This window comes from Sulfurimonas sp., assembly GCF_023228785.1.
Lineage (GTDB): Bacteria > Campylobacterota > Campylobacteria > Campylobacterales > Sulfurimonadaceae > Sulfurimonas.
Genome location: NZ_JALOAN010000013.1, coordinates 1 through 57,671, shown reverse-complemented (window position 1 = coordinate 57,671; position 57,671 = coordinate 1). Strand labels below are relative to the sequence as shown.

At 32.4% G+C, this 57,671-nt stretch carries 56 protein-coding genes (1 of these 56 running past the window's edge); 48 read left to right on the top strand and 8 right to left on the bottom strand.

Going from position 1 to position 57,671, the window contains the following annotated elements; translation table 11 throughout:
- From M0Q24_RS05080 to M0Q24_RS05025, 12 genes are all read left to right on the top strand, one after another.
- Positions 1-1,037 carry the 3' portion of a VWA domain-containing protein gene (locus tag M0Q24_RS05080; protein WP_295048065.1) on the top strand. 397 nt of this gene lie to the left of the window's left edge, so 1,037 of the gene's 1,434 nt are visible here — the last part of the coding sequence; the start codon falls outside the window, past its left edge; it ends in the stop codon at positions 1,035-1,037.
- Entirely contained in the window at positions 1,018-2,127 is a 1,110-nt protein-coding gene (locus M0Q24_RS05075) for a hypothetical protein (protein WP_295048064.1), read from the top strand. The genes M0Q24_RS05080 and M0Q24_RS05075 overlap by 20 nt, the downstream gene beginning before the upstream one ends.
- Before the next feature lie 43 nt (positions 2,128-2,170).
- Positions 2,171-3,214: a CsgG/HfaB family protein gene (locus M0Q24_RS05070; RefSeq protein WP_295048062.1), complete on the top strand. Its 1,044-nt coding sequence runs from the start codon at positions 2,171-2,173 to the stop codon at positions 3,212-3,214.
- Positions 3,204-4,211 (top strand): LPP20 family lipoprotein, encoded by a 1,008-nt coding sequence (locus M0Q24_RS05065; protein WP_295048060.1) that lies wholly within the window; start codon positions 3,204-3,206, stop codon positions 4,209-4,211. The genes M0Q24_RS05070 and M0Q24_RS05065 overlap by 11 nt, the downstream gene beginning before the upstream one ends.
- A 50-nt stretch (positions 4,212-4,261) precedes the next feature.
- Positions 4,262-5,209, top strand: coding sequence for a MoxR family ATPase (locus tag M0Q24_RS05060; RefSeq protein ID WP_295048058.1), 948 nt, complete (start codon positions 4,262-4,264; stop codon positions 5,207-5,209).
- 11 nt (positions 5,210-5,220) lie between these two features.
- Positions 5,221-6,051: a DUF58 domain-containing protein gene (locus M0Q24_RS05055; protein WP_295048056.1), complete on the top strand. Its 831-nt coding sequence runs from the start codon at positions 5,221-5,223 to the stop codon at positions 6,049-6,051.
- A gap of 1 nt (position 6,052) precedes the next feature.
- Complete coding sequence (locus M0Q24_RS05050; protein ID WP_295048054.1) at positions 6,053-6,445, top strand: hypothetical protein; 393 nt, start codon at positions 6,053-6,055, stop codon at positions 6,443-6,445.
- Entirely contained in the window at positions 6,438-7,367 is a 930-nt protein-coding gene (locus M0Q24_RS05045) for a VWA domain-containing protein (RefSeq protein WP_295048052.1), read from the top strand. Before M0Q24_RS05050 ends, M0Q24_RS05045 begins: the two co-directional genes overlap by 8 nt.
- Entirely contained in the window at positions 7,364-9,172 is a 1,809-nt protein-coding gene (locus M0Q24_RS05040; RefSeq protein ID WP_295048050.1) for a VWA domain-containing protein, read from the top strand. Before M0Q24_RS05045 ends, M0Q24_RS05040 begins: the two co-directional genes overlap by 4 nt.
- On the top strand, positions 9,156-10,568 hold the full coding sequence (locus M0Q24_RS05035) for a BatD family protein (protein WP_295048048.1): 1,413 nt from the start codon (positions 9,156-9,158) through the stop codon (positions 10,566-10,568). The genes M0Q24_RS05040 and M0Q24_RS05035 overlap by 17 nt, the downstream gene beginning before the upstream one ends.
- Before the next feature lie 119 nt (positions 10,569-10,687).
- Complete coding sequence (locus M0Q24_RS05030; RefSeq protein ID WP_295048046.1) at positions 10,688-11,989, top strand: S41 family peptidase; 1,302 nt, start codon at positions 10,688-10,690, stop codon at positions 11,987-11,989.
- 3 nt (positions 11,990-11,992) lie between these two features.
- Positions 11,993-13,777 (top strand): hypothetical protein, encoded by a 1,785-nt coding sequence (locus M0Q24_RS05025; protein ID WP_295048044.1) that lies wholly within the window; start codon positions 11,993-11,995, stop codon positions 13,775-13,777.
- On the opposite strand, the gene trpA is transcribed toward M0Q24_RS05025, so the two are convergent.
- Both trpA and M0Q24_RS05015 read right to left on the bottom strand, forming a co-directional pair.
- A complete protein-coding gene (gene trpA, locus M0Q24_RS05020) occupies positions 13,774-14,514 on the bottom strand; it encodes a tryptophan synthase subunit alpha (protein WP_295048042.1) in 741 nt (246 codons plus the stop codon). The two genes, M0Q24_RS05025 and trpA, sit on opposite strands and share 4 nt — an antisense overlap.
- 16 nt (positions 14,515-14,530) lie before the next feature.
- Complete coding sequence (locus tag M0Q24_RS05015) at positions 14,531-14,932, bottom strand: Hpt domain-containing protein (protein WP_295048039.1); 402 nt, start codon at positions 14,930-14,932, stop codon at positions 14,531-14,533.
- Between the two features lie 54 nt (positions 14,933-14,986).
- Here M0Q24_RS05015 and panB point away from each other — a divergent pair, with 54 nt between their 5' ends.
- Genes panB through M0Q24_RS05000 form a run of 3 tightly spaced genes read left to right on the top strand, consistent with a single transcriptional unit; the run spans position 14,987 to position 17,892 of the window.
- Positions 14,987-15,778 (top strand): 3-methyl-2-oxobutanoate hydroxymethyltransferase, encoded by a 792-nt coding sequence (gene panB / locus M0Q24_RS05010; RefSeq protein ID WP_295048037.1) that lies wholly within the window; start codon positions 14,987-14,989, stop codon positions 15,776-15,778.
- Between the two features lie 27 nt (positions 15,779-15,805).
- The gene (ruvB, locus tag M0Q24_RS05005) at positions 15,806-16,819 is read left to right on the top strand and encodes a Holliday junction branch migration DNA helicase RuvB (RefSeq protein WP_295048035.1); all 1,014 of its coding nucleotides are present in this window, start codon (positions 15,806-15,808) and stop codon (positions 16,817-16,819) included.
- Complete coding sequence (locus tag M0Q24_RS05000; protein WP_295048033.1) at positions 16,816-17,892, top strand: AI-2E family transporter; 1,077 nt, start codon at positions 16,816-16,818, stop codon at positions 17,890-17,892. Before ruvB ends, M0Q24_RS05000 begins: the two co-directional genes overlap by 4 nt.
- Here M0Q24_RS05000 and M0Q24_RS04995 read toward each other — a convergent pair.
- From M0Q24_RS04995 to M0Q24_RS04985, 3 genes are read right to left on the bottom strand one after another with little or no spacing between them, the layout of a single operon-like run.
- Positions 17,858-18,745 carry a lipid A biosynthesis lauroyl acyltransferase gene (locus M0Q24_RS04995; protein ID WP_295048031.1) on the bottom strand — a complete coding sequence of 296 codons (888 nt, stop codon included), beginning with the start codon at positions 18,743-18,745 and terminating at the stop codon, positions 17,858-17,860. The genes M0Q24_RS05000 and M0Q24_RS04995 overlap by 35 nt on opposite strands.
- The gene (gene waaC, locus M0Q24_RS04990; protein ID WP_295048029.1) at positions 18,742-19,737 is read right to left on the bottom strand and encodes a lipopolysaccharide heptosyltransferase I; all 996 of its coding nucleotides are present in this window, start codon (positions 19,735-19,737) and stop codon (positions 18,742-18,744) included. The genes M0Q24_RS04995 and waaC overlap by 4 nt, the downstream gene beginning before the upstream one ends.
- Positions 19,738-19,751: 14 nt before the next feature.
- On the bottom strand, positions 19,752-21,599 hold the full coding sequence (locus tag M0Q24_RS04985; protein WP_295048027.1) for a PilZ domain-containing protein: 1,848 nt from the start codon (positions 21,597-21,599) through the stop codon (positions 19,752-19,754).
- Positions 21,600-21,754: 155 nt separating this feature from the next.
- Between M0Q24_RS04985 and M0Q24_RS04980 the strand changes: the two genes are divergently transcribed.
- The 7 genes from M0Q24_RS04980 to M0Q24_RS04950 all read left to right on the top strand — a co-directional run bounded on the left by M0Q24_RS04980 (position 21,755) and on the right by M0Q24_RS04950 (position 28,093).
- Positions 21,755-22,660, top strand: coding sequence for a PDC sensor domain-containing protein (locus M0Q24_RS04980; RefSeq protein WP_295048025.1), 906 nt, complete (start codon positions 21,755-21,757; stop codon positions 22,658-22,660).
- Complete coding sequence (gene hisH, locus M0Q24_RS04975; protein WP_295048023.1) at positions 22,657-23,268, top strand: imidazole glycerol phosphate synthase subunit HisH; 612 nt, start codon at positions 22,657-22,659, stop codon at positions 23,266-23,268. The genes M0Q24_RS04980 and hisH (M0Q24_RS04975) overlap by 4 nt, the downstream gene beginning before the upstream one ends.
- A gap of 219 nt (positions 23,269-23,487) precedes the next feature.
- Entirely contained in the window at positions 23,488-24,198 is a 711-nt protein-coding gene (gene hisA, locus M0Q24_RS04970) for a 1-(5-phosphoribosyl)-5-[(5-phosphoribosylamino)methylideneamino]imidazole-4-carboxamide isomerase (protein WP_295048021.1), read from the top strand.
- 73 nt (positions 24,199-24,271) lie between these two features.
- Positions 24,272-24,646: a chemotaxis response regulator CheY gene (locus tag M0Q24_RS04965; RefSeq protein ID WP_295048019.1), complete on the top strand. Its 375-nt coding sequence runs from the start codon at positions 24,272-24,274 to the stop codon at positions 24,644-24,646.
- The gene (locus tag M0Q24_RS04960) at positions 24,646-25,473 is read left to right on the top strand and encodes a 50S ribosomal protein L11 methyltransferase (RefSeq protein ID WP_295048017.1); all 828 of its coding nucleotides are present in this window, start codon (positions 24,646-24,648) and stop codon (positions 25,471-25,473) included. The genes M0Q24_RS04965 and M0Q24_RS04960 overlap by 1 nt, the downstream gene beginning before the upstream one ends.
- Before the next feature lie 15 nt (positions 25,474-25,488).
- Complete coding sequence (gene ftsH, locus M0Q24_RS04955; RefSeq protein ID WP_295048015.1) at positions 25,489-27,471, top strand: ATP-dependent zinc metalloprotease FtsH; 1,983 nt, start codon at positions 25,489-25,491, stop codon at positions 27,469-27,471.
- A complete protein-coding gene (locus M0Q24_RS04950) occupies positions 27,461-28,093 on the top strand; it encodes a phosphatidylserine decarboxylase (RefSeq protein ID WP_295048013.1) in 633 nt (210 codons plus the stop codon). Before ftsH ends, M0Q24_RS04950 begins: the two co-directional genes overlap by 11 nt.
- 10 nt (positions 28,094-28,103) lie before the next feature.
- Here M0Q24_RS04950 and M0Q24_RS04945 read toward each other — a convergent pair whose 3' ends face one another.
- Positions 28,104-30,458, bottom strand: a complete 2,355-nt coding sequence (locus tag M0Q24_RS04945; protein WP_295048011.1) for a tetratricopeptide repeat protein — start codon at positions 30,456-30,458, stop codon at positions 28,104-28,106.
- Positions 30,459-30,588: 130 nt separating this feature from the next.
- Here M0Q24_RS04945 and M0Q24_RS04940 point away from each other — a divergent pair, with 130 nt between their 5' ends.
- The gene (locus M0Q24_RS04940) at positions 30,589-31,704 is read left to right on the top strand and encodes a VWA-like domain-containing protein (protein WP_295048009.1); all 1,116 of its coding nucleotides are present in this window, start codon (positions 30,589-30,591) and stop codon (positions 31,702-31,704) included.
- A gap of 297 nt (positions 31,705-32,001) precedes the next feature.
- Here the strand turns inward: M0Q24_RS04940 and M0Q24_RS04935 are convergent, their stop codons facing one another.
- Positions 32,002-33,249 (bottom strand): diguanylate cyclase, encoded by a 1,248-nt coding sequence (locus M0Q24_RS04935; RefSeq protein WP_295048007.1) that lies wholly within the window; start codon positions 33,247-33,249, stop codon positions 32,002-32,004.
- Positions 33,250-33,755: 506 nt separating this feature from the next.
- On the opposite strand from M0Q24_RS04935, the gene M0Q24_RS04930 reads away from it, so the two are divergent.
- Entirely contained in the window at positions 33,756-34,028 is a 273-nt protein-coding gene (locus tag M0Q24_RS04930) for a GIY-YIG nuclease family protein (RefSeq protein ID WP_295048005.1), read from the top strand.
- Positions 34,029-34,517: 489 nt separating this feature from the next.
- Positions 34,518-35,777 carry an ATP-dependent RecD-like DNA helicase gene (locus tag M0Q24_RS04925; protein WP_295048003.1) on the top strand — a complete coding sequence of 420 codons (1,260 nt, stop codon included), beginning with the start codon at positions 34,518-34,520 and terminating at the stop codon, positions 35,775-35,777.
- A 238-nt stretch (positions 35,778-36,015) separates the two neighbouring features.
- On the opposite strand, the gene M0Q24_RS04920 is transcribed toward M0Q24_RS04925, so the two are convergent.
- The gene (locus tag M0Q24_RS04920) at positions 36,016-36,612 is read right to left on the bottom strand and encodes a peroxiredoxin (protein ID WP_295048001.1); all 597 of its coding nucleotides are present in this window, start codon (positions 36,610-36,612) and stop codon (positions 36,016-36,018) included.
- A gap of 274 nt (positions 36,613-36,886) precedes the next feature.
- Here M0Q24_RS04920 and M0Q24_RS04915 point away from each other — a divergent pair, with 274 nt between their 5' ends.
- The 23 genes from M0Q24_RS04915 (at position 36,887) to M0Q24_RS04805 (ending at position 57,496) form a co-directional block, all read left to right on the top strand.
- On the top strand, positions 36,887-37,198 hold the full coding sequence (locus M0Q24_RS04915) for a MarR family EPS-associated transcriptional regulator (protein ID WP_295047999.1): 312 nt from the start codon (positions 36,887-36,889) through the stop codon (positions 37,196-37,198).
- A gap of 41 nt (positions 37,199-37,239) precedes the next feature.
- Positions 37,240-38,514: a nucleotide sugar dehydrogenase gene (locus M0Q24_RS04910; RefSeq protein WP_295047997.1), complete on the top strand. Its 1,275-nt coding sequence runs from the start codon at positions 37,240-37,242 to the stop codon at positions 38,512-38,514.
- Position 38,515: 1 nt separating this feature from the next.
- Positions 38,516-39,493: a Gfo/Idh/MocA family protein gene (locus M0Q24_RS04905; protein ID WP_295047995.1), complete on the top strand. Its 978-nt coding sequence runs from the start codon at positions 38,516-38,518 to the stop codon at positions 39,491-39,493.
- Positions 39,486-40,070 carry an acyltransferase gene (locus tag M0Q24_RS04900; protein WP_295047993.1) on the top strand — a complete coding sequence of 195 codons (585 nt, stop codon included), beginning with the start codon at positions 39,486-39,488 and terminating at the stop codon, positions 40,068-40,070. The genes M0Q24_RS04905 and M0Q24_RS04900 overlap by 8 nt, the downstream gene beginning before the upstream one ends.
- A complete protein-coding gene (locus tag M0Q24_RS04895; RefSeq protein ID WP_295047991.1) occupies positions 40,058-40,312 on the top strand; it encodes a hypothetical protein in 255 nt (84 codons plus the stop codon). The genes M0Q24_RS04900 and M0Q24_RS04895 overlap by 13 nt, the downstream gene beginning before the upstream one ends.
- 461 nt (positions 40,313-40,773) lie before the next feature.
- On the top strand, positions 40,774-41,841 hold the full coding sequence (locus M0Q24_RS04890; protein WP_295048069.1) for a DegT/DnrJ/EryC1/StrS aminotransferase family protein: 1,068 nt from the start codon (positions 40,774-40,776) through the stop codon (positions 41,839-41,841).
- The gene (locus M0Q24_RS04885; protein ID WP_295047989.1) at positions 41,841-42,881 is read left to right on the top strand and encodes an N-acetylneuraminate synthase family protein; all 1,041 of its coding nucleotides are present in this window, start codon (positions 41,841-41,843) and stop codon (positions 42,879-42,881) included. The genes M0Q24_RS04890 and M0Q24_RS04885 overlap by 1 nt, the downstream gene beginning before the upstream one ends.
- Positions 42,874-44,016: a UDP-N-acetylglucosamine 2-epimerase gene (neuC, locus tag M0Q24_RS04880; protein ID WP_295047987.1), complete on the top strand. Its 1,143-nt coding sequence runs from the start codon at positions 42,874-42,876 to the stop codon at positions 44,014-44,016. Before M0Q24_RS04885 ends, neuC begins: the two co-directional genes overlap by 8 nt.
- A complete protein-coding gene (locus tag M0Q24_RS04875) occupies positions 44,013-44,771 on the top strand; it encodes an imidazole glycerol phosphate synthase subunit HisF (protein WP_295047985.1) in 759 nt (252 codons plus the stop codon). Before neuC ends, M0Q24_RS04875 begins: the two co-directional genes overlap by 4 nt.
- Complete coding sequence (gene hisH / locus M0Q24_RS04870; protein WP_295047983.1) at positions 44,768-45,415, top strand: imidazole glycerol phosphate synthase subunit HisH; 648 nt, start codon at positions 44,768-44,770, stop codon at positions 45,413-45,415. Before M0Q24_RS04875 ends, hisH (M0Q24_RS04870) begins: the two co-directional genes overlap by 4 nt.
- Positions 45,408-46,637, top strand: coding sequence for an N-acetyl sugar amidotransferase (locus tag M0Q24_RS04865; protein ID WP_295047981.1), 1,230 nt, complete (start codon positions 45,408-45,410; stop codon positions 46,635-46,637). Before hisH (M0Q24_RS04870) ends, M0Q24_RS04865 begins: the two co-directional genes overlap by 8 nt.
- A complete protein-coding gene (locus M0Q24_RS04860) occupies positions 46,630-47,313 on the top strand; it encodes an acylneuraminate cytidylyltransferase family protein (RefSeq protein WP_295047979.1) in 684 nt (227 codons plus the stop codon). The genes M0Q24_RS04865 and M0Q24_RS04860 overlap by 8 nt, the downstream gene beginning before the upstream one ends.
- Positions 47,300-48,406 carry a polysaccharide pyruvyl transferase family protein gene (locus tag M0Q24_RS04855; protein WP_295047977.1) on the top strand — a complete coding sequence of 369 codons (1,107 nt, stop codon included), beginning with the start codon at positions 47,300-47,302 and terminating at the stop codon, positions 48,404-48,406. The genes M0Q24_RS04860 and M0Q24_RS04855 overlap by 14 nt, the downstream gene beginning before the upstream one ends.
- Before the next feature lie 26 nt (positions 48,407-48,432).
- The gene (locus M0Q24_RS04850) at positions 48,433-49,695 is read left to right on the top strand and encodes an oligosaccharide flippase family protein (protein WP_295047975.1); all 1,263 of its coding nucleotides are present in this window, start codon (positions 48,433-48,435) and stop codon (positions 49,693-49,695) included.
- Entirely contained in the window at positions 49,688-50,686 is a 999-nt protein-coding gene (locus tag M0Q24_RS04845) for a radical SAM/SPASM domain-containing protein (protein ID WP_295047973.1), read from the top strand. The genes M0Q24_RS04850 and M0Q24_RS04845 overlap by 8 nt, the downstream gene beginning before the upstream one ends.
- Positions 50,687-50,688: 2 nt before the next feature.
- Positions 50,689-51,408 (top strand): SGNH/GDSL hydrolase family protein, encoded by a 720-nt coding sequence (locus tag M0Q24_RS04840; RefSeq protein WP_295047971.1) that lies wholly within the window; start codon positions 50,689-50,691, stop codon positions 51,406-51,408.
- A 3-nt stretch (positions 51,409-51,411) separates the two neighbouring features.
- Positions 51,412-52,770 carry a hypothetical protein gene (locus M0Q24_RS04835; RefSeq protein ID WP_295047969.1) on the top strand — a complete coding sequence of 453 codons (1,359 nt, stop codon included), beginning with the start codon at positions 51,412-51,414 and terminating at the stop codon, positions 52,768-52,770.
- Between the two features lies 1 nt (position 52,771).
- Positions 52,772-54,382 (top strand): asparagine synthase C-terminal domain-containing protein, encoded by a 1,611-nt coding sequence (locus tag M0Q24_RS04830; RefSeq protein WP_295047967.1) that lies wholly within the window; start codon positions 52,772-52,774, stop codon positions 54,380-54,382.
- Positions 54,372-55,517 carry an N-acetyl sugar amidotransferase gene (locus tag M0Q24_RS04825; protein ID WP_295047964.1) on the top strand — a complete coding sequence of 382 codons (1,146 nt, stop codon included), beginning with the start codon at positions 54,372-54,374 and terminating at the stop codon, positions 55,515-55,517. Before M0Q24_RS04830 ends, M0Q24_RS04825 begins: the two co-directional genes overlap by 11 nt.
- Positions 55,518-55,525: 8 nt before the next feature.
- Positions 55,526-56,131 (top strand): imidazole glycerol phosphate synthase subunit HisH, encoded by a 606-nt coding sequence (hisH, locus tag M0Q24_RS04820; RefSeq protein WP_295047961.1) that lies wholly within the window; start codon positions 55,526-55,528, stop codon positions 56,129-56,131.
- Positions 56,132-56,188: 57 nt separating this feature from the next.
- Positions 56,189-56,413: a hypothetical protein gene (locus tag M0Q24_RS04815; RefSeq protein WP_295047959.1), complete on the top strand. Its 225-nt coding sequence runs from the start codon at positions 56,189-56,191 to the stop codon at positions 56,411-56,413.
- Positions 56,406-56,729 (top strand): type II toxin-antitoxin system RelE/ParE family toxin, encoded by a 324-nt coding sequence (locus M0Q24_RS04810; protein WP_295047957.1) that lies wholly within the window; start codon positions 56,406-56,408, stop codon positions 56,727-56,729. The genes M0Q24_RS04815 and M0Q24_RS04810 overlap by 8 nt, the downstream gene beginning before the upstream one ends.
- Positions 56,729-57,496 (top strand): AglZ/HisF2 family acetamidino modification protein, encoded by a 768-nt coding sequence (locus M0Q24_RS04805; RefSeq protein WP_295047955.1) that lies wholly within the window; start codon positions 56,729-56,731, stop codon positions 57,494-57,496. Before M0Q24_RS04810 ends, M0Q24_RS04805 begins: the two co-directional genes overlap by 1 nt.
- The last annotated feature ends 175 nt before the right edge of the window (positions 57,497-57,671 follow it).

The following is a 57,671-nucleotide window of genomic DNA, read 5'->3' as shown; positions in this document are numbered from 1 at the left end:
ATGAGAATATGATTGTTACAAAGGGAAGCTCTATTATGAGTGCTTTAAAACTCTCAAGAAAAATGTCAAAGTCAAAAAAACTAAGTGTAGTTATACTCAGTGATGGAGCGGATGAGACAGGTTATACAAATGAAGCGCAGTTTGCAAAAGAGAGAGGCTTAGTTGTAAATATCTTTATGTTAGCTTCAAAAATGGGTGATAGTTTAGTCTTAGCGGGTGGTGAATTTTTAAAAGATACGGCTGGCAATATTGTAGTTAGTCGTGAAAATGAAGCTATTAAAGAGATAAGTGAAGCAACTGATGGTGTATATACTAAAAGCTTTGATGAACTACTAGATGCACTTGAATCTCAAAGAAGTCAAGATGAAAGAAGTGAGCAAGAAGTAGTTGAAAATATTGAGCTTTTTTACTACTTTGTCTTTTTGGCTATAGTTGCTTTTTTAGTTAGTAACACAACTCTAAAGAGATATGTTTTAGCCTTTTTGCTGCTTTTTGGTGTGAGTTTAGATGCAAATTTTTTAGACTACTTTGCAGATAAAAATATTAAAGAGTTTAAGACTGCAAATGCTTACTATAAAAGTGGCGAATTTGAATCAGCACTTAGCTCTTATGAAGCAGTTAAATCTTCAGATCCAGAGTTTAAAGCCATAGTTTTTTATAATATGGCAAACTCATTAGTAAAGCTCAAAGAGTATGAAAGAGCAAAAGAGGCTTATATGAAATCACTCACTCTTAGTTACTCCAAAGAAGCAGATGAAAATATGAGATATATAAGAGGATTAAAAGAACAGAAGCAAGCATCATCTAAAAACAATTCTAAAAAAACATCTTTATCACAAGAGAAAAAAAAGAAGAAAAAAGAAGGTGGAGGATCAAATATGAACGTAAGTGCAAGTAGTGGAAGCTCGGACACCAAAGATGCTAAAAAGGTATCCGCACAAACAAAAATAGATCTAAACTCAAACAAAACAAAACTAAGTTCAAGGGCGTATGAGCTTATAAATAAGAGGCAAATAGATGAAAAACAACCTTGGTAAAGTATTTTTAGTTTTACTTTTACTTTTAAGCTTAGAACTATTTGCCTCCACTTATGAATGGAGTGTTCAAGCAAACAAAAAAAGTGCGATGACAAATGAACCGATTCATCTAAAATATACTTGTACTTTTAGCGACACCGCACAGACCTACGCTATAGAGTTTAAGCCAGTTGTGGACAATGATGAGTATAGAGTGTTACTTCTAAGTGAAAATGAGAGCATAGTAGATGAAAAAAGAATCAATACTTATGAATATCTACTCTATGTAAAAAAAGCGCAAGATCTGAAACTTTTTTTTGATACAACGATGAAAAAAACAAATAAAGATTCTATACGAAACAGCGTAATAGGACGCGATAATGCTGAGTATGAAGACTATAGTATAAGAATTATTCGGCAAGAAGGTGTGGAGCTTGAGATAAAAGATGCAAGAAGCGAACTTGTGGGAAAAATAAGTGCTGATGTGAAAAAAGATAAGAGTAATATTATGGCTTATCAGCCTTATCACTTAGAGATAAAAATAGAAGGTCTTGTAAACTATGAAGCCATAAAAGCATTTCATTTTGATATAGATGGAGTTAAAGTTATAGAAGAAAAACCTATAAAAGAAGTGTCACTAACAAAAGATGGACATATTGGCTTATGGAGTCAAAAATTTGCATTTGTGAGTGATAAAAATTTTACTATTCCTAAAATTGAGATAGATTATTTTGACTTAGAAGATAAAAAAGTAAGAACTCTTAGTTTTGACAAAGTAGAAGTTGAAGTAAAAGAACTTTATAAAAAAGAGGAGCTTTTAGAAAAAAAGACAAAAAAGTTTGAGATAGAGTATGAGTATTTCTACTACGCTTTAACATTTTTAGCTGGATTTCTTTTTGCAAAGATAAAGTTTAAAAAAAGAGTAAAACTCTCATCACTCCAAATGGAATTTAACAAAAAAATAGATGATGCAAAGACTTTAGAAGAGTTGGTTTTTCTTTTGGTACTGAGTGATGCAAAGGGATATGACAAGATTATAAAGATGATTGAACAAAAAGAGATAGAGTCTTTGAAAAATGCCAAAGAAGTGAGTAAGTTCAAGGTAAGTTAAATGCTTTTTAACTAAAATGTACAAAAATATTTAAGGAAAATAGATGATGTTGTCGATAAAATCACTTTTAGTGATCTCAGCAATTATGCTGCTAATGAGTGGTTGTGCTCAAAAAGTAAAAATAAAAGCTCTCAATCCTGCAGAAGTTGAAGAGATGGCGACAAAGAAAAAGATCGCAATAAGTAGTTTTAAAAATGATCACTATGGTCTCTCTGGCAAGATAGAGTCTCAGATAGCTCAACATAAGCTAGACCAAAAGAGATACTTTACAGTTGTTAGTAGAAAAGATTTAGATAAGGTTATGGCTGAACAAAAGTTACAATCATCTGAGCTAATGGATGAAAAAACGGCTACAAAAGTTGGAAAGCTTATAGGTGCTCAAGCAGTTATAAATGGTGAAATAGCATCTGCTAGTGGCAAGTCAGGCAGATACATAAAAGATGCAAAAGAGTGTTTAAACTACACTAAAAAAGGCTGTACTAAATGGCGTTACTATAAAATAACTTGCCATACCACGCAAGCCACCGTTGCTGCTAATATCAATATAGTAAATGTTGAGACAGGTTCGATAATCTATGGAGATACTTTAGATAAAGAGTATAGCGCTGATTCTTGTAATCCTACAGGCGGTTTTTTAGGTCTTGGTGGATCTGCTGAAGTTTTATCAAAAGCTCAAGCGCTAAATAGATTAACTTCGGCAATAGCAAGTGAATTTGTATATAAACTTACTCCTAACTATATTTACTTTGAAGTAGCACTACTCGATAAAATAGAAGTTGATGTGACTAAGCAACAAGAGACGATTTTTGAGAATTCGCTAGAGTATATTAAAGTTGGTCGTATGGATAGAGCAGAATCAATGCTTCAAGGACTTTTAGATGAGCTTAATGGTAGATCTTATGTTGTTGCATATGTTTATGGTGTAGTTCAAGAAGCAGAGGGAAAACTAAATGATGCAAAAAAAGCATATACTTTGGCTGATGACTTAGCAATGGGACCAGTAGAAGAGATAAATTTAGCTATTGTTAGAATAAATAACTCTATTGAAAAAAGAGAAAGAGCAAAGAGACAAATGAATGCTAAGTAGAGGTATTAAAACTTTAATTTTATCAATATCTACACTGTTTTTTTTAGGTGGATGTGGAGGAACTCCCACTCCAGCACCAAAAGTAGAGCCATTACCAAAATGGATAAATTCCCCGCTTCCTAGTGATAATAGTGAGTTTATGTATGGAATGGCTATAGCTGGGGATAGAGAGAGTGCTATAAAAGTAGCTCTGAGTGATATGGTAGCAAAACTTGGAACTACTATAGAGTCTTCTTATGAATCAAATGAAGAGGTTCGTGGTGGCTTTGTAAATTCTAGTATTAAAAACCAGATAAAGTCAGGTGTCTCAAAAATTAGCATAAATAACTACGAGGTTATAAAGTCACATAAAGTTAGTTATAGAGAGTTTGCTGTGATGTTGCAGAGTGATAAAGCAAAGTTTGTTAAGGGGCTTAAGCAAAACCTAGAGATGCAAAAAAAAGCAATATCACAAAAGTATCACTCACTACAAGGTGAAGATGCACTAACTAGATACAATACTAAAAAAGAGTTATCACTTAAGGCTAGTGAGTTACTATCAGATGTTCTTATTATCTCTGAGATAGATGCAAGTTTTGATAAAAAAGGGAATCTTGATTTCATTCAAGGAAAACAAAAAGAGTTTTTAAACGAAGCAAAAAGTTTGAAGTTTTATGTAAATGGGGATGCTAAGTCCTCAAAGTTTATAAAAATCATAAAAAACTATCTTGCGCAAAATGGTTTTAATGTAACAAATTCCAAAGATGCTATAAAAATAGAAGCTAAAACGAGTGACAATATAAATAGACACGGCTCTATAAATATAGCAGTTATCACTTTAGACATTGGTGTTTATGACAAAAATAAACGTATCGGTGGTAAGAGTATAATATTAAAAGAGAGATATAATGGTTCACAAGAGAGTGTATATAAAAACGCTTCAATACATCTAGAACAAGATATAAAGTCTCAAGGCATTAACGAGGTCATAGGGATTAATTTAGTAGAAAATCATTAACCACGCTTAGATATACTTCTTAAAAACATTTAACACAAGGTTGTTTTAGTATGGTTGGCAAGATACAAAAGATTAAACAAGAAGTCTCAAAAGTAGTAGTAGGACAAGAAAGAATGATAGATGGTATGCTTATCGCACTTTTGTGTGATGGGCATATTCTTATAGAGGGTGTTCCTGGACTTGCAAAGACTACAACAGTAAATGCACTGGCATCTTCGCTTGGGCTTGGCTTTAAAAGAGTTCAGTTTACCCCAGATCTACTTCCATCAGATATTTTGGGAGCTGAGATCTATGATCCACAAAACAATAACTTCAAGATCAAAAAAGGTCCAATCTTTACAAACCTTTTACTAGCAGATGAGATAAACCGAGCACCAGCAAAGGTTCAATCAGCACTTCTTGAAGTTATGCAAGAGAAGCAAGTAACATTAGGCGACACTACATTTAAGCTAGATCTTCCTTTCTTTGTAATGGCTACACAAAACCCAGTAGAGCAAGAGGGTGTCTACCAACTCCCAGAGGCTCAGCTAGATAGATTTATGCTAAAGATTGTAGTTGACTACAATACAAAAGAAGAAGAGCTAGAAATTGCTAGACGCATATCAAGTGGTGCATTTGAAGAGATCTCCGCAGTTATAGATGCGAGTGAACTCCAAGAGCTAAAAGAGGCTATAAAAGCTGTTCACATAGACGCAGAAGTTGAGAAGTACATTATAGAGCTTGTAAGTGCTACAAGAGATCCTAAAGAGTATGGACTCCAAGATCTTGAAGATTTTATCCAGTTTGGGGCATCTCCTCGTGTGAGTATCGATATGTTTAAGGCTGTAAAAGCTATGGCATATTTGAGACAAAAAGAGTTTGTAACTCCTGTTGATGTGGCATATGTGGCAAAAGATGTTATGCGTCATCGCATCGTTCTTTCGTATGAAGCTGAGGCTGAGGGCATTACAACTGATGAGATTATTCAAAAGGTCCTAGAGACTGTAGCCATCCCTTAAGGTAGAGAGTTTTGAGTAAACTGCAAAAGATCTTAGTTAGAGCTAGACGACAAGTCTTTAGTGAGATGGTGGGCAACAACCCATCTGTATTTCACGGCGAGGGTTATGACTTTATAGAGCTTCGTGAATATATGGCAGGCGATGATATTCGCCATATTGACTGGAATATTACCGCTAAGATGCAACGCCCATATATAAAAGTCTTTCGTGAAGAGAGAGAGCTAAATGTTGTTTTAGTCTCTGTGCTAAATGGAAGTGTTCACTTTGGCTCAAAGAAGTTTAAACAAGATAGTATCGCTGAGGTAAATGCACTTTTAGCCTACTCAACCCTAAAAAATGGTGACCTGCTAAGCTCATATATCTTTACAGACAAGCTAATCTCAAGCGCAAAGCCTAGTAAAAAACTCCACCAAGTTCAAAAAACTACACAAGAGATCTTGGACTTCGATGCACTAAATCAAAAGCTTGATTTTAAAGTTATAGCCGACACACTATATAAACGACTAAAAAGGAAGTCACTTATTGTAGTCATTGGAGATTTTTTTGAGATCCCGGACTTTAATGTTTTAGCTAAAAAGCATGAAGTTGTAGCCATCATAGTGAGAGATATGCTTGAAGAGAAACCTCCTAAAATGGGTTTCGCTTCACTAGTAGATCCACAAAGTGGAGCAACTCTTGAGGGAGATTTTAACGCCTCAAGTGTTGAGTCTTATGCAAAAAAAGTAGCGGCACATGATCATAAACTCTTTGAAATTTTAAAAAAACATAGAGTTAGATTTACTAAAGTTTATACACATAAGAGTGCAAGTGTTGAGCTTCGCAGACTCTTTGAAGGTAGATAAGATGCAAGATATAGAACTTCATGACATCAAGACTATAGTAGAGATACAAGAGTACTCGCTTCTCTTTCTCTTAGGTACTATTTTTATTGTTACTTTGGTTATTTTAGCACTAGTTTATTTACTTGTAAGATATATAAAAAACAAAAATGCTTACAACCAAAGAAGAGAACATTTCAAGATGATGACTTCACAAGATCTAAGCAAAACAAAAGAGTCAGCTTACGCTATCACCCTTTATGGACTTACTTTTAGAGATGACTCACCTAGACACTTTGAAATGTATGAAAACCTAACAAAGAGACTAGAGAGATATAAGTATAAAAAAGAGGTCAAAGCTTTTGATGATGAAATCAAAAGCTATATAGAACTATATCGAGGTATGATTGATGTTTGAGGGCATCTATTTTGAATATCCTATCTTTGCACTTTTAATTGTTTTTTTTATAGCTTGTGCCCTTTTTTGTAAACAAAGAGCTTCATCACTATATTTTCCTCATACAAAAGAGTTTATGCAAAAATCAGTTTCAGCATCAAAGATACTTTTTGTTCTAAAGTGGCTGGGCATTGTTATGCTCATAATTGCTCTGATGTCGCCCATAAAAGATGAACCGTACGAACTAGAGCCAAAAGATGGTTATGAGATAGCGCTCATTCTCGATGCTTCTCAGTCTATGCAAGCACAAGGGTTTGATACCTCAAATCCTTACTCTACAAGATTTGATGTAGTAAAAGAGATAGTTAGCTCATTTATTAAAGAGAGAAAAAATGACAATATCGGTTTAGTGGTTTTTGGAGCTTACTCTTTTATAGCATCTCCTTTGACTTACGATGAAAATATTTTAAACAAGATAGTCTCTCAACTCCAAATAGGAATGGCTGGACAATATACAGCACTCTATACCTCTCTTGCTCAAGGTGTAAATCTTTTAAAAATGAGTAAGTCAAAAAGTAAGGTTGCAATACTTCTAACTGATGGTTATAGCACCCCACAAATAGATAAGATCCCACTTGATGTAGCGCTAGATATGGCAAAAAAAGAGGGAATTAAGGTTTATCCTATTGGTATTGGGATGCCACATGAATATAATGGCGAGATACTTATGCAAATAGCACAGGAGACAGGCGGAAAAGCTTTTGGAGCTGCAAGTGCTAGTGAGCTTGAGAGAGTTTATAAAAAAATAGATGAGTTAGAGACTTCAGAGATTAAAGCTCAAACATTCTCATACACTAAATACTACTACTTTTACCCGCTTTTTATTGCGCTCCTTTGTTTAATGTTCTATGTTTTTTTAAAAAATAGAAGAGGTAGTTTATGAGTTTTTTACATCCTGAATTTTTATACTATATGTTACCTCCGCTTATTATCCTTTTTGGATTACTACTCACTCAAAAAGAGACTGAGGCGCATTTTTTCTCTACCGAGGTTATAGATAGACTAAGAGTTAGCACAAACTCAATGACAAAAAGAGCAAGAAATGCTCTATTTTTTCTTGTAGGTTTTTTTATGATCATAGCCTTAGCCGAACCTGTGATAGACGATGGCAAGATCTTAGTAAAAGCAAAGAGTGCAGATCTTATGATTGCTATAGATATTAGTGACTCGATGCTCGCACAAGATCTATATCCAAATCGCTTAGAGTTAGCAAAACAGAAGGCTTTAATGTTTTTAGATGAGATGAGTGATGAGAGAGTTGGAGTTATGGCATTTGCCAAAAGCTCCTATCTTGTCTCGCCTCTTAGTTTTGATAGTAGTGCGGTTAGTTTTTTGCTAAAACAACTTGACACTAACTCTATAACAGAGCAGGGTACAAATTTTTTATCTATTTTAGAAACATTTGCAAAAACCAGTGAAAACAGAGATGAAAAATATCTTCTGATTCTTAGTGATGGGGGAGATGATAGTGATTTTAGCAAAGAGATAGAATTTGCACAAAAAAACAAGATAGTAGTTTTTGTTCTTGGCATTGCAACAAAAGAGGGCGCACCTGTAAAAAAAGAAAATGGAGCATTTATAACTCATAATGGCAAAATAATCATCTCCAAACTAAATGAAGAGATAGCCTCACTTGCAACAAAGAGTGGTGGAGTCTATATAGAGTCATCACTCTCAAACAAAGATGTCAAAGCAATGCTAAAAGAGGTAAAATCCATCTCAAATGTAAAAGAGTTAAAGAGTGAAGAGATCCACAACTATAAACCTCTTTTTTACTATCCACTGGGCTTAGCCATTCTTTTACTTCTTATGGCTACAAGTTCATTAAGAGTAAAAACTAAACTTTCTGCTTTAGTACTTTTTTCTCTACTTGGACTCTCTAGTGCCCCGATGAAAGCTTCGATGCTTGATTTTGTTGAACTTGGAACTGCAAAAAAAGCCTATGAAGCAGGAGAGTATGAAAAATCCGCGAATATTTATGAAGAGTATGCCAATAAGTCCCAAATGGGCGAGGCATATTTTAATACAGGAAATGCATACTATAAACAAAAAGATTATAAAAAGGCTATAGAAGCTTATAAGAACGCATTGTTTGATAAAGATGAGATGAGAGCTAAAAATTTCTCTAATCTTGGTAATGCTTATGCAAAATCTGGGGAGCTACAAAAAGCAGTAGAAGCTTATGAAAACTCTTTAGAGATACAAGAAGACAAAGAGACTAAAGAGAACCTAGAGAGAGTTAAAAAACTGCTCAAAGAGCAAGAATCAAAAGAGGATGAAAAAAAAGATAAGCAAGATAAAAATGATTCTAGTGAATCAGGCGATGAAGATTCAGATGAAAAAGATGAAAAAAACCAAGATGAATCAAGCTCTAAAAGTAGCCAAAGTGATGAAGAGAAAAAGAGTGATGAGACAAAAGCTAAACAAGAAGAAGATGAACAAAAAAAAGACAAACAAGATGCAAAAGATAAACAAGAAAAAAAAGAGCAACTAGATGAACTAAAAGAAAATCAAAAGAAAAGTGATGAAGACTCAGACGCAGACTCAGCAGAGATGCAAAAACAAGAGATGAGTGAAGCAGAACAGAGAAAATGGCTAGATGAGCTAAATACACAAAACAGTAGTTTTATGTATAAACTTAGTGATGAAGAACCTACAAAGGAGATGAATAATGAAAAACCTTGGTAAGATAGTTTTAGTTTTACTTCTTTTAAAACTTACTTTAAATGCTGATATAAAGGCTAGTGTTGACTCTACAAGTGTGGAACTAGGCGAGATGGTAACTTACTCTTTGCATTTAAGCTCCGCCAATGCAAACAGACCAGTTATACAAACACTTTGTGGCGTAAATGTAATCTCAACTAGTTCACAAAGCTCCATAGAAATGATAAATGGCAAAGTCTCAAGAAACAATACTTTTAGTTATAAGTTTATACCGCAAAAAGATTGTGTTATAGAGCCTATGGAGATAGAAGTAGATGGAGTGATGCAAAAGAGTAATGCAGTTGAGATAAAGGTAACACGAGGCGTGGTAAATGCTGATGCTGACTTTATTTTGTCTTTACAAAGCAGTACAAAAGAGGCTTATGTAGGAGAGTCCTTTGAAGTTACTCTTTTGTTTAAGCAAAAACTAGGAGCTGAAGCGGTTGATAGTAAGTTTGAAGCACCAGAGTTAAAAGGTTTTTGGATAAAGAGCGAATCACAACCTCAAAAGTCACAAGAGAGCGGTTATATAGTTACAAAAATTCTTTACAAGATGGCTCCTCAAAGAGCTGGAGAGTTAAATATCTCAAAAGCAAAGATGAGTATTGCATCAAGGAGTCACTCCCAAGATAGTTGGGGCTCATGGGTACCAAAAATCAAGTGGAGAACATACTACTCAAACGAATTAACGATAGATGTAAAACCACTTCCTAGTGAGGTTGATCTTGTTGGTAATTTTAGTATCATGGCAGAAGTTGATAAAAATGAGATAAATCCAACTGAAGCATTAAACCTTACTGTAGAAGTTTTAGGAGATGGAAACTTAGAGGATATAAAAAGCTTTAAACCTTATATAGAGGGAGTTAATATTTTTGATGAAAAGATCTCAATAGATAAAAATAAACTCACCCAAAAGATAGCTTTTGTAGCTCAAAATAACTTTACTATAGAGCCATTTAAATTGAAGTATTTTGATCCTAAAACAAAAGAGATAAAAACAATTAAGACAAACAAAATAGAAATAAAAGTAAAAAACTCAAAGCCAAAAGAAGAGTTGGTTATAAAAAAAGAGTCAACTAACGAGCAGACTTTAGTAGAGAGTAGGGAAACTATACCAAGTATATGGACTCTTCTTGTTTTTATAGTCGGTTTAATTTTAGGAGTAGTAATTGGTTTAGTAAAACCATGGAAGTTTTTTAAAAAGCAAAAAAGTTTACACATAAAAGATGAAAGAGTTCTTTTAGTAAAATTGTTACCATATAAAAATGATGAAGAAGTGAAAAAAATCATAGAAATAATCGAGCAAAATATCTATTCAGACACAAAAACAGAGATAGATAAAAAGATGCTAAGAGAGATTATAAAGAAGTATGAGCTGTAAAAAAGTATAATTTTTTGAATGAATATCATCTACTAAACAAAAAATTGTTATTATGTTGCCTTGCATAAGATTCCCTCTGATTGAGAGTTTCTTATAACTGAGAAATTTTAGGAGATTGGATGCGGGTTGTATTTTTAGTTTTTATCTTCTTTGCATCACTTGTTGCATCTGATGCGAAGATTAAGTATGAGAGGGTTCTTCTAAATATTGAAAAACACTATTTTAAGGCTTTTAGTAAGGATGAACTTATCTCTAAAAGCATAGATGAATTTTTACAAAATACACCATATCTTATAGAATCTGAGAAACAAAATAAAAAGCAAAAACTCTACAAAATAAAAAAATCAAATGAAAAACTTGAGCGGCTAGTTGAACTTTTAATAAAAAAAGGTTTCTCAAAAAATGAGATTTATGAGATGCTTATAAACTCTTGTATGAATTTACTTGATGCTCATTCTCGCTACCTTGATAAAGAACAGATGCAAGAGCTAAGGATAAAAACAGAGGGTGTTTTTGTTGGACTTGGTATCAATTTAAGCAAAGTAGATAACTCTCTTATCGTGATAGATGTTTTAAAAAATTCACCCGCCTCTAAGTTTGGGATAAAAGTCTCAGATATTGTACTAAAGATAGATGGTGTTACCTGCGATCAAGTCTCTTTAGATAGAGCTATCGAACTTTTACGTAAAGATGTTGGAGGTCTTGTAAAACTAAGTCTAAAAAGAGATGAAGCCCTGATAGAGATTGAATTAAAAAGAGAGACTATAGAGATAGAAACTCTAACGTTTAAAAGAGTGGAAAATAAGATACTTTATTTTAAGATATCAAGCTTTGATGCCAATATAGCCGAGAAAATCTCTAGTAAAATAAAAGAGTATCAAGAGCTTAGTCGGGCTATTATTATAGATCTTAGAGGAAATCCTGGTGGACTTGTTTCTCAAGCGGTTGAGGTTGCTGATATGTTCTTAAATAGAGGAAATATCATGACTCAAGTTGGTAGAGGTCATGGTAATAAAAAGTCATATGATGCTTCAAAAGATAAAACACTAACTAGTTTACCTTTGGCAATTTTAGTGGACTCAAATACAGCTTCATCTGCTGAGATCTTAAGTGGAGCTTTGCAGATCCATCACCGTGCTACACTCTTTGGAGAGAGAACTTTTGGCAAGGGAAGTGTAGAATCTTTATATACTATAACCAAAGATGAATCTTTAAGCCTTACCGTTGCACACTACTTCTTAGCAGACTCTAGTACTATTGAGGGTGTCGGAATTTTACCTGATTATGAAGTTAATACTCTTGTAAAGAATGGGAGAGATGAGTCTTTAGAAGCAGCTAAAGAATTTTTACACAATAAAGATAATTTTACTAAAAAATACCCCTTGCAGATGAGTGGCGTTTGTACAAAAGAAGAGAAGTAGATTATGTTTAAAGGCTTAATACTCTTTTTCTTTTTACTTCTTTGGTTTTTAGTAGCAAGTTCATCTTCATGTTTAGTCTTTCTTTTTTATCTTTTTGCAATTACTCCTCTTTTGATGATCTCTCTTATAGAGATGCCGCTCATCAAAAAACTCGCAGTAGCAAGTGCCATTTTTCACGAGAGTAGTTCACTCTTTAGCATTTTTAAGAGCGTTTGGTTAAACCTTTTTATATCTTTAGCTGTTGCTTTTGTTGTAGCTATTTTGATGTTAGTTAACGTCCTCTACTTTGATGGGTTTGTCTTTTTTATCTTAGGTATTGATATCTTGGTTATTTGGGGAATTTATGTCAAAACAAAAGAGTACTTGAGATCTAGGGTTAAAGAGGAGTTTTTATCCGCCGTCTCTAGGAGATGGAGTATATATATAAATACACTTTTTTTAGTTTTAATCTTTGTCGTTTACGCTTATTTCAGCACTCCAAGTAGCGAGATAAAAATCTTTAATTGTGAAATATTAAACTTCATATCTTCAAACTTGAGATATAAAGAATTACTGCAATACAGACTAATAAGCACATCTCTACAAACGCTTAGTAGCGTAAATAACATCTACTTATGGCTCTTTTATCTCATACTATCTCAAAGTGTTTTCGCGTGGGCTTACTCAAGAGTGCTTTTTTCTTTTGAGTCACTAGAAGCCATTTTAAAAACAAAAGATCAAAATAAAAACTACTTTTTAATTGGCTTTATATCTATTATCGTTTTACTTTTTATTATAAGTTCAAGTATAAATTATCTTTATGAAAAACAACATATTAAAAAGTCTCAGGAGAGGATAGAGTGGATCTACAAAGAGATAGATCTTGTAATTGATACAAAATTAAGTTCATCTGAGGAGTTGTTGCTTTTAGAAATTGAGGAAAAGATAGACAATCATATAGATGATGTTTTTCTGGGTGTTTATGCAGGAGTACCAGACCTAAGTGCATATTATTACTCTGTAAGAGGAGAGTATAGTAGAGTTTTTTTAAAAGGTTATAGTATCTATTGCGGATATAAAAATGATTTTTTGGTTCCCTACTATAATCAATATTTGCCACAAAGATTTCAACTCAAAAATTGTAATACAGAAGCTTTAGAAGAAGAGATAATGGCAAAGATAAACTACTATCTTTTTTACCAAAATGACTTCTCTGCAAGGGTAGATGATGCATCAAATCACATTAACTCAAGCATTAAACAATCTATGCTGAATTTTGAGAATGAGTTAAATGAAAGTATTCGCGCACTTAACTTAAATCAAGATTTAGATCTAGAGAGTTTAGAGTTAAACTTTAGAGATATTTTTGAAGCAAACTCTAGAGATATGGCTAAAAAAGGGCTTAGTGCTACGGGAACTTTGCTTATAGGAAGTGCCATCTCAAAGAGCATTATGTCAAAGATGCTACTAAAATTTGGAGCAAAAGGGGCACTAAAAGCTACATCTTTTTTTGGTGCATCCATGGGTGGGACAGCACTTTGTGCACCGAGTGGTCCGTGGGCTTTGCTTTGTGGAGTTGTAACTGGGACTGCTAGTTGGGTCGGAGTTGATGCTGCTATGACTGAGGTCGATCAAGCATTTAATGAAGAGGATTTTAAAAAGAGTGTAGTTATGATGATAGATGCACAAAAAAACTCTCTAAAAAACCTTATGAAAGACTCTTACAAAGAGTGGATAAGAAAGGTCTTTAAAGAGCTAAGAGATGATGCAAACAAACTAAAATCTCCATACGAGCAGAGTATATCTTAAGGGTTGATTTCACTTTTGATGATTTTAGCTAACTCATTACACTTTTGAATCTTTTGCTTATAGTTTAAGTCATCTTTTAAAAGTATATCTATAAAAGCACTTCCAACGATAACGCCATCTGCACCTTCTGCTTTATCTTTTGCAGTTTTTGCATTTACTCCAAAACCTACATAGATAGGAGTCTTTGAGAACTCTTTTATGGAGTTTATAAAAGGCTGTAGATCTTCTGCAACTCCTGAACCGGTAATACCAGTATATGCAACCATATAGATAAACTTTTGTGCATCATTTGTTATCTCTTTTATTCGCTCTTTTGAGTCTGTTGGAGCTACAAAACTAATATTACTTATAGAATTTTCTCTAAAAGTTTTACTATATCTAACTGCCTCTTCGTGTGGTAAGTCTGGGATGATAAGTCCACTTATTCCAAGTTTAGATGCTAAGGGTAGAAGCCGGCTCATATCTTGCTGATAGAAGCTGTTGAAATACCCCATCCAAAGAGTATCAACTTTTGGAGCTATGATCTCAGATATTTCTAAGAGCTCCCTAAATTTAAAACCGCTCTTTAGTGCTAGATGATTTGCTTTTTCTATAAGAGGTCCATCGGCGACTGGATCTGAGAATGGAACTCCAAGCTCTATCATGTCGACTCCATGTTCACCTAAAGAGAGACTCAAATCTACAGTAAAAGATTTCTCAGGATAAGTTGATGTTATGTATGCTACAAGTTTTTTCAAGTTTTTTCCAAATATTTTATTTTTCTAAAGATGGCAGTTTTAAGAGTTCAAACTTTATGTGAGTTAGCTCACTATCAGCTCTTAAATCCTCTAACCATTGAGCGTACATGTCGCTGATGGAGAGAAGCCAAGTGACAATCTCACTGTTTGCTAACTCCTCAGTCCCTCTTAGCTCTTCAAGAGCATCTTCAACAAAGGCAGAGAGCTTTGACATAGAAGCGATTTTCAAGTAACCTGATGCGGACTTTATGTTGTGAAAGACACGAAAAAGTTCATCTATACTTCTTTTGTACTTGTTAGGTTTTTCAAGATCCATAATCATAACTTCCATGCTCTCAACCATCATAGTATAGTGATCTAGGAACTCATCTACGATCTCAAAATCAAAGTTAGCATCTAAGTCACTTCTTACGCCCATAAAGTAATTCTCCTATTTAGTGCAATTGTATCAGTTTTTGGTTAAAATACTTTTATGAATAAAAAAATGACAATTACTTCCATACAAAAAACAAAAGGTGTGCGTCCTTTGGTGATGATAACGGCTTATGACGCACTTTTTGCTAAGCTTTTTGAGTCAAGCTCAGACATGATTTTAGTAGGAGATAGTCTAAATATGAGCTTTGCAGGAAAGAGCGATACTCTTAGTGCAACGATGGAGCAGATGCTCTACCATACAAACGCAGTTTGTGAGGGTGCAAAGAATAGTTTTGTGGTGTGCGATATGCCATTTGGTAGTTATGACAACAAAGAAGATGCTCTAAAAAACGCTATGAGAGTCTATAAAGAGACACAAGCTGACTGTGTAAAGATAGAAGGTGGAGAGAGTAGAGCTGACATTATTGAGTATCTAACAAGTCATGGCATCGCTGTCTGCGGTCACATTGGGCTTTTACCACAATCTGTAAGAAGTGAGGGTGGTTATAAAGTAAAAGGTAAAAATAGCATCCAAAGAGAGCATTTGCTAAGAGATGCAAAAGCTGTGCAAAAAGCTGGGGCATTTTGTATGGTTATAGAGGGTGTTAAAGCCGAAGTGGCAGCGGAAATTGCTCAAAGTGTAGAGATCCCTGTTATTGGTATTGGTGCAGGGGTTGAAGTTGATGGGCAAGTCTTAGTTTTTTCAGATATGTTAGGTCTTTTTGAAGAGTTTACACCAAAGTTTGTAAAAAAATATATGGACGGTGCAGCTTTAGTTAGATCTGCAGTAAAAAACTATGCTGATGAGGTTTTAGCAGGTGAGTTTCCAAAAGAGGAACACACCTACTAATGACGAAGTTGCTAATGGTAAAATTAAATGGATAGAATAGTAGAGATTGAGACTTTTTCATCTGAGGAAGAGAGTATTGAGACTTCCTTACGCCCTGATGCTTGGAGTGAGTACATAGGTCAGGAACAGATTAAAAAAAATCTAGGTGTTTTTATACAAGCGAGTAAAAAACGTCAAGAAGCTCTTGATCATGTCCTCTTTTATGGACCTCCTGGACTTGGCAAAACTACATTAGCACTCATAGTTGCAAATGAGATGAATGCAAACATTAAAGTAACAGCAGCGCCCATGATAGAAAAGAGTGGAGATCTAGCAGCACTTCTAACAAACCTAGAAGAGGGCGATATTCTTTTTATAGATGAGATCCACAGGCTCTCACCAGCGGTAGAAGAGATCCTTTACTCATCTATGGAAGATTTTCGTATAGATATCATCATAGGAAGTGGACCAGCGGCTCAAACTGTAAAGATAGACTTGCCTCGTTTTACTCTCATAGGAGCGACTACAAGAGCTGGAATGCTCTCAAATCCACTAAGAGATAGGTTTGGTATGAGCTTTAGAATGCAGTTTTATACCCCGATAGAATTAGCTCAAATCATTTCTCAAGCCTCTTTAAAACTAAACAAAGAGATAATCCATAGTGCAGCTGCTGAGATAGCAAAAAGAAGTAGAGGAACCCCTCGTATAGCTCTTCGTCTTTTACGTCGTGTTAGAGATTTTGCAGAGGTGGCTCACGAGGAAGATATAAAACATGAGCGAACACAGTATGCACTAGATGAACTTGGTATAAACTCTTATGGTTTTGACGAGATGGATTTAAGACTTTTAAATCTTTTAGCATCAGCAAATGGAAGAGCTATGGGACTTAGCACAATCGCAGCATCACTAAGTGAGGATGAGGGAACAGTTGAAGATGTACTCGAGCCTTATCTTATAGCAAATGGTTACCTAGAGAGAACGGCAAAAGGCAGAAAAGCCACAAGATCTACATATGAGATCTTAAACATTTCTCTACCACAACAAGATGGGAGTCTGTTTTGAAGCCACAGTACTTTGTAGCTATACTTTTTGCGACATCTCTCTATTGGATGTATCTGCTTTATGCTCCTTTTTTGCTAACCATTACTATAGCTGCACTACTTGCTATCTCAACTTCTAATATTCAAGATTTTTTTTACAGACTCTTTAAAAATCGACTTGTAGCAGCTCTTGCATCTAGCTTTTTACTTGCAACTCTATTTTTTGCTCCTTTGGGTTACTTTTTGGCAACTTTAACTATGAAATTGAAAAATATTGATCCTCAAGTTTACTTAGGACTTGAAGTCTATATAAAAGAGTTTATTGCAAATCCTCCTGCTTATTTTGCATTTTTAGAACCTTATTCTAATGATATTTTAAAGGAGTGGAATGTAAGTTCACTCGCTTCAAAAGTTATATCTATGACAGGAACTATTGGAGCTTTTAGTGCAGGGTTTTTAAAAAATGCATTTTTAACTATCATCTTTTACTTTTTTGCTCAATACAACGGTGCTTATATAGTAGAGTTCTTAAAACGAGTAGTTCAAATGTCAGTTGATGAGACATCTCTTATAGCTAAAGAGATATCTTCCGTTATGAGTGTTGTTTTTTATTCTATCATAACAACTGCCATGTTTGAGGGAGTTTTGTTTGGTGTGGCAGTCTCTTTTATAGGCTACAATGGACTTCTATTTGGCATCATGTATGGATTTGCATCTCTTATACCTGTAGTTGGTGGGATCTTGATGTGGCTTCCATTTATGATTTATGAGTTCTCAATTGGTGAGACATCAAATGCTGTTTTTATAGCGATTTACTCCATCGTAGTTATCTCAATTATCGCAGATACTTTTGTAAAACCACTCATCATAAAAGAGATAAATAACAGAATGTTAAAAGAGGATGACACAAGAATAAATGAGCTTGTAATCTTTTTTGCAATCATAGCAGGGCTTGCAACATTTGGTTTTTGGGGAATGATACTCGGGCCTGCAATTACTGCTTTTTTCTTAACTATTTTAAAACTTTTTGAAGCAAGAACAAAAGAGTGCGAAGATTCATCTAACTCTTATAAATCTCAGGATAATCATTCTTAAATCTTCTATGTAGCCAAAACCAAGGCTGTGGTTCTTTTAAAATTTCTTTGCTTAACCAATCAGCTTGCAACTGAGTTGACACTCTAATATCTTCTTCCTCATTGTCTGTTTTTGGAGTTATTATCTCATCGTAAAATCTTATAGTATAGTGTTCATCATCTGTTGTGTGAATCAATGTTGGAATCAATGCTGCATCAAATTTTCTTGCCAAGTAAGCAGGAGTTCTTACTTGGCTAGTAGCTTTACCTAGAAAATTAACTGTTACAGCTTCTTTTTTGTTGATATTTGTATCAATTAAAAGTGCGATAGCTTTTTTTGAGCGAATAGACTTTAATAATTTTCTTGTTGCACCACTTTTTTCAATAAGTTCCATACGAGATTTTGAACGAGAACTTACTAGATAATTTTCAAAGTACTTATTGTTCATATTTTTGTATACGGCTGTTGTTGGTTCACGCAAGGCACTAATCATCGAACCGCATAATTCCCAATAGCCATAGTGGGCAGTTACAAAAATAATTGGTCTATTTTGTTCTCTTGCTCTTGTTAGAATTTCATCATTAACAAAACTTACTTTTTTTGACAACTCTTGTATTGAGTAATACCTTATTTCCATAGTGTGAAGAACATTTAAAAGAAGCTGTCTAAATGAAGCTTTTGCAATATCTTGTATAAACTCTTGGCTAATATCGTCTCCATAAATAAACTTTAGATTATCTCTTATAACTTTGTTATACTTTTTTGAGAGTTTATAGGCAATAAATCCAAGTGATATAAAAAAAGAGCGTCTAAGTTTTTTTGGAAGAAGCATCAAAAATTTCTCTAAAACCAAAAATAAATAAAATCCTATCATATCAATAACTCCCTAGCTTTTTTTGCAATACTCTTTACTTCAATCTCTCCAATAGAAAAGTCATTTTTATCTATCTTGTAGATATCTACTTTTGAGTCTGATTTTACAAACAGATTTTTAGATGTCTCATACATCATTCTTTTTGTAGTCGGACCAAAAAGAGTTACGGATGCAATATTTTGTGCCCATGCGATGTGTGTTGGACCTGTGTCATTTCCAATTAAAAGATCAACACTAGAGACAAATGAGACTAACTCAAGCAAAGATAATTTTGGTGTAAGTATAGCAAATGAAGAGTTTTTACAAATCCATAAAGCATCTTCTCTCTCTTTATCATTTCCCCAAATAATATAGCAGTTTTGTCCTAGTTCATTGCAAAGCTCGGCTACCTTTTCTTTTGGGTATTTTTTAGATTCCCATGAGGCACCTATCACTATGGCTATGTTCTTTTTTTCACTTTTATTTATTGGGTAGTTAGGAACTTCAAAAACTCTCTGTTTTTTGAGTAGCATCAAGTCATTTATCTTAAATCCAAGTCCATCAGAGGCTAAAAAAGTATTTCTTTTTACAATGTTTTCATCATACTCTATGTATGAAGTTGTTTTGTAGAAAAATCTTGAGAGTGATTCTCTTGATGAGTTTTTATCAAAGCCATGTGTTTTTCTACCAACAAGTCTTGAGACAATGGCTGATTTTAGCAGTCCTTGCATATCTATAATGATATCAAACTTACCTAAAGAACGGAGTTTTGAGATAGTCTTAATAAGCTGTGAGAGGCTTTTTGACTTTTTAAGTTCTTTTAGATTTATGGTGTGGACTCTATGTAGTAAAGGATGATTTTGCAGAAGTGGCGCAAAAACCTCTTCAGTTATCCATTCTATTTTTGCATCTGGATACTTTTGATGAATAAATTGTAGAATCACTGCACTATTTACGATGTCCCCAAGAGCGGAGAGCCGCACTATTGCTATACTTTTTATATTTTTTTTCATTGGCGGCATTATAGCTAATTTCGTATGATAGTTTGTTTTTTTAGCTCTACTATAATCTCTTTTTGTCTATCATAGACATACTCCATGAGGATAGATTCATGTGCTTGAGTCTCTTCTAGATCTACAACCATTTTGCAATAATCTTCGCCACATTTAGTAAATGTAACTCTAGCGATTAACTCTAACTTCATATATCCATCTTCAGAACTTCTTATTGGCAGAGTAAATTTCAGTTCAACATCTGTTGAGTATAACTCTTCTATACGCTTGTAAAATCTCGTTTTTATAGCTACTGAGTTCATGGAAATATCCAAAATCTCACCACTTAAAGTACCCTTGTTATTTACTATAGAAATGGGCGTTCTTTGAGAAGGAGTTACTCGACTATATTTTCTAGCATTAGCACTTCCATTAACAAATCTAAAGTTTTTCAAAAGTGCTACTCTCTTTTTTAAGTCGATAAGTTTTACATCAGCTTCAATATCTTTTGTAAAGTTAGGAGATTGAATAACTGTGCCTTTTTCAAAGTTCATAACAGTACCTTGAAGTTGCTCAAAACTTACATATATCTCTTCTTGAGTTTTTTTGACAATCGTAGAAAAAGTGTTTATGCATAAGCCTTTGTAGATATTTAAAAGTTTTATCGGCGTTTTGTTGGTAAAAGTAGCTTGTAAAAGTAGGTCTATGGCTTTTTCATCATTAAGTTCATTGTCTATATTTATGACTCTATATATCTTTTGAGTCTCTCTATCTTTGTTTGAGATATCTTCTTTTGCAATATCTGAAATAATTTTTAGTGCGTCGTTTAACTCAAAATCATTTATATCAAAAGCATGTAAGCCGATAATGGGTTTTATATCCTCTTTAGATGTATATGAGATTATATGTTTTTGTATAGAGTGAGCTTTTTGTTTAGTAGCTTCAAAGTCAAGATCTTCAAAAAGTGCTATATAGAGTTTATTGTCATATTGAGCAAGAAGAGTGTGCGCGTCTATTTCTAGCTCAACTTGTAGAAGTAGATCGCCAATTGCCATCTCTATCTCATACTCACTCCAAAATTGGCGTAAACTATCCATATTTTCAATGCTTATGGTTATGATAGAGCAGATATTTTTAGAAATATTTTTCTCAAGAAGTTTTTCTTTTAAGACCTCTATAAAGTAGATACGATTTTTTATAAAATCAATACTTGTTTGTTTAGTTTGCTTGTTTTGCAAGATCTCTTGGACAAATATGTATCTATCTGAACTATGTTTTGAACCAATGCTTTTGATATTGTATTTTTTTGAAATCTTTTCAAATATTATAGTTTCTTCTTTTGTGATGTTACTTTCTAAAAAAGATTTTAAATCGATTTTTGAGCAAAGATTTAACTCTAGCATATAGAGATCTTTACAGCTAAAATCATCAAGTAACTTCTGGCTTGCAAAAGTTAAGCTGCTTTGGTTAAATGTCATAAAAGAGATATTGTTTGAGAATACGCTTGCAAACTCTTTGTTTTGAGCAGTTGTTTTTTTTAAAAGAATGTCAGCTTTTATGTTAGATATTAGCTTGGAAGTTTCATGTTTTGAAGTAAAAATATTTTTTACATTTAAAAGAGATGCTAGTTGAAATAGCATTAAGTTGTGAGAATCATCTATAAAAAAGTATATTAAAGAGTCTGTTTTGTTGCTAAGAAGTTTTCTTATGTGAAGAACTAAGGCTTTTTCTATAGTTTGTATCTCAACAAAATATACATCAGCAAGTTTAACTTCATTTGCTTTACTTATATCTAGTGCTTCACAAAATTCAAACGATTTAGCAACATCAGACATCTGTTTCGAGGAAGCAGTTTCATAGTAAAGATGAAGCAATATACGCACCCTTATGATTTTTTATCAGATTATAGCATATGTTTTTGGCTAAAAAACAAGCCTTAATCAAAATGACCCGATCTGATAAAATCCGTAAATATGAGTAAAATGTTATGTAGCCTTTGGTATAATTGCAAAAATTTAAATAAAAGGCGTGTCAATAGATGGTTGCATCAGATATTCAAGACTTTGCAGAGGGACGTACTAAGGTTAGAGCTTATCTTTGTTACCTCTTTTCTAGAAACATTCCAAACAAACTTCCTTCTCTCACACAAGAGATGATAATTCCTCGCCTACTAAAGATAAAAGCAGATTTGCAAAACTGTGAAGGAATCTATCTTTTAGACTATAAAGGTGTTCAAATATCTCCAACTTTTACACCTTTAAAAGAAGTTGATAGTGACATAGGAAAAATCAGAGCCGACAGAGCGTACTACTATCGTGCAGTAAGAGAAGAGAGATGTACTATAACAGATCCATATCCATCTCTTATAACCCAAGATCTAACAGTTACAGCATCGCAGCCTATATATAATGAAAAAGGTGAACTTGTTTATGTTGCTTGTATAGATATGCCACTAGAAGAAGTTTTAAAGATAGCTCAGTTAAACACTTCAGATGCTTTTTTTACAAGACTTTTTAAGTACTCATACGCGATGTTTTCTTTTGCTCTTATAGCCGTTGCAATCCTTCTTTTTTCTCATGGAGTTAAGAGCTTTTTTACAAATGAGATAACGCTCTCACATCTAGTTATAGATGATCTATTTAAAGCTACTATCTTGCTCACTCTATCTTTAGCTATATTTGACCTTGCTAAGACTCTTATAGAAGAGGAGATTATGGGGCGCAATAAAGAACAAGATATTTCAAAGCCACATAAAACCATGGTTAAATTTCTAGGTTCCATTATTATCGCACTATCTATTGAGGCTTTGATGTTAGTATTTAAGTTTGCTATTACAGATCCTCAAATGCTTATGTATGCGATGTTTATCATAGGTGGAGTTGCACTTTTGATCATAAGTTTAGCAATCTATATAAAATTTACAAAATCAACGAGTGAAATATGATAGGAATTGTTGATTACAATATGGGAAATCTAGCAAGTGTTCAAAATGCTTTTTCAATGCTTGGAGAAAAAACAGTAATAGTTTCAGATCCACAAAGATTTAAGGAGTATGATAAATTAATACTTCCTGGTGTTGGTGCATTTGGAGATGCGATGGAACACCTAAATCAAAGAGGTATGGTTGATGCTTTAAAAGAGTATGCGACAAGTGGAAACTATATGTTTGGCATTTGTTTAGGCATGCAACTGCTCTTTGAGAGTAGTCAAGAATTTGGAGATAGCAGAGGTTTAGGACTAATAAAAGGAAGTGTGAAAGCTTTTGATAAAACAAAATTTCAACAGAAGTTAAAAGTTCCTCATATGGGATGGAATAGAGTCTTTACAAAAGAGCATCAACTATTTCATGGTTTAGACACAAATCACTACTTATACTTTGTTCACTCTTACCATGTTGAGTGTGCAAATATAGAAGATATTATAGGAACTACAAACTATGGTTATGATTTTACATCAGCCGTAGCGCATGAAAATATACTAGGAATACAACCACACCCAGAAAAAAGCCATAAAAATGGACTTAAGATTTTGGAAAATTTTATTAAACTGTAGTTGCTTCTGGTATGCATTCCCGCGCAGAACGTGGGAACTGAAAAAAGCAGAGCATGAGAAAAAGAAGCTTGAAAACCAAACCAAGAGGCACAAGTGTCGAGGGCTTCCTGCCGAAGGAAACCAAGTGTTAGCGTTGTAAAACGGACTTGTTCGTTTTGCGTGATAAATAAACAGGGAAAAACTCTCCCTTAAATTTATGAAATAAATTAAAGGAAAAAAATGACTCTATATCCAGCGATTGATTTAAAAGATGGAAAAGCTGTAAGGCTTACAAAGGGGCTTATGGATAGTGCTAAGATCTACTCAGACGAGCCTTGGCTTTTGGTTAAGAAGTTTCAAGAGATGGGTGCAAAGTGGGTTCATTTAGTAGATTTAAATGGTGCCTTTGCAGGAGAGCCTAAAAACCTAGAGCAGATCGTAAAGATACGACAAAACTGTAGTGTTAAGCTTGAACTCGGTGGTGGGATTCGCGATGAAGAGACTATCAAAAAGATGCTAGAAATTGGCATAGATAGAATCATTCTCGGCTCAATCGCAGTTAAAGATCCAGAGTTTGTAAAAGAGATGGCTGCAAAGTATCCTATAGCTGTAGGCATAGATGCCATAGACGGATTTGTAGCAGTTGAGGGCTGGGGAGAGGTGAGTTCCATGCGTGCTACTGAACTAGCAAAAGAGTTTGCAAACGCTGGAGTTGAAGCTATAATATGTACAGATGTCGGCAAAGATGGAACACTTAGTGGTGTAAATGTTGAGTTCACACTTGATATTGCAAGAGCTAGCGGTATCAGTACAATAGCTAGTGGCGGTGTAAAAGATATAGGAGATATTGAGGCACTTATTGCAACTAAAGAAGTCGATGGTGTTATTATAGGAAAAGCTTACTATGAGGGCACTATTGATTTACCAAAGCTATTTAAAAGCCTCAATTAATAGTAAAAAAACAAAAATTTAGATATTATTTGATTATAAATTTTGCAAAATATATTATAAAAAAGGATTTCAATTGAAATTACTTGTTGTTGATGATAGTTCTACAATGCGTCGTATTATAAAAAACACTTTAGCGCGTTTGGGATATAAAGATATCTTAGAGGGTGCTGATGGTGTTGAAGGTTGGACTCAAATGGATACCAACCCTGATATCGATATGCTAATAACTGACTGGAATATGCCTGAAATGAATGGCTTGGAGTTGGTTAAAAAAGTTAGAGCTGATGCACGTTTTAAAGATACACCTATTATTATGGTGACAACAGAAGGCGGTAAGGCAGAGGTCATCACTGCTTTAAAAGCTGGTGTAAATAACTACATCGTAAAACCATTTACTCCACAAGTACTAAAAGAAAAACTCGGTGCTGTTATGGGTATCACTCAATAATGCAAGATCACTACTACGAGTTAGTAGTTAAAGTTTCATCACACAAAGAACTCTTTGCAGACTTCTTATCTGACACAATAGATGTTGGTTTTGAAGAATCTGCAGATGGTTTTACTATCAGAAGTGAAGATGAACTTGAAACTATTGCTTGGGGATTGGAGCAGTTTTGTGAGGCTTTACAAAAAGCTTTAGGCGAGGTCATAGATCTAGAATACAAACATAAAAAACTCAAGAACAGTGACTGGGTTGAACTATATCAAAAAAGTATAACTCCTATAGAGATAGATAAATTTTACATACATCCAACATGGGATAAAGAACATCCAAACCTCATAAACATCGCTATTGATCCAGCTCTTGCCTTTGGAACTGGTCATCATCCAACAACTGCATCATCACTAAGAGCAATTTCTAAGTATGTAAAAAAAGGTGATACACTAATAGATGTAGGTTGTGGAAGTGGTATTCTTGCTATTGGAGCAATTAAACTTGGAGCTATAGTAGATGCTTGCGATACTGACATAGTCTCAGTAGATAACTCAAAAGAAAATGCAACACTAAATCAAGTTGAATTTTCACATATTTGGGAAGGCTCATGCTCACTTAGTGAGAAAAAATACAATGTAGTTGTAGCAAATATAGTAGCAGATGTTCTTACCTTTATAGCAAAAGATTTAAAAAATGCTTTAAAAGATGATGGAGTGTTGATTTTGTCAGGAATATTGGATAAGTATGAGAAGAAGGTTTTAGGTTTTTACAAAGATTGCGATATCTTAGAGAGAATAGCAGAGGGTGAGTGGGTAACACTTGTCTTAAAAAGAAAATAAAAAAAGAGATAAATAATGTCAAATAAAAACAACAATAACGATAACAAAAATAACAATTTTTTTAATAACAACCCTTTAATAGCATTTGCTATTTTTTCAGTAGTCATTATTTTGCTTTTTAAAGCCTTAGTTGGCGAGGGCGGAGGACTTGAAGATGCAGGAGCTTCAAATAGAAAGACAAAACAAGTAAGTTATTCTGAGCTTAAGGGTTTAGTCGAATCTAAGTCACTAAAAGAAGTAAATATTGGGCAAACTTACATAAAGGCCGTTGGAACTGATGGTTCTATTTATACGACTAGAATTGTAAAAGGTGATACAAGACTTGTAGAGCTTCTTGATAAACAAGGTGTTGAATATACTGGCTTTAGTGAGACAAACTGGTTTACTGAGATGTTTGGTTGGTTATTTCCTTTTCTTATTATCATAGCTATTTGGATGTTTTTTGCAGGGAGAATGCAAAAAAGTATGGGTGGTGGACTTTTAGGGATGGGCAATTCTAAAAAGATGGTAAACTCTGAAAAACCAAATACAAAGTTTGATGATGTAGCAGGTGTAGAAGAGGCAAAAGAAGAGGTTCAAGAGATTGTTGACTTCTTAAAATATCCAGCTCGTTATGTAGAGATTGGTGCAAAAATTCCAAAAGGTGTACTTTTAGTAGGATCACCTGGAACTGGTAAAACACTTTTGGCTAAAGCTGTTGCAGGCGAAGCAGATGTTCCTTTTTTCTCAGTGAGTGGATCTAGTTTTATAGAGATGTTCGTTGGAGTTGGTGCAGCTCGTGTTCGAGACTTGTTTGAACAAGCTAAAAAAGATGCTCCTAGTATCATCTTTATAGATGAAATCGATGCTATTGGTAAGAGTCGTGCAGCTGGTGGAATGATGGGTGGAAATGATGAAAGAGAACAGACTCTAAATCAGCTCCTAGCTGAGATGGATGGTTTTGGAACAGATACACCGATAATTATTTTAGCAGCTACAAATAGACCTGAAGTTCTAGATCAAGCACTACTTCGTCCAGGTCGTTTTGACAGACAAGTTTTAGTAGATAAGCCCGACTTTGAAGGTCGTGTAAAGATCCTAAAAGTGCATATGAGAAATGTAAAAATGGATGAAGATGTTGAGGTAGAAGAGGTTGCTCGCCTAACCGCAGGACTCGCAGGTGCAGATCTTGCAAATATTGTAAACGAAGGCGCACTTTTAGCGGGAAGAAAGAGTCAAAAAACTGTTAAGCAAAAAGATCTTTATGAGGCAGTCGAGAGAGCAATAGCAGGACTTGCTAAAAAATCTCGTAGAATCAACCCTAAAGAGAAAAAAATAGTAGCTTATCATGAGAGTGGTCATGCACTTCTAGCTGAGACAACTAAGGGTGCAAAAAAAGTATCTAAAGTATCTATAGTTCCTCGTGGACTTGCAGCACTAGGATACACTCTAAACAAACCAGAAGAGAACAAATATATGATGCAGCGCCATGAGATGTGGGCTGAAGTCGATGTTCTTTTAGGTGGTCGCGCAGCTGAAGAGATCTTTTTAGAAGAGATTTCAACTGGTGCTGGAAATGACCTTGAGAGAGCAACTGATATCATAAAATCTATGGTTCAAACATATGGAATGAGTGATGTAGCTGGACTTATGGTACTAGAGAAGAGCAGACAGTCATTTTTGGGTGGTGGACAACAAGCTACTCGTGAATATAGTGATAAGATGGCTGAAAATATGGATGAGTTTATAAAAGTATCACTGACGAAGAGATATGAAGCAGTTAAGGCTAGATTGGAAGAGTATAGAGAAGCTATTGAAGATATGGTAAAACTTCTTTATAAAAAAGAGAATATCACAGGCGAAGATGTAAGAGAGATTATTATCAACTTTGAAAAAGAAAATAACATAGATTCAAAAGTTGAAGTTGCAGTTGATGATATAGAAGAAGAGTTAAAAGAGGATGCTAAAATGTCTAAAAATAACATCAATAAAAACAATGAGAACAGCGATGAACAATAATCTCTTACCAATTGCAAAAGAGGGTTTTAATCGCATAGGTTTTACTTTTTTAGCATTTGTTTTTTTTACTATCTTTGATTTTGATTTTTTTGAGTTTCTCTCTTTTGTTATGGTGCTTTTTTTGTTACTTGTATATAGAAATCCTGAGAGAATGTCTCCAATCCTTGAAGTAAAGAGTGTAGTCTCTCCAGTGGATGGAACTGTTATAGCTATAGAAGAGCTTGATGATAGTGAGTATGCTTATAAGGTTGAGATAAATAGTAGTTATTTTGATGTCTCTCTACTTCGCATACCGCTAAGTGCTATTGTAAAGTCTCTAGATATAAAGCGTGGAGCAAGGCTCTCAAAAGATTCTCCACTATCAAAAGATCTAAATGAGAGAGTTGAGATAGTTTTTGAGGATAGTTTTAAAAACACTATCAAAGTAAAACATATGTTAAAACAGAGTTTTGATACTATAAAAGTAGATTTAAATACAAAACAAAACACTCTTCAAGGAGCTAGATATGGTTTGATGATAAATGGCATCACAACTATATATCTGCCTCATAATTTTAGAGTAAATCTTAGCATCGGACAAGAAGTTGATGCATCTCAATCATTGGTAGGATACTTTTCATAAAAAGCATGAGTTATAAAGAGCTAACTCTCTTTTTTAGCTCTTGTTCTTTTTGAAATAAAAGCTTATCTAAGTCAATATCAAAGTTAAAATACTCAGACGAAAAACCATTGTCGCCTATCCTTGAGAATTGTATAGCTGCACCTTGGTTATTTTGTACTTCAAGATACAAGAGTCCAAGGGCGTAGCGACTCTCTGTAAAACTCCCATCTTTCATCTTAGATAACTCTAAAAGTGCTATGGCATTGGCATGGTGATCTGCAGCAGTAGATGCAACAGCCCCTAAAAACAGAGTATTTGCATCTCTTACTTTTAAATCATCTATAAGATGATTATATAGAGTATAAGACTCTTCATAAGCACCATCATAGATGGATGCAAGGGCTAAGGCAGCTACTATCTCATGTGTATCACCTTTAGTTGTTTCTAGGACACGTCTTAGCTGTTTTCTTAGAAAAAATAGCTTACCTGTTATAAGATTTTGTTGAGTGTATAGATATCTTGTTAGATATGGACCATAATAGAGATCGTTAAAGCTGAATTTTTGCACCTTTAGGTAGTTTAAAACTTCATTTGCATAATCTTTTGGTCTTAAATCTATAAAATGTGCACCTATGTATATCATGTGAGGGACTATCTCATTTGGTAAAAGTAGAGTTAGTTTGTGTGATGCTTTTTTCGCAATATCTTTGTTGTTTAACTTGAGCGCTATAATGGTGTCAAGAGCTAGGTATAGAGGTTTGTTTTCATAATCTTTGTCTAACCAATCTGAGATAGATAGGATGTTGTCATCGCTTATAGCTAAAAGTGTGTTGTACAGATCTAGCTCTTCGCTAGGTTCTTCTAACATAATAGATTCTTTTAATATATTTACTAAAGTTATGTTTTCTTTGTTTATTAACTGGCTTGTCATAATAGCATAGATGCCAGAGAGATAGTTTTTTGCATCTAAATGGTAAGAACGTAAAAAATGCTCGTGTGCTTTGTCGATATTTCCCATCTGAGCATAAGTTAGAGCTAAATTATATTGCAAAATAGAGTGTTTTGGTTGAAGTTGCTCTAGCCTTTGAAATTCTTCATTTGCATCTCTTAGTTTAAAATCCATAGCATTTTTGATAGCTTTTACGATTCCTTGATTTACATTTGATGAAGATGCACTTCTTTGTAAGTACTCTTTTGCGCTTGAGATATTGTCTATATAGATATTTGCATTTCCTTTTTGTATGTTGCTGATAGTCTGATCCGCATTGAAGATTTTATATGGAGAGAAGTAGAAGATCTTAAGATAAGTAAATTCTTTTGAATTTTTGAGTTTGTTTCTATATCTGATCTGAGCTTGTAGCGGATCAAAAAGAGATTCTTTTAATGTTACAGAGACTGGATAAGGCTTATATACTTCTTCTGGAAACATATCTGTGATGTTTTTTAACTGTTTTCCTGCTGTGTTAATACGCCCAGCTTTTAAATTTATATAGGCTTGTGCAACAGAGGCTTTAACTGGTTCAATGTTTTTAACAATTGCTTCTTCTAAGTGTTTTAAGGCAAGAGTTAGATCACCAATTCTTGCGTAAAGTAGGGCTATACTAAAGGAGTCCTCAGCATTAAAATCTTCTTCCATAGCTTCGATAGCTTTATCGTTGTTAGAAAATAGAGCGTTTATCTTAGCTCGTAGATGTTTTTGAGTTATAGGATATTCATTGCCAGTTGGATTCTCTAAAGCACTTAGAGCTTCAAGATAGTTGTTTTTATAGTAGTTAATGAGTGCATAGTAGTAAGAGTATTGATCTTTATTTTTCTCTTTAGGGAGATAAGCATAGGCTAGATCTATGTAGTAATCAAAACTCTTTTTATCTTTTAGATGTAAAGAGCAAACTGCAGCATTTATTGCACTTACACATCTTTTTTCATCATTGACTATAGCTTTTTTAAAGGTTTGCAATGCCAAGTCATAAGTCTTGTCCTTTAGTTGAGCTACTCCAAGGTTATAAACTGAGATAGCCTCACTATAGAGTGCAATTTTTTCATATAAAAAGAGAGCTTCATCTTTTGAACCAGTTGAGTATAAATAATTTGCTTTTGCAATCATATTTTCAAGTTTTGTAGGCTCTATGGGTATAGTAGTCTCTTCTTTGAGTTTAGTTTCTATCGGATCAAATGAAAGTCTTTGCTCAATCTTAGATGGCTTTAGCAAAAAAAAGAGAGATATAACTAGGATAAGTATGATTATAAAAATACCAACAGCAAGGATGATGATTTTTTGTTTTTGTGAAGAAGAAGCATCTGGTTCTTCTTCGTGGACATTTAGTGATTCTACTTCAACAGCATCACTCTCTTCAATAATGATAATATCATCAAAATCTTCAGCCATCATCCACCCTGTTTTAATACTTCAATAAGCAAAAATAGTACCATAATATATGTAAACAACTTATAAGGAGTAACCTTTATTAACCTATAATATGCAAGTGATATAATAGCTTTAAAAAATGGATATAAAGATGTCGCAAATTGACAATAAAATCTCTCAAGCAAAGTCAAAACTCTTAGTAGAATATCCTTTTTTTGGAACTCTTGCATCTAAGCTTGAACTATCAAAAAATGATGACATACAAGCTTTTAAAAGTAATGGTAAAACTCTTGAGTACAATGATGAGTTTTTTTCTGAAATAAGTTTGGCTGAGATGGAGTTTGTTTTAGCAAATGCTGCAATGCATGCAACTCTAGCTCATGAGTCTCGTAAAAACTCTAGAAGTGGTTGGTTGTGGCAGTTAGCTACTGACTATGCCATAAATGATATGTTGGTTGAAAATGGGCTTTATCGTCCAGATCTAGCACACTACTCTAAAAAATTTAGTGGACTTTATGCTGAGGAGATCTATGCCCAGCTTAAAGAGGAGTTTTTGCGAGATGAATTGGAGTACGAGGCACAAGATCCTGATGATATAGAAAAAAATGAAGAACAAACAGCTAATGAAAATCAAATAGTAGAAGATGAACTATTTGAAGAGTTTGCAAAAGCCATTTTAGAAAAAGAAGAAAAAGATTCACAACTGCCAACAAGTTTAGAGAGATTTTTTACACTCAAGCTTAACTCAAAAATAGATTGGCGAGATGAGCTTAGAGTGGCACTCGATAGATTTAGCAAAGACGATTATACACAGATGCCACCAAACAAAAAGTTCTTGTATCTTGGGATCTACTTGCCATCAGCAACAAGCGAGAAATTTAAACTCGTAGTTGCCATAGACAGCTCTGGATCTATTAATGAAGAACTTTTAGGAGAGTTTTTAAGTGAGTTGAACTTCTTGATGAATACCATAGCATCTTATGAGATAGATCTCTTAGTTTGTGATGAGAGGATAAGATCTCATACTACTTTTTACGGTGGAGATAGTTTAGATGCAAAGATAGAAGGTGGAGGTGGCACTGACTTTAGACCTGTATTTGAGTTTATAAAAGAGGAACTTCAAGATACGAAATTGCTTTTATATTTTAGTGATCTTGATGGTGTATTTCCAAAAGAAGAGCCACCATATAGTGTAAAGTGGATAACTCCAAAAGAAAAAAGAGTCCCTTTTGGAGAGCTAATAGTTTTGAGAAATGAAATAGTTTAAAAACCCTGATGAGATTGCGGGTCAAGCCCGCAATGACGGAGATAAAAGCCCACAATGACGAAATGTTAAACCCGCAATGACGGAAAGGCTGAGTCCGCAATGACAAGAACCCGTCATCCTGAACTTGATTCAGGATCTAACACCAACGTCATCCTGAACTTGATTCGGGATCTAACATCAACGTCATCCTGAACTTGATTCGGGATCTAACATCAACGTCATCCTGAACTTGATTCGGGATCTAACATCAACGTCATCCTGAACTTGATTCAGGATCTCTTGAGTTTTAAAAAGTTATTAGCCAAAATTTACTTGGTTTCTGCCATTTTGTTTTGCGTTATATAGATTCATATCTGCTTGGTTTATCGTCTCTTCTAATGTCTCAGAATCATCATGATAAGCCACTCCTATAGAGATAGTAAACTTTACCTCATTAGCTGAATCTACAACAAATGCAAAGTCTTCAATCTCTTGTCTGAGTCTTTCTAAGATCTCACTAACACTATACTGGTTTATGTTTTTCAAGACCACACAAAACTCTTCACCGCCAAATCTAGCAACTATATCTCTGTAGCTTGTATTTGTTCTTAAAACCTCTGAAATAGCGACTATAACTTTGTCACCAATATCGTGTCCATAAGTGTCATTTATCTTTTTAAAAAAGTCAATATCTAACATTGCTATGGCAAATCTCTCGCCACTTAATTTTATATCTTCCATATATTCATTCATATTTTCAAAGAAATATCTACGATTATAAAGACCTGTTAAAAAGTCTCTATTTGCATGATTTGTGATGTATTGAATGTTTTCTAATGCCTCTATGGAGTTGTTTATACGACAAGAAAACTCTTCTTTTGAGAAAGGTTTTTTGATGTAATCATTTGCACCTTGCTTTAAAAACAGAGCATTTATTTCTTCATCATTGTTTGAAGATATGGCAACGATGCAAAGTTCAGTTTTGTTATAGTTTTTTCTTATCTCATTTGTAAGTTCTAGTCCGTTCATAACGGGCATATTGTAGTCAGTAATAACCATAGAAATGTTTAGGTGTGAGTTTAACATTCCCAAAGCTTCTTCACCATGAGCCACAGTAATGACCTCATAAAACAGATTTTCAAGCATACTCTTCATCTGACTTCTAAAAACCATAGAATCATCAACTACTAAGATGTTGTGATTTTGATTTTTCTCGAGTCTTTGAAGTGTATTTATGATGTAATTTATGTCATTTACACCACCTTTATTTACATAGTCGATGATGTTTTTAGCAAGTAATTTTTTTCTAAAATCTTTATCTATATTTCCACTAAGGACTATACTGCGAACACCTTTGTTTAGCACATAGTCTACGATCTCGCCATTTGGCGCATCTGGAAGGTTGATATCAAGAAGCGCTATAAAATAGTCGTATTTCTTTAAAAATAATTTCGCTTCTGAAAATTTGTAAGCAACATCTACTTCATACTTTAGTGATGTTTCTACTTTTTTTGCCAAGAGTTTTGCTAGTGTTTTGTTGTCTTCTACAATTAATATTCTTTTCATGGCGCTATTATACATTTTTAGGAAGATTCTTGCAAAGTGTAAAAATAGATTGCGGGTCTAGCCCGCAATGACGGAGATATTGAACCAGAAATGATGGAAATAGTGAGTACGCAATGACGGAAATATTGAGTTCGTAATGACGGAAAGAGTGAACCCACAATGACGGAAAGAATGAGTCAGTAATGACTGAAATGTTGCCATCTTGAACACAATCCAAGATCTGCTATCAACGTCATCCTGAACTTGATTCAGGATCTCTTGAGGTTTTGACAAGTGAAATAGTTTTAAACCCTGATGAGATTGCGGGTCTAGCCCGCAATGACGGAGATATTGAACCAGAAATGATGGAAATAGTGAGTACGCAATGACGGAAATATTGAGTTCGTAATGACTGAAATGTTGCCATCTTGAACACAATCCAAGATCTACTATCAACGTCATCCTGAACTTGATTCAGGATCTCAAAACTTTAAAATTGTTACAATAAAACTATGAGAAAATCTTATGTGTATATCTTAACAAACATAACAAACAAGGTTCTTTATATTGGAGTTACTTCAGATATAGTCAAAAGAGTTTATGAACATAAAGAAAAACATGTAAATAGTTTTAGTTCAAAATATAATCTAAATAAACTAGTCTATTATGAAATTTATGATGATATTCAAACTGCAATTGAGAGAGAAAAACAACTAAAAAACTGGAAACGAGAGTGGAAAGAAGAGTTGATATGCAAAAATAATAGCAGGTATGAAGATTTATATGAAAGTATATTGTGACGAAAACAGCGTTATCTTGAACAAGATTTTAGATCTACTATCAACGTCATCCTGAACTTGATTCAGGATCTCTTGAGGTTTTGACAAGTGAAATAGCTTTAAACCCTGATGAGATTGCGGGTCAAGCCCACAATGACGGAAAGGTTGAACCCGCAATGACGGTAATGTCATCCTTAACACAATCCAAGATCTACTATCAACGTCATCCTGAACTTGATTCAGGATCTCTTGAGGTTTTGACAAGTGAAATAGCTTTAAACCCTGATGAGATTGCGGGTTAAGCCCGCAATGACGGAGATATTGAACCAGAAATGATGGAAATAGTGAGTACGCAATGACGGAAATATTGAGTTCGCAATGACGGAAATATTGAGTTCGTAATGACTGAAATGTTGCCATCTTGAACACAATCCAAGATCTACTATCAACGTCATCCTGAACTTGATTCAGGATCTCTTGAGGTTTTGAAAAGTTTAGTATAATCTTTTTATGAATCAAGTTAAACAGATCACAAAAAAACTATTACAAAAGCAAAATATTTTTTTAACTGGCGGTGCTGGTGTTGGAAAAACTACTATTACAAGGGAAGTTATAAGTCTCTTTGAAGAAGATGCAAAAAAAGTAGCAAAACTCGCTTCTACTGGAATGGCAGCGACTCTAATAGAGGGACAGACACTTCATAGTTTTTTTGATCTTGGGATCTCATCAAGTATTGAAGAGTTAGAGCAAAACGCAAAACTAGAACCAAAGAACAAAACTAAAAAACTCATATCTAGTATGGACCTTATAGTCATAGATGAGATCTCAATGGTTAGCGATGCACTTTTAGAGATGATAAAGCTAAGGCTAGAACAAGCGAACTTCAAAGGTGCTGTTTTAGTTGTTGGAGACTTTTTACAACTTCCTCCCATTGTTCGTGGATCTAGTGAAGTAAGGTTTGCATTTGAGTCGCCTCTTTGGGAGGTATTTGAGTTTTTAAAGTTCGAGTTAACTCATATCTATAGAACTGATGATAAGGATTTTATAAAGCTTTTGGGGTTTATTAGAGAAGGGTTTGTGGATGAGAGTGTTCATAACTCTCTAAATGAATTTATAAAACCGCTCCCACAAGATCTAAGTGAGTTTACTTTCTTGTTTGGTAAAAATCACTCAACATCCATGCACAACAAAAAAGAGCTAGAAAATATAGACTCAGATCTCTTTGTAAAAGAGGCTCAGATCATAAAGCATTCGAAGAGTTTAAGTGATGCACAAGTTAAGAGGTTTATGGAGGATTCTCGCATCGAGAGTGAACTATCATTAAAAATAGGTGCACCTGTTCTCTTTACAAGAAACTCATGGAACTATTTTAACGGTGAAAGAGGTGTAGTAGTTGGCATCGATGCAACTTTTGTTTATGTGCAAAAAAGCGACGCCAAAGTTGTGAAACTAGAAGCTGTAGCTCATACAAAGTATAAGTGGGATGAGAGAATAAAGGGCGGTAAAAAAGAGATGCAAGAGGTTGAAGAACTTAGCATCTATCAGTTTCCCATAAAGCTAGCATTTGCTATAACTATACATAAGTCTCAGGGAATGTCCATAGAAGATCTCATCATCGAGACAAACGAGATCTTTGCTCCCTCACAGTTCTATGTAGCACTCTCAAGAAGTTCAAATCCTAAAAGGTTAAACCTTATAGCTCCATCGTGTCAATGGTATGAGATAGTCTTTGTAAATAGTAAGGCTTTGGGGTTCGTAAAAGAGAAATAATTTATTAAAGAGAGATGAGATTGCGGGTCAAGCCCGCAATGACGGAAAGAATGAGTCAGTAATGACGGAGATGTCGTCATCCTGAACTTGATTCAGGATCTCTTGATGTTTTGAAAAGTGAAATAGTTTTAAACCCTGATGAGATTGCGGGTCAAGCCCGCAATGACGGAAAGAATGAGTCAGTAATGACGGAGATGTCGTCATCCTGAACTTGATTCAGGATCTCTTGAGGTTTTGACTATAACTTATCTTCGTTTTTACCAAGATACTCAGCAACACCCTCAGTTGTTGGCTTCATACCTTCGTCGCCTTTGTTCCAACCAGCTGCACAAACTTCGCCGTGCTCATCAGTGAACTGCATTGCATCTACCATTCTGATCATCTCGTCGATGTTTCTTCCTAGTGGTAAGTCGTTGATAACTGCGTGACGGATTATACCTTTACCATCGATCAAAAATGAACCACGAAGAGCAACTGCTTCACCGAAAAGTACATCGTAGTCTTTAGAGATCTGTTTTGTAAGGTCTGCAACTAGTGGGTATTTAATGCGACCGATACCACCTTCATTTACTGGAGTCTCTCTCCATGCAAAGTGAGAAAACTGGCTATCAACAGATACACCGATAACATTTACACCACGGCTTTTGAAGTCTTCTATGCGGTGAGAAAAAGCGATGATCTCAGATGGACATACAAATGTAAAGTCTAGTGGGTAGAAGAAAAGTACAGTACCTTTTTCGCCAAAGTTTTCTGAAAGTTTGAAGTTCTCATCTATAGTGCCATCTGCTAAAACTGTTGTAGCTGTAAAGTCTGGAGCTGGGTTTGTTACTAACATATAATTATCCTTAAGTTTGTTTTTGATGAGCGAATTTTAGCACATTAAGATTAATGCTGATTAGCTCAAAGTAAGTAGCAAAATAGTTTAAGGATAATTTTTATCTTTTAAGAATTGAAGTTTAGCGAAGTATTCTGGAGCCTCGAACTCGCTCGGCAAGAGGGGCTTTTGAAACCAGATAGTTCCGAATAAATTCGCGGTTCCGTGGATTAAAGTGTGTTCAAAGTTTGAATTCGATATTATCTTGTTTTTAAAATGAATAAAAGGAACTAGATTGCATTGTGAAGAGTTAGAACTTTCTGTTTTGAGAAGTATGGGAAAAGTGACAACCCAAAAGAGTATAGCAAAAGAGCTAGGCTATAGCGTAGGAAAAGTCAACTATGTCATAAAAGCCCTAGCAGACAAAGGTCTTCTTAAAATAGAGAATTTTTACAACAACAAAAACAAACTTCAGTATAAGTATTTACTAACAGAAGAAGGTATCAAAGAGAAGATCTCTTTAACTGAGAAGTTTATAAAGAGAAAGAAAGAAGAGTATGAGATGTTGGTTGAGGATTTAGAAGCTTATAGAGATAAATATGAATAAAAACTCACTTAGAAGAATTAAATATTAAGGATAACACATAGATGAAAGATAAAATATGTATAGTAGGACTTGGATATGTTGGGCTTCCACTGGCTCACGCTTTTTCAAGTAAATATGAGGTAGTTGGTTTTGATATAAGTAAAGCTAGAATAGATGAGCTAAACGCAGGATTTGACAGAACTTTAGAGCTAGATGAAACTCAGATGAGGGAGGCTATACAAGATGGCATGAAGTTTACACTTGATGTTGAAGACATTAAAGAGTGCAATATCTTTATAGTAACTGTTCCTACACCTATAGATTCTACAAATCGACCTGACCTTACTCCTTTGATAAAATCTTCTCAAATGATTGGAAAAGTTCTTAAGAAAAATGATATTGTCATCTATGAATCAACTGTTTATCCAGGTGTTACAGAAGAAGTGTGTGTACCAGAACTTGAAAAGACGAGTGGACTAAAGTTTAACGAAGATTTCTTTTGTGGTTACAGCCCTGAGCGTATAAATCCCGGCGATAAAGAGCATACTGTAACAAAGATTTTAAAAGTAACTGCAGGCTCAACTCCTGAGATAGCTACAAAGGTTGATGAACTTTATGCAAGTATCATAACTGCAGGGACTTTTAAAGCTTCGAGTATTAGAGTTGCAGAAGCATCAAAAGTGATAGAAAATACTCAAAGAGATGTAAATATTGCACTTATGAATGAACTTGCTTTGATATTTAATCATGTTGGTATCGATACAAGCGAAGTGATAGAAGCTGCTGCTACTAAGTGGAACTTTATAAAGTTAAAGCCTGGTTTGGTCGGTGGTCATTGTATCGGGGTTGATCCATATTATCTTACTTTTAAAGCAGAAGAGCTAGGATATAAACCAAACTTAATTTTAGGTGCTAGGCAGATAAACAATGGCATGAGTAAGTTTATAGCAGAAGAGACTATTAAGCAGATGATCAAGGGTGATAAAAAAATAAAAGATGCAAATATTTTAGTTTTGGGTGTTACCTTTAAAGAAGATTGTCCAGATCTTAGAAATACGAAAGTTATAGATATAGTTGATGAGCTAAAAGAGTATGGTGCAAATGTAGATATTTATGATCCTTGGGTAGATCTAGATGAAGAGAAGAAATGGTTTAAACATAAGCTTTTAGACAAAGATCCATTTGAGACCAACAAAAAATATGACTCTATTGTCGTAGCAGTTGCTCATAAACAATTTTTAAAATTAACTCAAGAAGATTATAAAAGTATTTCACAAGGTAATGAAATTTTAATAGATATAAAAGGGATTGTCAAAAATCCTACATGGAGATTATAAAATGCAAAACAAAAAAAACTTCGCACTTATTGGAGCATCAGGGTACATAGCTCCACGACACATGAAAGCTATAAAAGAAACAGGAAATGATCTTATAGCTGCACTTGATCCATACGATGGAATAGGGATTATGGATAGTAACTTTCCACAAGCCTCTTTTTTTACAGAGTTTGAGCGTTTTGATCGTTTTGTAGATAAATGGCATAGAGATGGAAACAAAAAGATAGACTATATGGCGATCGCAACACCAAACTATTTGCATGATGCACATATAAGATTTGCACTAAAAAGTGGAGCTCACGCCATCTGTGAAAAGCCTTTAGTGTTAAACCCTCATAACATTGACCAACTTAAGTTGATAGAGCAAGATACTGGTAAAAAAGTTTATAATATCTTACAACTAAGACTTCATGATTCTATCATCGCTCTTAAAGAAAAAATAGCAAAAGAGCTAGAAGAAAATCCAGATAAGGTTTATGACATAGATCTTACATATCTTACATCAAGAGGTAAATGGTACTTTGTATCGTGGAAAGGCGATGAAGCAAAATCTGGCGGAATTGCTTCAAATATTGGAGTTCATTTCTTTGATATGCTCTCTTGGATATTTGGCCCAATAGAAGAAAATATAGTCCATCTTAAAGAAGCGGATGCAAATGCAGGATTTATGAAATTAAAAAATGCAAATGTTAGATGGTTTTTATCTGTAAACTACAACTATATTCCAGAAAACATAAAAGCCACAGGAAAAACGACATATAGAAGTATCACGGTAGATGGAGAAGAGTTTGAATTTTCAGAAGGTTTTACAGATCTACACACAAGAAGTTATGAGCACATCTTAAATGGTGGTGGTTTTGGACTAGAAGAAGCGAGGAACTCTATAGATATCGTTTCTGTCATACGAAAACTCACACCAATCGGACTTCAAGGTGACTACCATCCATTTGTAAAAAAAGTATTGGCAAAAAATGGCTAAATTTTTTGTACATAAATCATCGTATGTAGATGCAGATATAAGTATTGGAGATGATACTAAGATCTGGCATTTTTCACACATCTTAAGTGGTTCAAACATTGGTTCTAACTGTTCATTTGGACAAAACTGTGTAGTTGGGCCAAATGTTAAGATAGGTTCAGGTGTTAAAGTTCAAAACAACATCTCTATTTACGAGGGCGTAGAGATAGAAGATGATGTTTTTTTAGGACCCTCTATGGTTTTTACAAATATCACTAATCCAAGAGCTTTTATAAGCAGAAAAGAAGAGTTTAAAAAGACACTACTTAAGTATGGATGTTCAATAGGTGCAAATGCGACTATAGTTTGCGGTGTGACTATTGGTAAATATGCGCTTATCGGAAGTGGTGCAGTTGTCAACCGAGATGTTAAAGCTTTTGCCCTCGTGGTAGGAGTTCCTGCTCGGCAAATTGGTTGGGTGAGTCGTGCTGGTAATACTCTAAAATTTGATGAAAAAATGCAAGCAGTAGATAGTTTTGATGGTAGCAAATACGCTATAATTGATGATCAACTAAAGGAGATAAAATGCAACTCATAGTAAATATTAAAGACAATAGTATTGCAGAAAAGATTTTATGGTTTTTAACTTCATTTTCAAATAAAGGTGTAGTAGTAAAACAGGTTGATACAGATGCTACTCAAGAAAATCTATTAACAGATGAGTATATAGAAGAGAACTGGAGGGAACTTCTGATGGGCATTAAAAGTGATCCAGAATATTATAAAAGTGAACAATATAAATTAGATAGAGGTGAGTACCTTATGGAGAAATACAAATAATGAACTATTTAGTAGATCTAAATATAATCTTTGATTATTATAACAATGAAAGAAGAGAGTTGTTTGCAGAGTCAGTGTCAACATTAGATATGTTGTGGAATGAGAATAATACAAATCTTTATATATCATCTTCTTCTTTGGACAAGCTAGAATTTACAAAAGCTCAAGAGCTAAAAAGAGAGTTTGGTTATGCTAGTAAAATAATTTTAAAAAACTTCATCAAAGAAATATTGTCAAAATTTAAAATAGCAAAAACACCATCTTATTTGGACTTAGATTATGAGGATATAGAAGACTCACAAATTATAGCATCTGCAAAAGCTATAGATGCAAAAGTAATCACTAGAGATATAAAGATGCTAGAAAAATATCCAAATGAAACCATACACCCATCACAAATCACAAACCACCAATCACAAACCACCAACATTGACTTCGCAAACCTGCAAAAACAGTATTTCATGTACCAAAGTGAACTAGAACTTGAGATGGACAAAGTTTTAAACAACGCAAGCTATATCATGGGAGATGCAGTTACGGAACTAGAAAAAAACTTAGAAGAGTTTACAGGTGCGAAGTACGCCATCACATGTAGTAATGGAACAGATGCACTACTACTTGCCATGATGGCGCTTGATATCAAGCCAGGCGATGAAGTTATCACTACTCCATTTACCTTTATAGCTACAGCTGAGACTATAGCATTTTTAGGAGCTACGCCAGTTTTTGTGGATATAGATGAAAAAACTTATAACATAGATCCAAGCAAGATAGAAGCAGCCATCACCCCAAAAACAAAAGCCATCATCCCAGTGAGCCTCTACGGACAACCAGCTGATATGGATGCACTTGAACAATTAAAAATTAAACATCCAAAATTAAAAATTATAATAGACGGTGCTCAAAGCTTCGGAAGCATTTACAAAGGCAAGACAGATAGCAACTTAGGTGATATCTCTACAACTTCATTTTTCCCTGCGAAACCTCTAGGTTGTTTTGGAGATGGCGGAGCTGTATTTACTAACAATGAAGAACTAGCAAACAAGATAAAGTCACTTAGACTTCACGGCCAATCTAAAAGATACCATCACAAATACATAGGAATGGGTGGAAGACTAGATACTTTGCAAGCTGCAGTACTAAATGTAAAGCTAAAACACTATCCAAAAGATCTAGCACTAAGACAAGAAGTAGCCCAAAAATACACAAAAGCCCTCGGAAGTGAGGTTTCAACCTCGCCCAAAAACACAATACTCCCAACAGTAGCCAACAACTGCACATCTGCATGGGCACAATACTCTGTAAGAGTAAAAAACAGAGATGAAGTCCAAGCCAAACTAAAAGAAGCAGGAATACCTACCGCAGTACACTACCCAATGCCACTACATCTTCAAGAGTGCTTTCTTTATTTAGGATATAAAAAAGGTAATTTTCCCATTTCTGAAATAGTTGCAGATGAGATTATGAGTTTACCTATGAATCCGTATGTGAAAGATGAAGAAATTGAATATATAGCGAGGGAATTCTAATGAAAGAAATAAAAATAGAAAGTAGAACAGTAGGGCTAAATTATCCTCCTTTAGTAATTGTGGAAATAGGTATAAATCATGAAGGTAGTTTAAAAACGGCTTTTGAAATGGTAGATGCTGCTTGGAAAGCTGGAGCAGAAGTTATTAAGCATCAAACGCATGTTGTTGAAGATGAGATGAGTAAAGAAGCAAAAAAAGTGATACCTGGTAATGCCAATGTATCTATCTATGAAATTATGGAAAGATGTGCATTAAATGAAGAAGATGAAATAAAACTAAAAGAGTATGTAGAGTCAAAAGGGATGATATTTATAAGTACTCCTTTTTCAAGAGCAGCAGCAGATAGACTTGAGAGAATGGGAGTAAGTGCATATAAGATTGGATCAGGAGAATGTAATAACTATCCACTGATGGAGCATATTGCATCTTTTGGAAAACCAATGATTGTGAGTACGGGTATGAATGATATAGAGTCTGTAAGAAAAACAGTAAATATATTAGAAAAATATAATGTACCTTATGGGTTACTTCATACTACAAATCTTTATCCTACCCCAGTTCATCTTGTAAGACTTGGAGCAATGCAAGAACTTGAAAAAGAATTTCCAAATGCCATTGTTGGACTTTCAGACCATACCACTTCAAATAGAGCTTGTTTTGCAGCTACGGCACTTGGAGCTTGTATTTTAGAAAGACACTTCACAGATAAAATGGAAAGACCCGGTCCAGATATTATTAATTCTATGGATCCCATCGCTTTACAAGAATTGATTTATGGAAGTGCAGAAATAGCACTAATGCGAGGTGGAAAAAAGGAAGCTGTAAAAGAAGAACAAGTAACAATAGATTTTGCATTTGCTACAGTTGTAACAATTAAACCTATTAAAAAAGGTGAAAAATTTACAAAAGAAAATATTTGGGTAAAAAGACCAGGAACAGGGTCAATTAAAGCAGAATATTATAATGAGTTACTTGGAAAAATTGTAAATAAAGATATAGATAACGATGAGCATATTGATTGGAATGATATCAATGAGTAAGAAAAATATAGTTTTTCTTACTGGTACTCGTGCGGATTTTGGAAAGTTAAAATCACTCATTAAAATCACTCAAGAGTCAGATAAGTATGATGTTCATATTTTTGCTACTGGTATGCATATGAATTCAAAATATGGTTCAACTGTGGATGAGATTCAAAAATCAGGATTCAAAAATATTTATAAATTTATAAATCATGATACAGTAGAACATATGGATAGAACGCTTGCTAAGACAATTGATGGATTTTCTCATTATATTGCAGAAATAAAACCAGATTTAATTGTTGTTCATGGCGATAGGGTAGAAGCTCTTGCAGGTGCAATTGTTGGAAGTCTTAATAATATTTTAGTTACACATATAGAAGGTGGTGAAATATCAGGAACAATTGATGAGTTAATTAGACATGCAGTTAGTAAAATGTCTCATATACATTTAGTTGCGAACAAAGAAGCAAAAAAAAGATTATTACAACTTGGAGAAATAAAAGAATCAATACATGTAATTGGTTCTCCAGATCTAGATCTAATGAATCCAAAGCATCTACCATCTTTATGTGATGCAAAAAAATACTATGAAATAGAATTTAAAGAATATGTAATAGCTATGTTTCACCCTGTTACTACGGAATATAAAAGTATTAGTCAATATAGTAAAAACTTTGTAGGTGCTATGATAGAAAGTAATTTAAACTATATAGTGATTTATCCAAATAATGATTTAGGAAGCAATGAGATACTTTCTGAATATGAACAGCTAAAATTAAATAAAAGATTTAAAATTTTTCCTTCTTTACGATTTGAATACTTTTTGACAATACTTAGAAATGCAAAATTTATTATTGGAAACTCAAGTGGAGGTATTAGAGAAGCCCCATTTTATAATGTACCAACAATAGATATAGGTACAAGACAACTTAATCGTGCAAAAATAGAAACTATAACAAATTGTGGATACAGCAAAGAAGAGATACTCTCAACTATAAAAAAAACATCCATAGTTAATAGTAAAGACAATAAACTACAAAATTATTTTGGTGATGGAAAAAGTGATATTAAATTTTTAGATTTATTAGAATCAAATAAATTATGGAATGTAAAACATCAAAAACAATTCAAGGAACTTGGGTTAATATGAAAAAAATAAGAGTAACTGCAAGAATTGATGTAAAAAATGAATTTGTTATAAAAGGAATCCATTTAGAAGGACTAAGAAAAGTAGGTGATCCTAATTTATTAGCTAAAAAGTATTATGAGGAAGGCATAGATGAAATTATATTCATGGATGCAGTTGCAGCTTATTACGATAGAAATAGTTTAAGTCATATTATAGAAAAAGCATGTAAAGAAGTTTTTATTCCAATAACAGTAGGTGGTGGATTAAGAACGATAGATGATATTAATCAGGCATTAAAAGCAGGAGCAGATAAAGTGGCAATAAATACAAAAGCTATTCAAAATCCAGAATTTATTGCAGAAGCTTCAAAAATATTTGGCTCTCAATGTATAGTTGCATCAATCGTAGCTAAAAAAATTAATTCTAATCAGTGGGAAGCATATATAGACAATGGAAGAGAAGCTACAGGTTTAGATATAGTTGAGTGGGCTAAAAGGTTAGAAGGGTTAGGTGCAGGGGAAATTATGCTGACTTCATTAGACATGGAAGGAACAAAAAAAGGTTTTGATACAGAACTTTACGAAGCTGTTCAAGATGTTGTTTCAATTCCTATTATTGCAAGTGGAGGAATGGGTAATATAAAACATGCGGTTGAATTATTATCAAATTACAAAATTGATGCAATAGCTACAGCATCAGTTATTCATTATAATATAGATACTATAAAAAATATAAAACAAGCATTTATTGATAATAATATAAAGGTTCGTATGTGAAAATATCTATAATAGATTATGAAATTGGAAATGTTAAAAGTATTAAAAATGCTTTAAAAAAGATAGGAGTTGAATCTATCTTAACAAATGATAGAAAAACTATATTAAGTTCCGATGGTCTAATTCTACCTGGTGTTGGAGCATTTGCTCATGGCATGAATAATCTTCAAAAATACGGGCTACAAGAAATTATTAATGATTTTGTAAATACAAAGAAACCTTTCATGGGTATTTGTCTTGGTATGCAAATGCTTATGGAAGAGAGTGAAGAATTTGGTATAACTAAAGGATTGGGATTAATAGAAGGTAAAGTAATAAAATTACCTGTGCAAAAAACAAATTATGAAAAATCGCCACATGTAAGTTGGAATGAAATTGTCAAAAATAAGATTACTTGGAAAGATACGATATTGGGTGATATTCCTGAACAATCAGATATGTATTTTGTACATAGTTTTGTTGCATCACCAATGAATGAAGAAAATATATTATCAACAACAGAATATTATGATTATAAGTTTTGTTCAGCTGTAAAAAAAGATAACATCTATGGATGTCAATTTCATCCAGAAAAGAGTGGAAAAATGGGCTTGAATATAATACAAAATTTTGTAAATTTATGTAAGGAGAGAAAAAATGTATGAGAAATTAGAAGCATACTATGGGCTACCAAATGAGGTAAAGTTTTGTAAAAAATGTGTAATATCAAATCAAAGACCAAGTTCTACAGTTGAATTTAAAAATGAAAAAGGTGAAAAGAAAAAAGTAATTAATTTTAATGAAGAAGGTATTTGTTCTGCTTGTATTTACCATGAAGAGAAAGAAAAAGGTATAAATTGGGAGCAAAGAGATGAAAAACTTCGAGAACTATTAGCGCAGTTTAAAAGTACAGATGGCTCTTATGATGTTATAGTTCCAGGAAGTGGAGGAAAAGATAGTGCATATACAGCACATATTTTAAAATATAAATATGGAATGAATCCATTAACGGTAACATGGGCTCCACATCTTTACACAGATATAGGTTGGAAAAATATGCAGGAATGGATGCATACCGGTGGACTCGATAACATGCTTTATACCCCAAATGGAAAGTTGCATAGAGAGATGACTAAAAACGCATTTCATAATTTACTTCATCCTTTTCAGCCTTTTATAGTTGGACAAAGAATTATAGGACCAGCTATGGCTAAAAAGTTTGGTGTTCAGTTAGTAATGTATGGTGAAAATCAAGCAGAGTATGGAAATGCGATAGAAGAAAATACAAACCCTATAATGAATATGGACTTTTTTTCTTCGGATGATGCATTGTCTATGAAGTTTGGTGGAGTCTCAATGCAAGAATACATTGATAGCGGAGCTTATACAAAAGATGATTTTGCACCTTATATTGCACCAAATAAAAAAGATTTGATTGATGCAGGTATTGAAGTACATTATTTAGGTTATTATTTGAATTGGGACCCTCAAGAGTGCTACTATTATGCTGCAGAAAATACTGGATTTCAAGCTAATCCAGAGAGAACAGAGGGAACATATTCCAAATACAGTAGTATAGATGATAAAATAGATCCATTTCATTATCTTACTACAATGATAAAATTTGGAATAGGAAGATGTACATATGATGCAGCACAAGAAGTTAGAAATGATAAAATTACAAGAGAAGAAGCTGCATATCTTGTGAAAAAATATGATACTGAATTCCCTCATAAGTATTTTAAAGAGTTTTTAAAATATATTGATAGTACCGAAGAAGAATTTTGGGAGACTATAAATAAACACAGAAGTCCACATATTTGGAAAGAAGTAGATGGTAAGTGGAAACTAAGACATACTGTAACAAATGATGGAACAGATGACTAAAAAAGTTTTAGCGATTATTCCTGCTCGTGGGGGTTCTAAAGGACTTCCTCGAAAAAACATCATTGATTTATCAGGGAAACCACTAATTGCATGGACTATTGAAGCTAGTCTTAATTCAAAATATATTACTAAAACAATTGTTAGTAGTGATAGTGATGAAATACTAGATATTGCAATAAAATGTGGCTCTGCTATACTAAAAAGACCTGATGAATTAGCTATGGATACATCATCAAGTGAAGTAGTTATAAAACATGCATTAAAAAGCATAGAAGAAAATTTTGACTATGTTGTTTTATTACAGCCTACCTCTCCACTAAGAGATGCAAATGATATTAACAGTGCATTTGAAAAACTAGTTTCTTCTGAGGCCACAGCTTTAATTAGTGTTTGCGAATGTGATAATAAAATATTAAAAGCTTTTAAAGAAAATGAACTGAGGTTTATAGAAGGGATTTCAAATAATCAATATCCATTTATGAGAAGACAAGACTTACCAAAAATATATATGAGTAACGGTGCTATTTATATTATAAAAGTAGAAGAGTTTTTAAAAAATAATAGTTTCTTTACTGATAAAACCATTTCTTTTATTATGGATGAAATAAAAAGTTTAGATATAGACACTAAAAAAGATTTAGAAGAAGTGGAGAAATATATAAATGAAAATACTTAAAACATTACATTTGGCAAGTTTTGATGGTAATATTGGAGACAATGCAAATCATGATGGATTTTATAAGCACTTAAAACAGTTAGAAGATTTTAAATTTGAAATAGATGAACTTGAAATAAGAGAATTTTATTGGAAAAAAAGATTTTTTAATGAATCTTTTGTTGATCTTGTAAATAAATATGATTTACTTATAATAGGTGGAGGAAATTATTTTGAACTTTGGGTTGAAGATTCACCTACTGGTACATCTATCTCAATTGAGTTAGACTTATTAAAAAAAATCAATACACCTATAATGTTTAATGCTCTTGGTGTAGACCCTGGGCAGGGGGTAAGTGAATTAAATATACAAAAATTTAGAAATTTTTTAGATTTACTAATTGAAAGAGATGATTTTATTTCTATTAGAAATGATGGGGCAAAAAAAGCTATTATGGATTATGTAGGAGAAAAGTATTTAGACCACATTCATCATACTGTAGATGCAGGATTTTTTGCAGATATACCAGAACCTAGTGAATATTATAAATCAAAAAAATATATTGCTATTAATGTTGCATATGATATGCAAGATGTTAGGTTTGAAAACATTTCTTATAAGGAGTTTCTTCAAACATTTAAAAGGTTTACAGATACATTTTTGAATGAAAATGAAAATTATGAAATAGTATTTATTCCTCATATATTTAGAGATATGACATTTATAACAGATTTATTAAATATACTCGATGATGAAACCAGAAGAAGAAAAATTTCAGTTGCTCCTTTATTGCATGGAAAAAGCTCATTCAAAGAAGTTATGTCTATATATAGAGGTGCACAAATAGTGTTGGCAAATAGATTTCATGCAAATATTTGTTCTATTGGTATGGGAAAACCTACAGTAGGTTTGGTGAACTATAGACAAATACGAGAATTATATGCAGAATTAGATTCAATGAATTTTGTTGATATTTCAAAAAAATCATTTAATAATCATTTAAAAAATTTTCTTTCTGAAGAATTTCATAAATATATAATTAATTTAAAGAGTATAGAAAAAAATTATTCTTTAAATCAAATTTATCTCAAATTATGGTTAGAACAGAATTGATTAAGAGAATTAAAAAAAGTAAGTTTATGCTTAACTCAATAATCTATACAATATCTGATATATTAAATAAGGCAATACCTTTTTTACTTTTGCCAATATTAACTAAGTATTTAACACCAAATGATTATGGAATAATCTCATTATTTGGCATATTTACAAGTATATTGACTATATTAATTGGATTAAATTTAAATGGTGCAATTAGTGTTAATTATTTTAAACTAAATGATAGAATACTACTTTCTTCTTATGTAGGCAATGCAATACTGATTTTATTTATAATGACAATAATAACTATTTTTTTTATAAGCATAGGGAGTGTTTTTTTTGATACAAAAATCTTGGAAATACCTTTTTATTGGTTAGTTATAGGCGTTGTTGTTGCGTTGTCTCAAGTATTAATTATGATTAATTTAACACTTTACCAAACTGAACAGAAAGCTAAAAAATATGTTATTTTTGAATTAATTCAAGTTATATTTAATGTTGTACTCTCATTAATTCTAATTGTAGGATATGCTTTATCATGGGAGGGTAGGCTTATTGCTATCTCTATAACAAGTGTATTTTTTGCCAATATTAGCTTTTATATTTTGTATAAATATAGAAAAATGGTTAAGTTTGATATAAATATAAATTATATTCGAGATATGTTAAAATATGGCGTTCCATTATTGCCTCATAGTTTAGCAGGATGGGGAAAAACTAGCATAGATCGTTTAATAATAATTAGTTTTTTAGGAACGGCGGAATTAGGAATTTATGCTATAGCTTATCAGATGGCTTCGATAATTAATCTTGTATTTATTTCTTTTAATAAAGCATGGATACCGTATTTATTTGAAAAGTTGAAAAATATCAATAGTACGATAAAAAATGACTTAGTTAAATTCACATATATATATTTTTTCATTATAATTATTTTGTATATTATTATATATTATTTTATAAATATAGTTTTTCAATATTTTATAGACTCATCATATAGTAGTGCAGCTACACTCGTGCCAATTATTATGGTTGCTTTTTTATTTGAAGGAATGTATTATATGGTGGGTAATTATATTTTGTATGAGAAAAAAACTGCAGAAATTTCTAAGGCCACATTAATTTCAACAATAATACATGTGTTTTTAGCATATTTTACTATAAAATACTATGGATTAAAAGGATTGGCATATACAATGATTTGTTCTTATTTTATTAATTTTGTTCTTGTTTGGTATATTAGCAATAAAGTTTATCCTATGCCATGGTTTAATTTAAAAATAAAGGATACGAATGTTTAAGAAAATTAAAAATAAAATAAGGTTAAAAGAATTATATTATAAAGAAAAATTAGGAATTTTAAAACCAAAAGAAATTATTATTGATATCGCAGCTTATTGCAATGCAGAATGTCCCTTCTGTCCAAGAATTTATATGCCAGAAGAAAGATCACATGGTTATATGAAGGTAGAATTATTTAAAGAGATATTAAAAAAAGCCAAAGACTTAAATATTAATAAAATGAGACTATATTCTACTGCTGAACCTCTTTTGCATCCTAAATTTAGCCAAATAATTAGTATTGCAAAAGAAATGGACTTTTTTATCGAAGTGTCTACAAATGCTTCAATGTTACATAAGTATCATGAAATATTATTAAAGGTAGATGTTTTACAGTTTTCCATTGAAGGTTGGGATAAAGAAAGTTATGAAAAGTATAGAATACCACTTAAGTTTGAAAAAATATATAATAATATTAAATCTTTTTCAGACTATGCTAAAAATAAGAAAGTGCGCCCTAAGATTATGTGTAACTTGCTATTAACAAAAAAAACTGAAGTTAAGAAATATTTGGAACTTTGGGGAGAATATGTAGATAAAATTGCAGTTAATTTTATGTCACAAGCAACTTTATATGATAACAAAAAGTTTATTTCTAAAAAAAATAATGAGATAAAAGATGAATACTATTCTTTTAGAAAAATAAAAAGTGAGTTTATGTGTTCATATCCATTTACAAGTTTAGTTGTTTCGTATGATGGGAAAATATCATTATGCTGCTCAGATTTTTTTTCAAGTCTTGATTTAGGTTATATTGATGAAAGCATAAAGAGTATTTGGAATAATAAAGAAAGAAAAAAAATAAGAGAAGAATTTTATTCTCAAAAATTAGATAAATGTAGTGGGTGTACAATTTTCCATAAGCCATTTGATAAAGATAAGGAGAAGATAAAAAGTTATATTTTATCTTTAGATTCTAAGCATAGTAATAAATTAGTATTTGGGTTTTAAATATGGCTAATAAAATTTTTACTTTAATTGGTGATTCTCTATCAATGACAAGAATTGATGATGGTATTACTTTGGAAAATACATATATATATAAGATATTTGACATATTGTTGAAAAAACCATTTATTTGTAATGGATCAATTAGAGGAAACTCAACATTAATAAGTAGTAGTACATCTTATTATAAAGAATATTTAGAATCAAATAAAAATAATAACTATATTATCATTCATTTAGGAATAGTAGATTGTTCACCTAGAATATTTAATAAGATAGAAAAAAAAATTATAGATTGCACACTAGGAATCAGTGTTGTAAATAAATTCACAAAATTATTTTTAAATTACAGAACAAAGAATAGATTTTATTATACTAAAAAAAATTCTTATGTGGAAGTTAATATTGATGAATTTGATAAAAATATTAGAAAAATAATAAAACAACTTCTTGAGCTTAATTATAATCTCAAGAAAATATTTTTAATTAATATTGCTTCTTCAAACGATTATATTAAATCAAAATCTTATAATATAGAATCAAACATAATCCAATATAATAAGATTTATGATGATGTTGCACAAAGTTTTCAAAAAATTGTTGATATTATTGATGTATATAGTTTTACTAAAAACAACTTAGATGGATTATTAAATGATGGGCAACATATTAGTTCTAAAACTCATGATTTTATAGCTAATGAAATAATAAAAAGAGTAGAATAATTAATGCTGGATATAGAAAAAATTGAAAAAAAATATAATTTATCAAATTTAAAATATAAAAATTTTTTTATTTGGGCCTATCTAAGAGGTGTATATGGTTCTGTTTCTCTTTATAAAAATAGAGAATATATTATTACAAAAGCAGAAAAATTTAATATATATAAAAATATATTAAATTTTAAAAATTTATTTTATGGATTTAAAAATTGGTTTTCTAAATATAATTATATATTTTTCGGTGACACTGATAGCTTAAAAATAATAAATGAAAAATATGGTGATCGAATGGGTCATGAAATGATACAACTTTTAGGTGAAAAAAATTTTTTATATATTGAAAGTTTAAATAAAGAAAAATTTTATTCTATAAAGGATTCTTATTATAAAAAGGTTTCTGAAAATTTTATTTTTATTTTTATAAAAATAATTCAAATATTTTTGATTTTAACTCAAAAAAAATATAAAAAAAATATACTTGATGAAATAAATAAGGAGTTTGTACTTGATATTAATTACAATAAGTTTCTTAAAAAATTTGAAGCTGAGTATTTTGTTTATTCATGGTTATTTAAAATTTATAAACCTAAGTTAATTGTAATTACGTGTTTTACAAGAAGAACAATAATTAAGTCTGCTAATGATTTAAATATAACAACTATTGAGTTTCAACATGGCGTTATAAAAAGTAATTATGCATATGAAGTTTTAAATAAACTAGATCGAAATTTTTCCCCTTTGTATCTATTAGTTTATGGAGATAATGACAAATCTTATTTAGAGCCTTATGATTATTCAAACAATATTATTTCTATTGGGAATTATTATTTAAATTATATAAAATCTAAAAATATAATTATTAAAGAATTTGATATGTTTAATCTAAAAATAGTTGTTTCCTTGCAATCGCCTGTAGCAGAAAATATGAATTTATTGATTAATAATATATCTTTAAAATTTCCAAATATACTTTTTATTGTTGTTCCTAGAAGAGAAATAGATAAGAAAAATCTTAATTTATCTAAAAATGTAAAAATAATTTCTAAGTATAATTATTATGAAATAGCAAATGAGTGTGACTTACATATATCAAGCTATTCAACTTGCCTTATTGAAGCACCATTTTTTGGTTTAAGCAATATCTTTATTAATTTTAATGGCTTAAGTGACTACTACTATAAAGACTATATTAATGATAAAAGTTATAATTATAAAGTTGACACTGAAAAAGAATTAATAACTCTTTTGGAAAATATTAAACCAAAAGAAAAATGCTTAGTTATGAAAGAACATAACGGCTTTTTTGCCGCAGATAAGCATATTGGTGATTTTGTTAAAAGATTAAGCTTTGAAGGAGTTATATAAAATGAATGTAACATTAAATTCTAAAACATTTGAGAAAAAAATAAAAAACAATACCACTGTTTATGTAGCTGGTTATTGCTTTTTTAATGGAAATTTACTTAATAGAGAATCTTTTTTAGAATTATTTTTTAATGTGAAAGATTTTAATTCTTTTTATAATTTATTAATCCAATTAGATGGATTGTATTCAATTATTGTGATTACTAATAACAAAGTATTTGTCGCCGTTGATCCATTGAGAAGTTTTCCCATTTTTTATTTAAAGGATGAAAAATTTAACTTAACGGATGACCCATATTATTTTTTTAAAGTTTTAAAAAAAGTTGAATATGATTATGCAAAAGTGGAAGAATTTATTTCTTTATCTTTTACACAATCTCAATCAACCTTATTTAAGAATATATTTCAATTAGATAGTGGACAATGTTTAGAATTCAATTTAAAAGAAAAAGAGCTAAATACTAAATATTACAGATACCACATAAGTAATAAAAGAGATGATTCATCAGTTAACGAGATATTTAAAAAAGCATTTAACGTTTCAAAAAATGTATTTAAGAGACTTTTGCAAACTACAGAGGGTAAAACAATTGTTGTTCCCTTGAGTGGCGGGTATGATTCAAGATATATTGTTGCAATGTTAAAAGAATTTAAATATAAAAATGTTATTTGTTTTACATATGGGAGAAAAGACTCTGATGAAGTTATAATATCAAAAAAAGTAGCCGAAAAATTAAATTATAAGTGGATTTTTATTGAATATAGTGAAGAAATAGTAAAAGAGTACATACAGACAACTCAATTTAATGAATGTATGTTTTTTTCAAGTAAATTATCATCAACTCCACATTTTCAGGATTATATAGCTGTTAAATATTTGAAAGACAATAATTTAATACCTACTGATAGTATTTTTGTTCCAGGACATAGTGGTGATTTGCTAGGTGGTAGTCATTTACGAAGTATAGTTGTCGATTATAAAGATAAATGTTTTTCAGAGATTGAAGATATACTTCAATCAACATATGAATATTGGTATAAATATAATGAATTTAATAATAAATCGAATATTAACATTTCACAATATAAAGAAGATATTGAAAGTTTTTATAAAAGCTTAAGTGTCATAGATTCTAATTATATAACATATATTTCTGATTCATGGAATATTGCTAATAGACAGTCAAAGTTTATAGTTAATTCTTGTCAAGTATACAGATATTTTAATTATGATTTTAGATTACCTCTATTTGATCAAGAAATGGTTGAATTTTGGCTATCAATTAAGCCTTACTATAGAACTAATCATATCTTATATAATGATTTCTTACTAAACCATTTATTTAATAAATACAATATAGCTTTTGTTAAAGAAAATGACCATTCTTATTTAAAAAAGAAATTAAAAAAAGTTATAGGAGAATCTTTATATAAAAAAATTAAGAAATATCTTAAAAATGATAATAACAACTTTAACTATTTCATTAAGTATATGTTAATAGATATTGGGATGGATGAAAAATATTTATATTCTCATATTGATAATGTTTCTTCAATATGGTATTTAAAAAAGCTAAATAAAGAAATGGAATCATTGAAAAATGCAAAATAGAGAATATAGAACATGTGCAAGATGCGTAATGGATACAACTGATCCCGAGATAACTTTTGATGAAAATGGAGTTTGTAATCACTGCAACGAGTTTGATAAAGTGACATCAAAGAGATGGTTTCCTGATGAAAATGGAGCTAAGAAGCTTGAAGCTATTTATGAAAACATGAAAAAGAAGAGTGCTTCAAAAGAGTATGAGTGTATCTTAGGACTGAGTGGTGGCGTGGACAGTTCTTACCTTGCGCTTAAACTTTATGAAGCTGGTATTCGCCCTTTAGTTGTTCATGTAGATGGTGGATGGAATAGTGAGTTGGCTGTGCAAAATATAGAAAATATAGTGAATTATTGCGGATGGGATTTGCACACCATAGTTATAGACTGGCAAGAGATGAGAGACTTGCAACTTGCTTATCTAAAATCAGGTATTGCAAATCAAGATGTTCCACAAGATCACGCTTTTTTTGCATCGCTCTATCATTTTGCCACAAAACATGGAGTCAATTATGTTATAAGTGGAGGAAACCTGGCTACTGAGAGTATATTTCCTTCTTCATGGAACTGGAGCGCTATGGATGCAGATAATCTTCATGCTATACATGAAAAATTTGGAACAAAGAAACTTAAAAATTATAAAACTATAGGTTTTTATGAACTTTATCTATACTATCCTTTTGTCAAAAAAATGAAAACTATACGACCACTCAACTTTATGCCTTATATAAAAAGCGAAGCACTCGAAGAGTTAAAAGAAAAAGTAGGGTATAAAGAGTATGCTAGAAAACATGGCGAGTCAGTATTTACAAAGTTTTTTCAAAACTACTGGTTGCCTATGAAGTTTGGTTATGATAAAAGGAAGCCACATTTAGCAAGTCTTATTGTTGCCGGACAAATGACTAGAGATGAAGCACTCAAAGAACTAGAAAAACCTTTATATGATGATAAAGAGCTTAAGAATGATAAAGAGTATATTGCAAAAAAACTTGGAGTAAGTGATGAAGAGTTTGAACAAATCCTTCAAATGCCATCTCATAGTTATAGTGACTTTGCCAATATGACAGTAAAATATAACAGAATGAAAAAAATTCAAAAATTTGTTTCAAAACTTCTTGGTAAGAAAATATCTAATTATTCATAAGGTAAAAAATGATAGCAATACTTGATTATGGAATAGGTAATCTAAAATCTATTTATAATATGTTTAAAAAAGCGGGTATTGAGTCTGCTATAACATCAGATATACAAGAAATAAAAAAAGCTGATAAATATTTATTACCTGGAGTGGGATCTTTTGACCATGGGATAACTAGTCTAAGAAATGCATCTTTTTTCGAAGCTTTAGAAAAAGAAGTTTTGGAAAATAAAAAACCTATTTTAGGCGTATGTTTAGGGATGCAACTTTTAACAAACTCAAGTGAAGAAGGAAAAGAAAAAGGGCTAGGTTGGATAAATGCGAAAACTATAAAGTTAAACTTAGAAGATAAAAGTCTATCTATACCTCATATGGGATGGAATAAAACCTACCCCACTAACACAAGAGATATTTTCAAAAGTTTAGATGAAAATAGATTTTATTTTGTGCATACTTATCATGTAGTTTGTAGTGATGAAAAAAATATTTTAGCAACTGCTGATTATGGTGAATCGTTTACTTGTAGCATATACAAAGATAATATTTATGGTGTACAGTTTCATCCTGAAAAAAGTCATAAATTTGGCATGCAACTATTTAAAAATTTTGGAGAGATGTGAGATTTTAGTAGAAACCTTGTATAATAAAAATAGATTGAAAAATGTTGAGGAGTTTGTATGCATACTATAAAATTAACCGTAGAAGATGATATTTATCATAATATTATGTTTTTATTGTCAAATTTAAATGTCAAAGGCTTGACTATAGATACAGATAAAAAATTTAAAAACATAGAAGATTTATCATGCTTAGAGTCAGAAATAGATAGAGGAATAGCCTCAGGTATTAGCCAAAACTCCCATGAAGATGTGATAAATAAAATTAAACTGAAATATGTATAGAGTCAGATATACAAATCAAGCAGAAATAGATCTAGGTGATGCTATATCACATATAGCAAAAGAAAATATAACAAATGCACAAAATTATTTATCAAGATATGAAAGCAAAATAGAGTTGCTAAAACTAAACCCTCAGATGGGTGTAGAGTGTAAAAATAAATTTATAAAAAGAGAATGCAAAATTCTTGTACATGAAAGTCATATTATAATTTATAAAATACTTACAAAAACTTCAGAACTACTGTTGGTTAGAATTTTTCATGGTTCAGTAGATTATGCAAACAAATTTAATAGTAAAAATTTCGGAGAACTATAGTGCTACAAAAAAGGGTGATTCCATGTCTTCTTTTGCACAAAGGCGGGCTTTATAAAACACAGAAGTTTAAAAAACCTACATATATAGGTGATCCTATAAATGCCATAAAAATATTCAACGAAAAAGAAGTAGATGAGTTGATGTTTTTAGATATTGATGCAAGTGTAGAAAATAAAGAACCTAACTATAAGATGATAGAAGACATTGCAAGTGAGTGTTTTATGCCTCTTTGTTATGGTGGTGGAGTAAAAACAATAGAGCAGATGAAAAAAATATATGCTTTAGGAGTTGAAAAAATCTCTTTAAGCTCTCAAGCTGTACTAAATCCAATTTTGATAAAAGAGGCTGCAAATATCTTTGGAAATCAATCTGTAATAGTTACTATAGATATAAAAAAAGATCTTTGGGGAAAGGGTAAAGTTTTTATAAATAATGGCAAAAAAAATACAAAACTAGATCCTTTTGAATTTGTAAAAAAAGTGGAAGCTTTAGGTGCAGGCGAGGTGGTAATAAACTCTGTTGATTGTGATGGAGCAATGCAAGGGTTTGATATAGAACTATTAAAGCAGATTAAAAAACACACAACAATACCTGTCATAGCCCTAGGAGGGGCTGGCAAATTAGAGCATATAAAAGAAGTTTTTGAAAGCTCAAATGTAGACGCTGTAGCATGTGGAAGTATGTTCGTTTATCAAGGAGTTCTTAAAGGTGTACTTATAAGTTATCCTCCATATGAAAAGATTCAAGAACTATTAGGAAAGAAATAATGGCAACTAAAATAACCCACCTAACATCAGCACATGATAGATATGATACTAGAATATTTTTAAAAATGTGTTCATCGTTAGCTACAAATGAGGACTATATCGTAAGTTTAGTAGTAGCTGATGGTAAAGGTGATGAGAGTAAAAATGGTGTAGATATTTATGATGTTGGGGCTAA

What these genes read in the sequence shown, in the direction of transcription:
- hisH (WP_295048023.1), top strand. Translation starts at nt 22,657, where the DNA reads ATGATAGGAATTGTTGATTACAATATGGGAAATCTAGCAAGTGTTCAA.
- M0Q24_RS04920 (WP_295048001.1), bottom strand. Translation starts at nt 36,612, where the DNA reads ATGTTAGTAACAAACCCAGCTCCAGACTTTACAGCTACAACAGTTTTA.
- hisH (WP_295047961.1), top strand. Translation starts at nt 55,526, where the DNA reads ATGATAGCAATACTTGATTATGGAATAGGTAATCTAAAATCTATTTAT.
- M0Q24_RS05070 (WP_295048062.1), top strand. Translation starts at nt 2,171, where the DNA reads ATGATGTTGTCGATAAAATCACTTTTAGTGATCTCAGCAATTATGCTG.
- M0Q24_RS05060 (WP_295048058.1), top strand. Translation starts at nt 4,262, where the DNA reads ATGGTTGGCAAGATACAAAAGATTAAACAAGAAGTCTCAAAAGTAGTA.
- M0Q24_RS04875 (WP_295047985.1), top strand. Translation starts at nt 44,013, where the DNA reads ATGAAAAAAATAAGAGTAACTGCAAGAATTGATGTAAAAAATGAATTT.
- M0Q24_RS04895 (WP_295047991.1), top strand. Translation starts at nt 40,058, where the DNA reads ATGCAACTCATAGTAAATATTAAAGACAATAGTATTGCAGAAAAGATT.
- M0Q24_RS04940 (WP_295048009.1), top strand. Translation starts at nt 30,589, where the DNA reads ATGTCGCAAATTGACAATAAAATCTCTCAAGCAAAGTCAAAACTCTTA.
- M0Q24_RS05030 (WP_295048046.1), top strand. Translation starts at nt 10,688, where the DNA reads ATGCGGGTTGTATTTTTAGTTTTTATCTTCTTTGCATCACTTGTTGCA.
- M0Q24_RS04845 (WP_295047973.1), top strand. Translation starts at nt 49,688, where the DNA reads ATGTTTAAGAAAATTAAAAATAAAATAAGGTTAAAAGAATTATATTAT.
- ruvB (WP_295048035.1), top strand. Translation starts at nt 15,806, where the DNA reads ATGGATAGAATAGTAGAGATTGAGACTTTTTCATCTGAGGAAGAGAGT.
- M0Q24_RS04890 (WP_295048069.1), top strand. Translation starts at nt 40,774, where the DNA reads ATGTACCAAAGTGAACTAGAACTTGAGATGGACAAAGTTTTAAACAAC.
- M0Q24_RS04865 (WP_295047981.1), top strand. Translation starts at nt 45,408, where the DNA reads ATGTATGAGAAATTAGAAGCATACTATGGGCTACCAAATGAGGTAAAG.
- M0Q24_RS05035 (WP_295048048.1), top strand. Translation starts at nt 9,156, where the DNA reads ATGAAAAACCTTGGTAAGATAGTTTTAGTTTTACTTCTTTTAAAACTT.
- M0Q24_RS04950 (WP_295048013.1), top strand. Translation starts at nt 27,461, where the DNA reads ATGAACAATAATCTCTTACCAATTGCAAAAGAGGGTTTTAATCGCATA.
- M0Q24_RS04910 (WP_295047997.1), top strand. Translation starts at nt 37,240, where the DNA reads ATGAAAGATAAAATATGTATAGTAGGACTTGGATATGTTGGGCTTCCA.
- M0Q24_RS04855 (WP_295047977.1), top strand. Translation starts at nt 47,300, where the DNA reads ATGAAAATACTTAAAACATTACATTTGGCAAGTTTTGATGGTAATATT.
- M0Q24_RS05075 (WP_295048064.1), top strand. Translation starts at nt 1,018, where the DNA reads ATGAAAAACAACCTTGGTAAAGTATTTTTAGTTTTACTTTTACTTTTA.
- M0Q24_RS04900 (WP_295047993.1), top strand. Translation starts at nt 39,486, where the DNA reads ATGGCTAAATTTTTTGTACATAAATCATCGTATGTAGATGCAGATATA.
- M0Q24_RS04850 (WP_295047975.1), top strand. Translation starts at nt 48,433, where the DNA reads ATGCTTAACTCAATAATCTATACAATATCTGATATATTAAATAAGGCA.
- neuC (WP_295047987.1), top strand. Translation starts at nt 42,874, where the DNA reads ATGAGTAAGAAAAATATAGTTTTTCTTACTGGTACTCGTGCGGATTTT.
- M0Q24_RS05040 (WP_295048050.1), top strand. Translation starts at nt 7,364, where the DNA reads ATGAGTTTTTTACATCCTGAATTTTTATACTATATGTTACCTCCGCTT.
- M0Q24_RS05045 (WP_295048052.1), top strand. Translation starts at nt 6,438, where the DNA reads ATGTTTGAGGGCATCTATTTTGAATATCCTATCTTTGCACTTTTAATT.
- M0Q24_RS04905 (WP_295047995.1), top strand. Translation starts at nt 38,516, where the DNA reads ATGCAAAACAAAAAAAACTTCGCACTTATTGGAGCATCAGGGTACATA.
- hisA (WP_295048021.1), top strand. Translation starts at nt 23,488, where the DNA reads ATGACTCTATATCCAGCGATTGATTTAAAAGATGGAAAAGCTGTAAGG.
- M0Q24_RS04885 (WP_295047989.1), top strand. Translation starts at nt 41,841, where the DNA reads ATGAAAGAAATAAAAATAGAAAGTAGAACAGTAGGGCTAAATTATCCT.
- M0Q24_RS05065 (WP_295048060.1), top strand. Translation starts at nt 3,204, where the DNA reads ATGCTAAGTAGAGGTATTAAAACTTTAATTTTATCAATATCTACACTG.
- M0Q24_RS04810 (WP_295047957.1), top strand. Translation starts at nt 56,406, where the DNA reads ATGTATAGAGTCAGATATACAAATCAAGCAGAAATAGATCTAGGTGAT.
- M0Q24_RS05025 (WP_295048044.1), top strand. Translation starts at nt 11,993, where the DNA reads ATGTTTAAAGGCTTAATACTCTTTTTCTTTTTACTTCTTTGGTTTTTA.
- M0Q24_RS04995 (WP_295048031.1), bottom strand. Translation starts at nt 18,745, where the DNA reads ATGATAGGATTTTATTTATTTTTGGTTTTAGAGAAATTTTTGATGCTT.
- M0Q24_RS04960 (WP_295048017.1), top strand. Translation starts at nt 24,646, where the DNA reads ATGCAAGATCACTACTACGAGTTAGTAGTTAAAGTTTCATCACACAAA.
- M0Q24_RS04925 (WP_295048003.1), top strand. Translation starts at nt 34,518, where the DNA reads ATGAATCAAGTTAAACAGATCACAAAAAAACTATTACAAAAGCAAAAT.
- M0Q24_RS05050 (WP_295048054.1), top strand. Translation starts at nt 6,053, where the DNA reads ATGCAAGATATAGAACTTCATGACATCAAGACTATAGTAGAGATACAA.
- waaC (WP_295048029.1), bottom strand. Translation starts at nt 19,737, where the DNA reads ATGAAAAAAAATATAAAAAGTATAGCAATAGTGCGGCTCTCCGCTCTT.
- ftsH (WP_295048015.1), top strand. Translation starts at nt 25,489, where the DNA reads ATGTCAAATAAAAACAACAATAACGATAACAAAAATAACAATTTTTTT.
- M0Q24_RS04935 (WP_295048007.1), bottom strand. Translation starts at nt 33,249, where the DNA reads ATGAAAAGAATATTAATTGTAGAAGACAACAAAACACTAGCAAAACTC.
- M0Q24_RS04840 (WP_295047971.1), top strand. Translation starts at nt 50,689, where the DNA reads ATGGCTAATAAAATTTTTACTTTAATTGGTGATTCTCTATCAATGACA.
- panB (WP_295048037.1), top strand. Translation starts at nt 14,987, where the DNA reads ATGAATAAAAAAATGACAATTACTTCCATACAAAAAACAAAAGGTGTG.
- M0Q24_RS05015 (WP_295048039.1), bottom strand. Translation starts at nt 14,932, where the DNA reads ATGGGCGTAAGAAGTGACTTAGATGCTAACTTTGATTTTGAGATCGTA.
- M0Q24_RS04860 (WP_295047979.1), top strand. Translation starts at nt 46,630, where the DNA reads ATGACTAAAAAAGTTTTAGCGATTATTCCTGCTCGTGGGGGTTCTAAA.
- M0Q24_RS04830 (WP_295047967.1), top strand. Translation starts at nt 52,772, where the DNA reads ATGAATGTAACATTAAATTCTAAAACATTTGAGAAAAAAATAAAAAAC.
- M0Q24_RS04825 (WP_295047964.1), top strand. Translation starts at nt 54,372, where the DNA reads ATGCAAAATAGAGAATATAGAACATGTGCAAGATGCGTAATGGATACA.
- M0Q24_RS04815 (WP_295047959.1), top strand. Translation starts at nt 56,189, where the DNA reads ATGCATACTATAAAATTAACCGTAGAAGATGATATTTATCATAATATT.
- M0Q24_RS04835 (WP_295047969.1), top strand. Translation starts at nt 51,412, where the DNA reads ATGCTGGATATAGAAAAAATTGAAAAAAAATATAATTTATCAAATTTA.
- M0Q24_RS04945 (WP_295048011.1), bottom strand. Translation starts at nt 30,458, where the DNA reads ATGGCTGAAGATTTTGATGATATTATCATTATTGAAGAGAGTGATGCT.
- M0Q24_RS04980 (WP_295048025.1), top strand. Translation starts at nt 21,755, where the DNA reads ATGGTTGCATCAGATATTCAAGACTTTGCAGAGGGACGTACTAAGGTT.